Here is a 57,671-nt window from a genome sequence, read left to right as displayed (position 1 = left end):
GTCGGGATCGGATCCGGCGATCCGCCCCCAGGACGATCTCTTCCGGTCGATCAACGGCACGTGGCTGCGGGACTATCAGATGCCGCCGGACAAGGTCTCCTTCGGCAGCTTCGACGAGGTGAACGACCGGGTCGAGGGCCAGCTGCGCGAGATCATCGAGGGTATTCGGGACCCGGCGCAGGGCTCGGCGGAACAGCAGGTCCGCGACCTCTACGACGCCCGGATGAATACCGACGAGATCGACAAACTGGGCATGACCCCGCTGCAGGATCTGTTCGCGCAGATCGACGGCGCCGCCGACAAGACCGCCCTGGCGAAGGTGATGGGCGGGCTGCCCGGCGTCGGCCTGATCGGGCTGAGTGTGAGCGCCGACCCGAAGGATTCGAACGCCACGGTGGCCACGGTCTCCCAGGCGGGCCTCGGACTCGGCGAGCAGTACTACCGCAAGCCCGAATACGCGCAGAAGTTCGCCGCCTACCGCACCTTCATGGAACGCATCGCCGCCGGCGCGGGTTTCCCGGAGCCCGCGGCGTACGCGCAGCGCGTGGTCGATCTGGAGACCCGCATCGCCGCCGGATTCTGGGACAACGTGCGCTCCCGGGACGCGTCGGCCACCTACAACCCCCGCACCTGGCCGGAATTGGTCGCTCTCGCACCGGGTTTCGCCTGGGACGCGTGGCTGGCCGGCACCACCGACAGGCCGAAGGAACTGTTCGCGAATCTGGTCGTCGCCGAGCCGTCGTTCGTGACCGAGGCCGGAAAGCTCTGGGACGAGGTCGATCTCGGCTCCTGGCGCGATTATCTGAAGCTGAGCCTGGTCCGCGAGTACGCACCGTATCTGAAGAGGGATATCGACGACGCCAACTTCGACTTCAACGGCAAGGTGATGCAGGGCCTGCAGAACCGGCCCGAGCGGTGGAAGTCGGCCGTCGCCCTCGTCAACGCGAACGTCGGCGAGCAGCTCGGAAAGACGTACGTGGACAAGCACTTCCCGCCCGAGGCGAAGGACCGGGCCGACCAGATGGTGTCCGACCTGATGGCCGCCTACCGCGAGAACTTCCACGACAACAACTGGATGTCGCCGCCCACCCGGGAGTCCGCCCTCGCCAAGCTGGACAAGATCAACACCAAGATCGGCTACCCGGACAAGTGGACCGACTACTCCAGCCTGACGATCACGCGCGGCAAGCTGGTCGAATCTTTGCGCGCCGTCACCGTTTTCGAGGCGAAGCGGATGTTCGACAAGCTCGGCAAGCCGGTCGACAAGTCCGAATGGATGATGCCGCCGCAGACGGTCAACGCCTACTACAACGCCAGCGGCAACGAGATCGTCTTTCCCGCAGCGTTTCTGCAGCCGCCGTTCTTCGACAAGGACGCGCAGCCGGCGGTGAACTTCGGCGCGGGCGGCGCGGTGATCGGCCACGAGATCGGGCACGGATTCGACGACCAGGGCTCCAAGTACGACGGCGACGGCAACCTGAAGGACTGGTGGACGCCGGCGGACAAGGCCGCGTTCGAGGCCCGGACCAAACAGCTGATCGCGCAGTACAACGCGCTGGTGCCCGAGGGCCTGGCGCCGGATCGGCATGTCGACGGCGAGCTGACCGTCGGCGAGAACCTGGCCGATCTGCGCGGCCTGATGATCTCCCTGGCGGCCTACCGCATCGCCGAAAAACGAGACGGCACAGGCGATCCCGACTACCACCCGGTCTTCGAGTCGTGGGGCCGCACCTGGCGTAACAAGCAGACCGCGCAGGCCACCGAGACCCAGATCGCGAGCGATCCGCACTCGCCGTCGGAATTCCGGTGCAACCAGGTGGTCCGCAACCTGCCCGAGTTCTACGCCACCTACGGCGTGCGGGAGGGCGACAAGCTGTTCCTGCCGCCGGACCAGCGGGTGTCGCTCTAGCGGCCTACCACCGGAGACCGGGACGACCGGCCCCTACCCCTGTAGCCTCATCCGGAGCAGTTCGGTCCATGAGTACGGGTGCGGGGTTGGCCTCGCCGGGGAGTGGGGTTTCGGTGACATCGTCCGGTCCGGTGCGCCTGCAGCGTCGCGCATTTCTGATCGCCCTGGGCGTCGTACCCGCGGCCGCCGCGCTGGCGAGTTGTTCGAACGACGAGCCGCCCAAGCAGCTGACCGGCCCCGACCTGGGCGGCGCCGACGAGGCGGTGCGGCCGCAGGACGATCTGTACCGCTACGTCAACGGCAAATGGCTGCGCGACTATCAGCTGCCGCCCGACAAATCCGGTTTCAGCGCGGCCACCGAGGCCTTCGAGCGCACCCAGAATCAGCTGCGCGAGATCATCGACGGCATCAAGGACCCCGAACCGGATACCGAGGCCCAGCACATTCGCGACCTCTACGACGCGCGCGTCGACTGGGACACGATCGAGCAGCTCGGCCTCACCCCGCTACAGGGCATGTTCGACCAGATCGACCGCGCCGCCACGAAACCCGATCTCGCGCACGTGATGGGCGACCTGCCGCTCGGCGGGCTGATCGGGCTGGGCGTCGGCGTCGACCGCAAGAAGACCGACAGCTACGTGGCCTCCGTCGGCCAGTCGGGTATCGGGCTCGGCGAGGAGTACTACCGCAAACCGGAGTACGCCGACATCCGCGCGGCCTACCGCACATTGCTGGAACAGCTCGCCGCCGGCGCCGGATTCCCGGATCCGGCCGGCATGGCGCAGCGCATGTTCGACCTCGAGACGCGTATCGCGTCCAATCATTGGGACCGGGTGCGCACCCGCGACGCCAATGCCACCTACAACCGGATGACCTGGGCCCAATTGACCGATCTCGGTAAGGGTTTCGACTGGGATCCGTGGCTGTCCGGCAATACCGCCCGGCCGAAGGAATTGTTCGGCGAGGTGGTGGTGGGACAGCCGTCCTTCGTCACCGCGGCCGCGCAGATCTGGGCCGACGTGGATATCGCGATCTGGCGGGAATACCTGAAGCTCAGCCTGGTCCGGGCATTCGCCAAATACCTGCCCAAGGCGATCAACGATCCGAACTTCCATTTCTTCGGCACCGTCATGGCCGGGCAGAAGGAACGGCCGGAGCGCTGGAAGTACGGGGTCGGCACGGTCGACGAACAGCTCGGCGAGCAGCTCGGCAAACTGTATGTGGCCAAATACTTCCCGCCGGAGTCCAAGGACGAGGTGAAGAAGATGGTGGCCGATCTGATGACGGCCTACCGCGACGACTTCCACAATTCCGCCTGGATGGCCCCCGCCACCCGGGACGCGGCGCTGACCAAGCTGGACAAGATGACGGTCAAGCTCGGCTATCCGGACAAGTGGACCGACTACTCCGGGCTGAAGATCACCCGCGGCAAACTGATCGAATCACTGCGCGCCATCGGCGTTTTCGAGGCGAAGCGGATGTTCGACTACCTCGGCAAGCCCGTCGACAAAACGGAGTGGAACAGCACGCCGCAGACGGTCAACGCGTTCTACTCCCCGCCCAACAACGAGATCACCTTCCCCGCCGCCTATCTGCAGCCGCCGTTCTTCGACAAGGACGCCCAGCTCGCGGTGAATTTCGGCGCGGTCGGCTCCACCATCGGCCACGAGATCGGGCACGGATTCGACGATCAGGGCTCGAAATACGACGCCGACGGCAACCTGCGCGACTGGTGGACGAAGGAGGATCGCGCCGCCTTCGACGCGAAATCCAAGCAGCTGGTGGACCAGTTCGACGCGCTGGTGCCCGAGGGCCTGGACCCCGGCCAGCATGTGAACGGCGCACTCACCCTGGGCGAGAACCTCGCGGACCTGCGCGGTCTGCAGATCGCGCTGGCCGCGTACCGGATCGCCGAGAAGCGGGCCCGGCGGGATCCGGATTTCCGTGCCATGTTCCTGTCCTGGGCGCGCAGCTGGCGCGGCAAGCAGACCAAGGAACTCACCGCCGAACTGCTCACCGATCCCCACTCCCCCAACGAATTCCGCTGCAATCAGGTGGTTCGCAACCTACGGGAGTTCTACGACACCTTCGAGGTGAAGGAGAGCGACAAGCTGTTCCTGCCCCCGGATCAGCGCGTCACGTTGTAGCCGAGAACGGCCCGGTATGTCCGTATCCCACGGATATACTGCGTGCGCAGCGGGGATACACGACACGGGAGGCCGCTCGATCATGCGCAGTTCGTTCTTCGGGAATATGGAACAGGGCCAGGTGCCCGGGCATTTCGCCCTGCAGAACTCCAAGATGCTCCGGGTCCAGCTCAACGGCGACGTGCTGGCCAAGCAGGGTTCCATGGTGGCGTTCCAGGGCCAGATGGACTTCGATTACGAAGGCGCCGGGGGCATCGGCAAATTCATCAAGAAGGCCGTCACCGGCGAGGGCGTGCAGCTGATGCGGGTCAAGGGCCAGGGCCTGCTGTTCCTGGCCAACGACGCCGACGATGTGCAGCTGTTCTTCCTGGAGAACGAGGGCATCACGGTCAACGGCGCCAACGTCCTCGCCTACGACTCGAGCCTGTCCTCCAACATCCAGCGGGTGCAGGGCGCGGGCATCGCCGCCGGCGGCCTGTTCAACACCACGCTGCAAGGCACCGGCTGGGTCGCGGTCACCACCCACGGCGCCCCCGTCATGCTGGACGCCGGCCGCGCACCCACCTTCGCCGACGGTCAGTCCGCCGTCGCCTGGAGCACCGGCCTGCAGGTCGGCGTCAACCGCACGTTCAAGGCCTCCGCCCTCATCGGCCGCGGCAGCGGCGAGGCGATGCAGCTGGCCTTCCAGGGCCAGGGTTTCGTCCTCGTCCAGGCCAGCGAGGGCCCCACGGTTCCCCCGCACGCCCACTGAGCCCGATCGCAGCGCCGCCGCTCACCGGGTGACCGGCGGCTACGATCGGAAAGACCATGCGACGGGGAGACCGAGGGGTTTCGAGATGAGCGAATCCGAATCGACGGAGCACTCCGGCGGCGACCTGCGGCTGGCCCGGGTCTACGACGCCCGCGACCGCCGCGGCCTCCCGATCATCGACCGCCCGCCGGTCGACCCGCAGCTACACGAGGCCCTGCTCACCTACCTCGAGGCGGCCCCCGTGGTCCTCGCCGCCCGCAGCCTCGACATCGACGAATTCGCCCCCGACGACCGCGACGTCCCCATGAACTACCGCACCGACGGCACCTGGATCTGGTCCGGCTCGGTCCCCCACTACCTCCGCAAACACGGCCTCCCCCCGGAACCGGGCCTGGTAGACCACATCCGCGCCCGCGACTTCCAGCTCCCCGAGGTCGACGAGCACACGAAAGACCGTGCGGTATCGGTGATTACGGGGCCGTGAGCCGAGCCGCGGTTCAGCCCGCGTAGGAGAAGTCACCCTCCATGCTCCAGCGACCGCTCGGTTGTTTCTGATACCGATACACCGCTCCGCTGAAGCCCGTACCCTCACGCTCGTGTGCGGCAGCCAGCTGACCGACCGCCTGCAGCAGCTCGTCGGACGGCATGATCATCGTCCGCGTGTCGGAGGTGACCCGCACCCGAACTCGCCCCTGGACGAGTTCGACGGTCAGCTCGGCACTGTTCTCGTCCTCGTACAACTCCTGCAGCACGGTACGTCCGATTGTGGTGTCGAGGACCTTCTGCTCGTCGAGGGGGACCGAAGCCATTGGCACGCTGCTCCAATATCATAGGTTTGCCGGACGGATTCTATGGTGTGGGATAAATCGGATTGGCAGGTATCGTACTCGCTTTCTGTCCCTTGACGTCAGGGTTGTCGATGATAACGGTAAATGCCGGTATCTCGTTACCATCGCTATCGTACACCATATATTTCGTCTGAATCGGCCTGTTGTTGGCGTCTTTGCTCAAAACCTCGCCCAGCATTATCGTGCCGGGATGAGTTTTCCCATAGGCGATTCCCGCATTCTCCCAGACCTTCTTGGGCGAAAGATTCGCATTTCCTTGCTGTGCGAATATGTTTTCGTCGACATTGACGTCATGGTGATCCTTGAACCCGGCCTCGGGCAAGATGTGGCCGCGGTGATCGACACCGTGAATGAATCCTTCCGGATGCGGTCTACCGTTGACTCCACGCTTCGTATAGTTCGACGGAGGATCAAGTTCTCCGACAACTTTCTTGGTGGCGTCGTTTTCGTCGAGATAATAGGTTACGTCGCCCTTGACCACTTTCTTCTCGTAATCCGTTTCCGGTACAAGCGCATCCCTTTCCTCCTGGCCACGACTCTTCGCGGAATCCGGGTCTGCGATGTGCTTGTCCGAGTCCTTCGTGCCCGGGACGAAACCGTCCTCGCTTGCCTTGACCCTCGTGCCGTCGGGACGGTGGGTTTCCCATTCGCCGTCCGGGGGGATGCGGGGGCGGCGGTTGCCGTCGGGGCCGATTTCGGGGGTGCTGCTGTAGACGCGGCCCTTGCCGTCGGACCAGGCGGATTTGGTGGGGGCCAGGACGTCGGTGCCGAGGTGGGTGGCGAGGCGGTGGGCGAAGCCGTTGGCGGCGGCGTCGCAGCCGATGAGGCGGATCGGTTTCTTGCCGTCCCAGCCGTGGTCGCGCAGGAGGTTGCCGTATTCCTCCGGGGTGTATTTGTGGCCGCCGATATTCGCGTGGCCGTCCTTGGTGACGTGGACGTCGGCGGAGAAGTATCGCTCGTCGTGCGGGACGCGGTGCGGCAGGTCGCCCATGGTGGCGTCGCCGCGGTGGTGTGAGACGCCGGCGGGGGTCTCCTCGCCGTGGCGGGCGTGGGCCTCCTCGATACTCGGGCGGGGTTCGACGGGGCCCGTCTCGTGCGGATCCTTCGGCGGCACTTCGTGTTCCGTGGCCGGGTCGGTGTCGTGATCCTTCGCCGGAGGGTGCTCGCCGGGACGCTCCTCGCCCGCGCGCACGGGCTCGGCCTCGTGCGCACGCGGAGTCACCTCGGTGCCGTCGCTGCGGGCGTGAATCGGAGATTCGGGCCTGCCGTGCTCCCCCGCCGCCGGAAGCCCAGCCCGCGGACGCTCGCCACTACGCGCAGACCCAGGAGTTTCACCGGGCCGCCCTGCCCCTGCGGTGTCACCAGACCGCCCTGAACCCGCGGTGTCACTGGGCCGCGCCGAACTCGTGCCATCACCGGGCCGCGCCGCAGTGCCATCGCCCGGCCGCGCAGGGCTGGTGTTATCACCCGGGCGAGTGGGACTCGAGGTCTCACCGTTGCGCACCGGGCTCGCGGACTGCCGCCCGGAGCCCACCGTGTCGGCGGGGCGGGCTGTCGTCGGCGAATCGGCGCGTGGTGCGGTCGTATTCGTGGCAGACCTCGGCTCGACTCCCGAAACCCCTGTGCCGGGAGCGGTTTCGCCGGGACGGTCCGACGGATGAGCTGGCGGGGCCTCGGCGTCATGACCGGTCGTCCCGATATGATCTCCCGCCACGGCAGGCGAATCGCCGCGCGCCACAGCCATTTCCAGATCCGGACTGCGATGTTCGGCATCGATGGTCGGCCGGGTCTCGGCAGGACCGGACGGCCGCTCGTGCACGGGTTGATCGTGCGTCGGCTGCTCACGTACGGGTTGATCGCGAACAGGCTGGTCATGCACCGGCTGATCGCGCACGGGCTGCTCATGCAGCGGGTGTTCGCGTGCCGGGTGATCGCGCACCGGTTGATCGTGCACGGGTTGGTCGTGCACAGGCTGATCATGCGCAGGCTGCTCGTGCACCGGTTGGTCATGCGCAGGCTGCTCATGCACGGGTTGATCATGCGCAGGCTGCTCATGCACGGGTTGATCATGCACAGGCTGATCGTGCGCCGGACGCTCGGACGGCCCCGCCTGGATGGGCGACTCACCACCGTCGTGCACCGGGCGCTCGCCTGGCGAAACCTCCGGTCCCGCCGGGCCATTGGTGCCGCCGTGCGGCGTCTCCGTACCGGTCGGGGCGTGCTCGGTGGGAGAGTGGGCGGCGGCGGGGTGGGTGGCCGGAGGACTGCCCTCGTGACCGTTGCCGGTGTGATCGACCGTTCCGTGCGGAGCGGTCTCGTGTCCCGTCGTCGAGGGCGCGTGCACCGTGCTGCCGTCGGAATGCGGTACGTCCGTATGCGTGGTCCGAGGATCGATGTGGGGCCCGGCCAGCGATTTCGGCGTCGCACCCGGATGGGACTTCGGAATACCCGTGCCGTGCATGAGACCACCCGCCATGGCGGAGGTGGCCATGCGGGGATCGAAATGCCAATTGTTCGTCATCGCGCCGTTGGTCAGCCACGCGCCGGCGGCATTGGCGCCACCGCCGATCATGCCCGCCGTGCGGTCGACCAGCCACCGCTGACCGACCGTCTCCTTGCCGAACAGTTTCGACATCGGGCGCAGCGCCGCCTTGCCTACACCCATTCCGGTCAACGCGCCCGCGGCGCCGGACAGACCGGTGGTGAGGGTCTGCCCGACGTTGAACTTATCGCTCCGCCCGAACAGGTTTTGATATCCCTGAATTCCGGCGTCCATCGCGCCGTTCAACCCGCCACCGAATGCCATATGCATCAGAAGCCGCTTGGCGAACGGCGATTTCAGCGCCGCCAGCGCCGCGTTCTTCAGTCCCTGCTCGGTCAGCGCGGTCATCAGGCGGCGCATGAGAATTCGCACGGTGACGCGATTGGCCGCGATGATCAGCGCCTCTTCGGCCGGAGCGGCGAACAGCGACCATGCCGCGATCGCCATCTCGACGGCCATCAGCGTCAGCGTGCAGTCGAACATGATCTTGGTGTATTCGATCTGATTGGCGGTGTCGTTCGCGGTGTCGGCCACCGTGTTGAACCACTCCACCAGCTTGTCGACCGACCCGTCCCCCGTGCGCATCGCCTGCAGCTGCTTGATCATCGCCTCGCCGCCGGCGCCCTCGGGATACGCCGTGCGGATCGCCGCGATCGCGTCGTCGATGTCCTGATTGATGTCCTTCAGTGAGGCGGCCGCGTTTCGCCAGTCGTCGGAGAGACCCCACATGAGGTCCTCGTTACCGTCCGGCCATTTCATACCGACCAGGAAGCCGAGACTGTCGGCCAGCGGCGGCTTCCAGATCGCCATTTACCCCCCTGGGACGAGCGCCCGCGCGCACCACCGCCTCGTCACCGTCACACAGATATCCTTCCTGGGCAACCCCCCAGAACATGTGCCCCGCGCCACCGGCGGAGCCGATTGCTCTCTACCATCCGATTTGGCTATGGTCGAAATACGAGTGTCCGAGGGGAGGAGCTGGACTATGACGGAGCGAGTCGAGGTCACTCCCGATCTGCAACGCCGCGCGGCGGCAAAGGCTCAGGGCGTCAGCGATCGCATCACGCACGCCTTGACCACATTGAAGTCCGCGACGGACAGCCGCGGCACCCCGTGGGGAAACGACGAGTACGGCGAGGGTTTCGCCAAGGGCGACGGCACCAACGGCTACGAGGCGGCCCGCGAGAATCTGAAGGAACTCACCGGCAGTCTCGCGGATCATTCCGGCGACCACAGCGAGGGCCAGCAGCGATCGGCCGGTTTCCACGCCGACACCGAACACGGCAGCGCCGATCAATTCCGGTAGTCGATGGCCAACGAACACGCCAAAGAGGAACTGAGCCAGCTGCTGTCGTCGTTCGACAAGCAGGTGCAGACCATCGCCGAGATCCAGCAGCGCCGGGTGCGATTGACCGCCGCCGGAACCGCCGCCGGTAAACGCGTCACGGTCACGGTGAACGCGGACGGCACGGTGATCGACACGCGATTCGGTCCCGATGCCTACGACCTCAACCCCGCCGAACTCGGCCGGGCCGTCACCGAGGCCGCCCAGCGGGCGACCGCGGAACTGGCGCGCAGGACCGCCGAACTCATGCGGCCCTTGACGGCCGAGCGCGCCCGCCTGCCGAAGATGTCCGACCTGATCGAGGGCCTGCCCGACCTCACCGAGCGGATGCCGGTGACACCGCCGCCCTCCACGGCCCCGCCGAACGACCCCGAGCGGCTCGCGCAGGCCGGCGACTCCGACCTGCGCTTCACCGATGTCGAGGAAGTCGACTTCGACGGGAGCCGGCGGAATATCACCGACTCCAGCTGGTAGCGCCCGTCAGTGGGTGATCAGGCGCCAGTCGTCGGGGAGGTTGGAGGCGGTGATGTGGTCGCCGTCCACCGCGAGGTCTATGACCGAGCCGCCGAGGCGGAGGTCGGTGAGTTCCACGCGGCCCCAGCGGGGCGGGAGGTGGGGCAGGACGGTGAGGGTGCGACGGCGGACATCGGGTTCCAGGCCGAGGAACGAGCGGACCAGCAGGAGCGGGGCCGCGCTGGCCCACGCCTGCGGCGAGCACGACGTGGGGTAGGGAACGGGGGCGGAGAACTTGGAACGCGGGAAACCACAGAACAATTCGGGCAGGCGGCCGCCGAAGGCCGCGGCGGCGTCGAGCAGCCCGTCAGCCAGCCGGGTGGCGAGGTCGACCGCACCGGGAATGTGCCGGTAGCGCAGCAGCCCGGCCACCGCGATCGCCGTATCGTGCGGCCAGACCGAACCGTTGTGGTAGCTCATCGGATTGAAGGCGCCCATATCGGAAGCCAGTGTGCGCAAACCGAATCCGGAGTCCATCTCGGAGGTGGACAGCCGCCGGACGATCTGCTGGGCCTGGTCGTCGGTGGCGATGCCCGACCACAGGCAGTGGCCCACATTGCTGGTGAGCGCGTCGATGCGGCGCTTGTGGCCGTCCAACGCGACCGCGTACCAGCCTCGTTCGGGCAGCCAGAACGCCTCGCCGAATTTGGTCCGCAGATGGGCGGCGTGGTCGCGCAGCCGGGTGGCGGCCGTCTCCTCGCCGAATTCGTCGGCCAGTTCGGCGCGCGCGAGCAGCGCGGCGTACACGTAGCCCTGTACCTCACACAGCGCGATCGGCGCCTCCGGCAGGTGGCCGGCGATGTCGTTGATGCCGTCGAAGCTGTCCTTCCAGCCCTGGTTGACCAGGCCGCGGTCGGTGGCGCGCTGATATTCGACGAAACCGTCGCCGTCGCGGTCGCCGAAATGGGTGATCCAGTCCAGCGCGGCGTCGGCGGCGGGCAGCAGCGCCTGGATGTCCTCGCGGGCCGCGCCCCAGCGCCGCGCCTCGGCCAGCAGCATCACGAAAAGCGGTGTGGCGTCGACGGTTCCGTAGTAGACCTCGCCGCCCAGCGCCAGCCCGCCGGAGGGGCCGCGGCGGATCTCGTGCATGATCCGTCCCGGCTCCTCCTCGGTGAGCGGATCCGCGCGCTGGCCCTGCAGTTCCGCCAGCCGCTGCAGCGTGCCCATCGCCAGGCCCACATCCAGCGGCAGCGCCATCCACGCCGTGAGCAGGCTGTCGCGCCCGAACAGCGTCATGAACCAGGGCGCCCCGGCGGCCACGAAGGTGCGGCCGTCGTGGGAGTCGTCGTGGATCTGCAGTGCGCCCAGATCGCCCTCGGTGCGCTGCAGGACCGCGGTGAGCAGCGGGTCGCCCGTGGTGAGCTTGGTCGCGGTATCGCGCCACGCCTCGATCTTGCGGCCGGGCTCGCTGGTCTCGTAGCGCTCGCCGGGCCGCAGCGGCAGCTGCACGCGCTGATTCGCCATGGTCGGCTGGGCCAGGATCTCGGTCTGCCAGTGCCCGCCCGCCGGTACCACGATCCGCCACGACATCGAGCCGGGCAGCACCGCGGGCAGTTCCGACGACGAGATCGCCAGTCCGCGAGACCGATCGGCGCGATCGTTGAGCAGCAGCTCGTTGTCGGTGACCATGATCTCGGCCCGGCCGTGGCCCTCGCGACCCTCCTTGACCGCGAACAGGTCGACGAAATCGGCGTCGGCGAACAGCTCCAGCGTCACCGCCGTGGGTTCGCGGCCCAGGTTCTCCAGCGAGATCGTCTCGCGCAGGCCGTCGGCGACCAGCCGCTCCCGCACCACCAGCAGGCTGCTGTCGGCGGCGCCGGCCCGGGGTGGCCGCCGCGAGATGAAACGCGCGGTGAACGCCTCCGGGCTCAGCACCGACAACGGTTCGGGGCGCTGCCCGTCCACCCGCAGCTCCCACCGCGACACCACCCGGGCGTCGCGGTAGAACAGGCCCTGCGCGGTGCCGGGCTCGACGTCGCCGACGCGGTCGGACAGGCAGAACGTGCCGCCCTCGACCAGCGTGACCGTGCCGCCCGAGCCGCCGAGCAGCGACGGCTCGCCGGAATTCAACGGTGTCGGCCCCGTCACGCGGAATCACCCGGCGCGGCGCCGTACGGCACCGACGCCGCCGACCTGGAACGAATCGCCGTGGCCCCGCGGGCGCCGCGCGGCGCGCGGCGCGACCGCAGCACCTTGCGGTACACCTGCTCGTAGCCGCGGCCGAGGGTGTCCTCGCCGAAGTTCGCGGCCACGTGCGCCCGGCATGCCTCCGGGTCGTAGGTCCGTACTTCCTTCATCGCGATCGGCAGTTCCGCCGGATCGTCACAGATGCGGCCGGTCACGCCGTCGACGATCACCTCGGGGACCGCGCCGCCGCGCAGCGCGACCACCGGTGTGCCGCACACCATCGCCTCGATCATCACCATTCCGAACGGTTCCTCCCATTGCACCGGGAACAACAGACATGTGGCTTCGGACAACAACTTTCGCTTCGCGGCGGCGTCGGCCATACCGAAAACGTGGTCCCGCTCGGTGAGCAACGGCCGCACCGCCCTGTCGAAATACGCCAGTTCCGGGGGTTCCTTGCACTTGCCGGCCAGCACCAGCGGCATACCGACCGCGTGCGCGGCCGCCAACGCCAGGTGCGGAGCCTTGCATTCGCTGAACCTACCCAGGAACAGAGCGTAGTCGTTCTTCCGCGCTCGGAAAGGCCAATCGCCGATGCGCACCGCATTGTGTACGCGCCCGGCCCAATTCAGGTCGGGAGCGAGTTCCCGCTGCCGGTCGCTGATCGCCACCAGCGAGACGTCCGGGCCCAGTTCGCGGTAGTAGGTATAGGGTTCGCCGTCCACCGGGCCGTGCACGGTGACCACCGTCGGTAATCCCAGGTCCCGGTAGAACGGGGCGTTGAGCGGTCCGGCGAAGGTGTGGTCGTGCACCAGGTCCACGCCCTCCCGCGCGACCAGGCGCTCGAGCGCCCGGCGAACCTTCATCGCGTGCAGCACCTCCGGGAACGGATCGCCCAGCCGCTCGGCCTGGATCTCGTCCCACAGCGAGATGAATCGGGCATCCGTACCGGGCTCGCCGGCGCCGAAGAGGGTGACCTCGTGGCCGCGACCGACCAGCGCCGCGATCAGATCGGCGACCACCGCCTCCACCCCGCCGTAGGCCTTGGGCGGCACGTCGAAGTACGGCGGAACCACCATGGCGATGCGGAAGGTCTCGCGGGCGGGCGGCACGGCGAACGAGGCGACTCGCGCGGAGGACTGTGCAGAGGTCGTGATCTGCGTCGGAGCCGAGAACTGTGCGTTCATTTTTCCTCTCCTGAGGACACACAAGCGGTCGGCGCTCACCCACATTGAGCGCCGAAAAGTGTCCGCAGCGGCACCCGAACGGATTGATCCCGTCAGATCACGTCGGAGGAGAGGCCCACCTCCGGACCTCGGTGCACGACAGCGCAGACCTCCCTCACGGAGGCGAGTTCGGCAATGAAATCTGCCCGGATGTCCCGGTACCGGTGCGCGCGGCGGTGGCGGCGCTGGCCGGCGCACAGGCGCGCTCCGAGGCGCTTCATCGCGTCGTTTTCGGCCAGCGGCTGATTCCCACTCTAGTCCTGGACACGACATCCGTCGGCGGTTCCGCCAAGGTTGCCGAGATGTAAGAGACGGATGTAAGCACAAGGGCTGCAACATGATTCGAAGATCTCGACTCATGTTGCAGCCCCGCGACGGAATCAGCTCTCGGCAGCCTTACGGTAGCCGCGCACCGCCAGCGCCCCGAACACCGCGATCAGCCCGATCGCCCAGGCCAGGGTCTGCAGCATCGGCGTCGCCAGCGGTCCGCCCAGCATGAAGTTGCGCATGGCCTCGATGGCGCAGCTCATCGGCTGACCGCGCACGATCGGCTGCAGCCAGCCCGGATAGTTCTGCACCGGAACGAATCCCGAGTTGAAGAACATGCCCACCAGCACCACGATCGCGAACAGCTGCACGACCTTGTCACCGGCGGCGCTGACGCCGACCATGACGACCAGCGGCGTGAATCCGGCGATCACGATCATCGGCACCACCAGCACGCCGAGCGCCCCGGCCCAGCCGTGCTCGAAGCGCAGGCCGAGCAGCATCCCGACCACGACCACCACGACGGTCGCCGCGGCCGCGCGCCCGCATTCCGCCAGCAGCCGGCCCACCAGGCCGGAGGCTCGGTGGATCGGCAGCACCCAGAACCGGCGCAGCAGACCGCTCTCCCGCTCGCCGAACAGCGACAGGCCGGTGCCCATCGCGCCGTACATGGCACCGGCCACCGCGATCATCGGCACGAATCCGTAGATGGGATCGGTATCGCCGGTCGCGCCCAGCGCCTTGTCCAGCACCAGGTCGTACATCAGCAGCAGGAGGATCGGGAACGCCAGGGTGCTGGTGATCACCTCCGGCTGCCGCGACCACCGGCGCAGCAGGCGACCGGCCTCCACCAGGCTCTGCTCGGTCAGTGCACTCATGCCCGTCGTCCTTCCGCGCGCACCGCCAGGACAGCGCCGATCACCAGCAGGCCCACGATCCAGGCCACCGCCACGCCGAGTTCGGAGACGTACCGGCCGTCGGCCAGCCCGCGCAGCGCGGCAGTGATCTGCGAGACCGGCTGATTACGGACGAAGGGCTGGATCCAGCCCGGGAAGCCCTCCGCCGGAACGAAACCCGTCGAGGCGAGGATCAGCAGCAATTGCGGGCCGAACAGGACCGTGCCACTCAACTCCGAATTGCGGGTGACGGTGCCGAGGGCGTCGGTCGCGAAGACCAGCGCCGCACCGAAAGCCAGCACCAGTACCACGAAAAGGACTGCCGCACCGGCGGACTGGAAGCGGAAGCCGAAGATCGTGCCGATGATCAGCGCGCCGACGAGCGCGGTGACCGTGCGCAGCAGGCTCGCGGACATGCGGGCGCTCACCGGAATCCACGGCGGCACCGGCATGGACCGCAACCGGGTGGCCATGCCGCCCACCACCTCTCGCGCGGCGCGGTCGCCGGCGAACATGGAGGTGAAGAACATCGCGAACACCGCGATGACCGGCAGCAGATACTGGGCGTAGTCGACGCCCGGCGCCTCCAGCGATTTGCGCAGCGGCACGTAGAAGCAGATGAAGAAGACCATCGGCTGGAACAGCGCCAGCACCACGTCGCCCTGCCGGAGCGTGGCGCGGACATTGCGGCCGCTCAGCGCGCTGAACTGCAACCACGCCGGAATCGACAGGCCTTCCCGGGACAGGTCCGGCGACTGTACCGCCGCCGTCACGCCCCGGCCCCCACGGTCGGCTTGGTCAGCTCGATGAAGACCTCGTCGAGCGAGGGCCGGCGCAGCGCGATATCGATCAATTCGATTCCCGCGGTGGTGATCCGGCTCAGCGCCTCCGACAGCGTGGCCGCGCCGTCCGGAGCGGGGAGCGACACCCGGTCCCGCGAATCCGCGATCGTGATCTCGCCCAGGCCGGACAGCGCCGTCACCACGGCGGGCACGTCGCCGGCGTCGACCGGGACCACCTCGCAGTAGCTGTCGCCCGACCGGGCCTTGAGCTGGTCGGCGGTGCCCTCGGCGATCACGGTGCCCTTGTCGATGACGATGATGTTGTCGCTCAACGCATCCGCCTCCTCGAGGTACTGCGTGGTGAGCAGGATCGTCACGCCCTGCTCCTTGAGCGAGCGCACCAGCGCCCACAGGCTCTGCCGGCTCACCGGGTCCAGGCCGGTGGTGGGCTCGTCGAGGAATACCACGCTCGGCGGGCGCACCAGCCCGCAGGCGATATCGATGCGCCGCCGCATACCACCGGAGTACTGGCCGACCCGGCGGTCGGCGGCCTCGGTGAGCGCGAACTGCTCGAGCAGGTCCGTGGCCCGGGCCTGGGCGGCCTTGCGCCGCAGGCCCATGAGGCGGCCGAACAGCACCAGGTTCTCGCGGCCGGTGAGCATTTCGTCCAGGGCGGCGTACTGGCCCGTGAGCATGATGGACGAGCGCACCTTCGCGGCGTCACGCACCACGTCGTACCCGGCGACCTCGGCGCGGCCCGCGTCGGGCCGGGTGAGCGTGGACAGGATGGAGACGGTCGTGGTCTTGCCGGCGCCGTTCGGGCCGAGCACGCCCAGCACGCTGCCGGTCGGCACGCGGAAGGTGACGCCCCGCAGGGCCTTCACCTCACCGAACGACTTCTCCACCGACTCCACCACGATCGCGTTGTCGCCCGCTCCCGGCGAACCGGCCGCTCCTGTCACTGATTCCGACACAATGCTCTCCGTCTGAGTGCTCATAGATCCCCGCGGCTATTACTTTGGTAACGCTAACCTAATTAACCGCGCACTTCCACCCCTTCGCCGCGGGCGCGGGCCGGGTTCAGGCCAGGAGCGAGACCACCTCGTCGAGCGACGCGCCGCCCAGGATGGCCGTCACCGGCAGGTCCCGCTTCAGATCGGATTCGACGCGTTTGCGCAGGTCCAGGGCCTGGAGCGAATCCAGCCCGAGGGCGACGAGCGGGATCGAGCCGTCGATGGATTCGGTGCTGCCCAGGCCCATCACGGTGCGCAGCGCGTCCCGCACGGTCTCGGCGGTATCGCGCGGCGCGGCACGCACCGGAGTCAGCACGGCCTGCACCTCCGTATCCGCTTCGGCGGCAGCCGGATTCGCGGTCTCCGCGGCGTCCACCGGTTCGTCGGGCAGTTCGGCGAAGAGGTTCTGGTAGCCGAATACCGTGTACAGCTCCCGGATTCGGCCCCATTCCGCCGCCGCCACGAGCACATTCGCCGCGTCCGGCGCGAATCCGGCCGCCACGGCCGCCTTCGGCTCCATCGGCAGCAGCCCGGTGCCGCTGATCTTGGCGAGCGCCTCGGCATTGTCGGCGCCGACGGCCCGCCACAGGCCCCACTGCACCGAGGAGCACCGCACGCCCTCGGCCCGGTAGTGCGCGGCGGCGGCGTCGAGCAGCCGGTTGACCGCCGAGTACACCATGTGCCCGCGGCCGCCGAGGGTCGCCGACAGCGAGGAGCACAGCACGATCCGGCCGTCGGCGGCGAGCGGGACGTGGCGCACCAGATGATCCAGCGCGACGGTTTTCGCCAGGGCGGCGGCGCGGATCGTCTCCGGGGTGGGCACGGCCTCCGCCGCGGAATAGTCCACAGCCGCATGCACGATCAGGGTCGCCGGGGTGTCGCGGAAGTCCCCGGCGAGCGCGCGCACGGCGGCCTCGTCGCCGACATCGCAGGTCCTGCGGGCGATCTCGGTCTTCGACGAACGCTGGATGTCCCGAACACGTTGCACGGCGGCCGGATCGCCACCGGTCCGGCTGACGAGGGTGATCCGGCCCGCGCCCGCGGCGGCGAAGCGCTCGCAGAAGTCGAGCCCGAGTTTGCCGGTGCCGCCGACGATCACGACCTCCCGCAGGTCCGCCGCGTCGAGCGGGGCGTCGGCGGCGGTGTCGTCGACGATCAGGCGCTTGGCGTAGACGCCGCCGTCGCGGACGGCGAGTTCCGGCTCCCCGGCGGTGTGCAGCGATTCCACCAGGCCCTTCGCCGCCGCGGCCGGTTCGGTTCCGGCGGCCAGGTCGAGGTGGCGGAACGTGACGCCGATGTGTTCGGCCGCCAGGCACCGGAATCCGGCCTGAGCGGCGGCGTGGAACGGGTCGGGGACATCGGTTTCCAGCACCTGTTCGCCGCCGGTGGTGACGAGCCAGACATCGGTCACGCCCGAGAGATCCGCCAACCACGCACGGTCGCCGAGGAATTCGGCGATATCGTCCACCGCGGTCGCGACCCCGTCTCCCTCCGGACGCGGTAGCAGCACGACGAGGGTGTCGAACGCCGCTGTGGGCGCGCCGGTTTCGTCGGTGTAGACGACCGTCGCGCCGAGCCGAGGCGCGGCCGCGCAGATCGAGGACACCAGATCGGCGCAGCGGCCGGTGTGGTCCACCAGCGCCAGCGTGCGGGGAGGCACCATCTTTCGCCGCGACAGGCGCGTCCAGTGCTCGGCGTAGCGTTGCGGGACGACCGTTCCGTCGGTGGCGTGCTCCCCCGCCGCACGCCGGGGCGCGGATCCCGCCGCCTCGTACGGGTACGGCGCCCACAGCGTCTTCGGGGTCATCCGGGTGTTCGGGAAGTCCAGCAGCGGCAGCGCGACCGCGCCGCCGGACGCGCTCACACGCAATGCGTCCCACCGGAATCCGGCGTCGTGCACCGCGACCGTGGCCAGGCTGCGGGTGAATTCGCGCAGATCCTCGGCCGACCGCCGCGAGGTGCCCAGCGCCTGGAAGGACCGCTGCGGCGTCACTCCCGCCAGGTTCTCCTGGATGGCCAGCATGAGCGTCGGATGCTCGGAGATCTCGAGGAAGGTGTCGGCGCCGCGCTCGGCGGCGATCGCGATGGCCCGGTCGAACCGGACGCGATTGCGCAGGTTGAGGTACCAGTAGTCGATGATGGGCAGGTCGGAGCCGACGCGGTCGCCGAGGGTGGCGCCGATGAAGTCGATCTCGGAGTCCAGGAACGACTCGTTGTCCATATCGTCGCCCACGGTGGCGTTCAGCTCGTCGCGGAAACCGCTGACGTAGGAGGTGTGCGCCGGATATTGGACGCGAATCTCCTTGGCGAATTTCCCGGCGGCATTGAGCAATTCGACGATCGCCAGCACCGCGGCCCGCTCGCCGGAGATGGCGAGGATGTGCGGCGAGTTGACCACCGACAGTTCCGCGAATCCCGCGTGCCGGGCCAGCAGGTCCTCGCACTCGTCGCGGTCGATGCCGACGACCGCCATGGAGAAGCCGGTCAGCTGCAATCCGTCGACGATCGTCGCGCGGCTGGTCACGATCCGCGCCGCGTCGCGCAGCGTCTGCGCGCCCGACACGTACGCGGCGGCGATCTCGCCCTGCGAGTGCCCCACGGTCGCCGCCGGGCGCACCCCGACCGCCGCCCACATCGCGGCGACGCCGACCATCTGCATGAACAGGGCCGGCTGCACGGTCCGCGCGGAGTCGTCGGCCGGCGCGTCCACATCCAGCAGGTACGGCAGCGGCGACCACGAGTACAGCTCGTGGAACACCTTGTCGCACTCCTCGACCGCGGCGCGATACGCCTCGGAGTGGTCGTAGAGCATGCGTCCCATACCGGGCCGCTGGCTGCCCTGACCCGGGAAGACGTAGGCGATCCGCCGTGCCGTCGCCGCCTGCCCGGAACTCACCACGTCCGAATGCGGTTCCCCTGCCGCGACCGCACGCAGCGCCGCCAGTAGCGACTCGCGCCCGGTGGCCATCACCAGCGCTCGGTACCGGCGCGCGACGCGGGTACGGAAGATCATGTCGGCGATCCGGTCCGGGGCGACCTCGTCGTGCTCGGCGACGTAGTCGGCGATGACCGCCGCCTCGCGGCGCAATCCCTCGGGAGTGTCCGAGGACAGCAGGACCGGAACGCTGCCGTCCGGAAGTCGGTAGCTAGACATGGATCTCCTCTTCCACGGCCGGAACGGCCAGCAGCGCATGGGCATTCGTGCCCGAGACGCCGAACGACGAGACCGCGCCGTAGCGGATCCCGTCGTGCGGCTGCCAGTATTCGAGCTTGGCAGCCAGGCGCAGTCCCGACGCCTCCCAATCCACCCCGGTGGTCGGGTTGTCGGCGAAGCGGGTCGGCGCGATATATCCGTGTAATCCGCTGAGCAGCACCTTGATCAGGCCGAGCATGCCCGCGGCCGCCTGGGCGTGACCGAGATTCGACTTCACCGAGCCCAGGCGCGCGTCGGCGGAACCGTAGACCTCCTGCAGCGCGGCCAATTCGAGCGGATCGCCCACCGCGGTCCCGGTGCCGTGCCCCTCGATCATGCCGACCAGGCTGGGCGAGATGCCCGCGGCCGCAACGGTCTTGCGGATGAGCCGCTCCTGCGCCTCGGTGCTGGGCACCGCGATCGGCGCGCCGCTGCCGTTGTGGTTGACGCGGGTCGCGAGAATCCGGCCGTAGATCCGGTGCCCGAGGGCGCGGGCGCGCGACTCGCGTTCCAGGACAACCACTCCGGCGCCCTCGCCCCACAGCGTGCCCGTCGCGTCCTCGGAGTACGGCTTGCACTGCCCGTCCGCGGACAGCGCGTTGTTCTTGGAGAATTCGAAGAACGCCCCGGGCGAACCCATCACGCACACCGCACCGGCGAGCGCCCACTCGCATTCGCCGTCGCGGATGGCCGCCGCGGCCAGATGCAGGGCCGCCAGCGACGAGGCGCACGCGGTGTCCACCACGATCGACGGCCCGCCCAGGCCCAGGCAGTGGGAGATCCGGCCGGCCGTGGCGCCGAGCGCGGTGCCGGTGGCCCGGTAGCCGCTGAAGTCGTTGACCTCGGCGGCGTGCGGACCGTACTCGGTCTGCGACGCGCCCATGTAGCAGCCGACCTCGTCGCCGTCGATGGCGCCCGGATTGATTCCGGCGTTCTCCAGCGCACGCCATGCCACCCGCAGCGCCACCCGCTGTTGCGGGTCCATGGCGATCGCCTCGCGCGGCGTGATGCCGAAGAACAGCGGATCGAATTCCGCGGCGGCGTCGAGGAATCCGCCCGCGTCGCGGACCTCGGACCAGCCCTCGACGTCCGACAGCGACAGCAGCCGCTCGATCGGCCAGCCGCGATCGCGCGGGAACGGCCCGGTCAGATCCCGGGCCTCCGACAGCGCCGCCCAGTACTGCGCGGGCGTCTCGATACCGCCCGGCGCCTCGACGGCCATGCCGGTGATGACGATCGGATCGCTCATCGAGCGATCTCCAGTTCGGCCGCGAGCAGTTCCGACACCCCCGCGACCTGGTCGTGCAGATAGAAGTGCCCGCCGTCGAACATCTCGACCTGCAGGTCGGCCGCCGTGTGGCGCTGCCAGCCGTACAGCTCGCCCATGGTGACGAAATCGTCGTCGCTGCCGCCCATCGCGCGGATCGGCGCCTGCACCCGCACATCCACCGGGCAGGCGTAACGGTCGAAGGCGGCGTAGTCGGCCTTCAGCACCGGCAGCGCCATCTTCATCAGGTCCCGATTGCCCAGCACATCGGTGCCGGTGCCCTGGAGGCCGGTGAGATGGTCGAGCAGCTGATCGTCGTCGGTCGGGTGATTCGGCATATCCACCACGCGCGAGGGCGCCACCGTGCCGGAAATCCCCAGCAGCCGCACCGGAATTCCGGCGTCCTCGGCGAGCCGGGTGAATTCGAACGCCACGATCGAGCCCATGCTGTGGCCGAATACGGTGATCGGCTCGCCCCGGTTGAACGACGAGCGGGAGAATTCGGCGAAGGCCCCGGCGGCGATCTCCGGCAGGGTCTCGAGCGCCGCCTCGCGGGCGCGGTCCTGCCGTCCCGGATACTGCAGCACGACGACATCGAAATCCTCGGACAGCCGCTTCGAGAACGGCCGGTACGTCGACGCGCCGCCGCCGGCATGCGGACAGATCACCAGCGGCGCCGACCCGGCCGCACGCGGCTTGTGAAACTGTCTGACCCAACCGGGTGTCGTTGCCATATCACACATCTCTCTTCCCACAGGCTGGAATGGGCCGCAGCGAATTCCGGGCACAGGTCCGGCAGCGGGCGGCCGAGCGCATCCCGATCCGCCCGACTGCTATCACCTCACCTACATATGGCCTGGCCGGACCTGGATCCACCCCGGCCGTATGTAGGTGAGGCAAACCTAATATACCGGAGCGATGCCCTAGGAAACAGGGGCCCTTCCCATGACCGAACAGACACTTCCGCAGCTCGGCTATCACTGCGGAAGGCTGCTCGGCAAACCTCGGGCGCGCGGTGGGTCACGCGTCCGGATCGCGCACGGCGACAAACACTTTCTGGTCGAGTACCGCCAGCGGATGCCCGGCCTCGGGTCGCACGGGCAGGGGCGTGAGGCCCGCTTCCGTGAGCTGATCCAGCCATTCGCGTTCGGTCAGGAAGATGCGATCCGTTCCCGCCCGCACATCGGTCTCCCCCGCGCGCGCCTGATCCGCGCGCGGCGACATCAGGAAATGCACGGAGGTCAGCATCAGGCAGTGCGCCCGGCAGAACTCGAGGAAGACGAGCGCGCCGCCGGGTTCCAACAGGTCGCGCAGTTCGCGCAGGGTCCGCCCGATGTGCTGCGCGTTGTGCAGCACATTCGACGCGAGCACGATGTCGCAGCGGGGCTGCTTCGGCAGATCCGCGTTCATATCCACGATGCCGAATCGCATTCCCGGTACGCCGGTGAAGCGCTTGCGGGCCGCGTTGAGGAAGAATGTGGACAGGTCGGTGAAGTGGTAATCGACCGACTCCCCGGCCATTCCGGCCACGATTTCGCTGGTCAATCCGCCTACACCCGCGCCGAGTTCGAGGATCCGGGTGGTCGGCCGTTCGGTGCGTAGCCGTGCGGCGATCTCCGCGACCGCCTCCCGCGCGGCGATATTCAGGTACCGGCTGCCCAGGTTGTCCCGGTAGAACGTATCGGCCGTATCCATATCGCCGTTCGGGAACAACAGTTCCTGTACCCGCAGCCGATCCTGCGCCAGCTCAAGCAGGCGGTCGGCGGAACCGGCCAGGAAGGTGGCGAATTCGCTCGCGTACCCGAGATCCGCGCACACCTCGGACAGATCGGTCCGCGACGGTTCCGGCACCGCACGGACATACCGGTGCCCGCGCCCCGAATCACCCTCCAGACACCCGTTCTCCGTCAACGCCAGCAGCCACTGCCGCAACAGCCACCGATGCCGAGGCGCGAATTCCAATGCGTCCGCGACCTCTTCGTCCCGTCGAAACTCCCGCTCATCCAGCACCGGCCGCAAAACCCGCAACATGGCCCGCAACCCGAAGAGATCCAAATCCCCCCGGGCAGAACGGATCTTGTCGGCCTGCACGCCGGTCATGTCGGCCTGCCCACTCGATTCCCCGGCATGCTTTTGGCCGGGGCCCCCTGCCGCCCCGACAGCCGAGCTACCACCGACCATGCGGACGACGTCATCCAGTGAAGCACCCCCGATGAGGTCGGCTACCGGCACCTCGCGACGGAATTCCTCGTCGATCCGCCTGCGCAACTCCAGGGCCTGGAGGGAGTCCAATCCGACTGCCACCAGAGGACGCGCGGTATCGATGGTCCCCAGGTCGTCCGCGCCGATGACCTCGGCCAGCAGTTGGAGCAGGCGCTGGGGAGCGTCCGCGGCGGGAGCCACCGTGTTCACCACGGGCTCGGGCACAACGGCCTCGGGAGTCTCCAGCTGCGAGAGCACCGGCCCGTAGCCGTACTGTCCCAGCACGGAACGCCCACGGTCCCAATCGAACGCGGTGACCAGCGAGTTCTGGGCGAGCCCGCTCAGGCCCAGGGCGATGGCGTCCTCGGACCGCATCGGCAGATATCCCACGCTCGCCAGCACATCGCCCGCCGAGGTACCCGCACCCCGGTGGACCGCCCACTGCCCCCACTGCACCGAGACGACGTTCCGGCCCTCGGCGCGCAGCCGGTGGGCCAGCGCGTCGAGCATGCGGTTGGCCGCGGCGTAGACGCTCATCCCACGCCCGCCCAGCGTTGCCGCCAGCGAGGAGCACAGCAGCAAGCGGCAATCATCGGTCGTCGCAAGCGAATCCAGCACATTCGCGATGCCGACGACCTTGCCGCGCACGGCCTCGTCGGCCTGTTCCGGAGTGACATTCGCGAGTTCGATATTCGTCAGCCCCGCGATATCGGCGGCCGCGTGGACGACCAGACCCGCGGGCATATCGCGCAGCTCGTCGGCCATCCGCCGGACGGCGCCCGCATCACCGACATCGCAGGAGATCACGCGGATCTCGGCCCCGAGCGCACGGATCCCCCGCAGGCGCTCGGCGATCTCCGCGGTCTCCCCCGACCGGCTCACCAGCGCGACCCGCCGCGCACCGTGCCGCGCGACGTGCTCGCAGAACTCGAGCCCGACCGCGCCGGTGCCGCCCAGAATGACGACATCCTCCGGGACGGCCACGGGGTCGATGCCGTCGAGATCCGCCTCGACCAGCCGCTTCGCGTACAGCGACCCGCCGCGCAGCGCCAGCTCCGGCTCGTCGGCGGTATGCAGCGCGGTGACGATCGAGGCCGCGCCGTCCGCGCCGGCGCCGTCCGCCGCCAGATCCAGATGGCGGAACGTGATGCCGGGATATTCGGTTCCCGCGCAACGGAATCCCGCCGCGGCGGCCGCGTGCACCGAATGCGGCAGCGCGTCACCGCGCACCGCGACCTCACCGGCGACCGTCACCAGCCACCAGTCACGCACGGCCGCACCGGGTTTGGCCCACCAGCCCCGGGTCCCGAAGAACTCCGCGATCTCGGCGACGGCCGCGGCGGCGGACGGCTCGGGCCGCGCCGGCAACAGGACCACGAGGGTGTCGGCATCACCGGTATCGCCGCCGGGCGCGTCGACCAGCCGCGCGGTCGCCCCCTGTTCCGCGGCCCGCGCGCACAGCGCCGCAGCGAGATCCGCGCACCGGCCGGTGTGATCGATGACCCCGATCGAGCGCGGCGGCGTCAGCGACCGGTACGCCAGTCGGTTCCAGGTCTCGATCAACTGCTGCGGAGGCGCGGTCCGCACCGTGGCGGCGACGGGCGGCGGCGCGACAGGGAGCGGCGCGACCCGTTCCACGGGCGCAGCACGTTCCGTGACGGAGTTGTACGGCAGCCACAGCTGCGACTCGTTCATCTCGGTATTCGGGAAATCGTCCAGCGGCAACCGGACGACCTCCTCGGATTCCACACGCAACCGCTCCCACGAGTAGTCCAGATCGTGCACGGCCAGGGCCGCGAGATTGCGTGTGAACTCCGCCAGATCGGCGGCGGCCCGGTTCGAGGTGCCGGTCACCGTGGTCCGGCGGCCGGACGTGGCGACGTTCTCCTGGATGGACAGCGCCAGCGTCGGATGTTCGGACAGTTCGACGAAGGTGTCGACCTCCCGCTCGACGGCCGCCTCGATGGCCTTGTCGAAGCGGACGGTGTTGCGCAGATTCCAGAACCAGTACTCGTCCACCGGCAGGTCCGCGGTTACCGCCTCGCCGAGAGTGGCTCCGAGGCAATCGATCTCGGTGTCGAGGAAGTGCCGGTGTTCCAGCCGCCCGTCCACCGCCTCCTGCACCTGCTGGCGGACCTCGGTGACCCGGTCGGTGTGCGCGGGATACTCCACGCGGATCAGGCGAGCGAATCTGTCCCGGGCCGTGAGGGTTTCCACGACGTCCTCGACCGTGCCGCGCTCGCCCGAGATGCCCACCATGCGTGGTGAATTGATGACCGAGACCTGCGCCCAGCCGGAGCGCCGAGCCAGCAGTTCCTCGCATTCCTCGCGGTCGGCGGCGACGACGGCCATCGCGTACCGGTCCGAGGCGATGGTGTCGACCGCCCGCGCGCGGGCGCCCACCACCAGTACCGCGTCGGCCAGCGTCATCGTGCCGGATACGTACGCCGCGGCCAGTTCGCCCTGGCTGTGGCCGACGACCACATCGGGACCGATGCCGACGGACCGCCACATGGCGGCCAGCCCCACCATCTGGGTGAACAGCGCGGGCTGCACCACGGTCGCGCTGTCGCCGGCCGCGAGGTCCTCGTCCAGCAGGTATGCCTTCGGCGAGACGCCGAACAGCTCCTCGAAGAGGGCGGCGCAGCGATCGACCTCGGCCCGGAAGGCGGGCATGTGCTCGTAGAACAGCCTGCCCATCCCCGGGCGCTGCCCGCCCTGTCCCGGAAAGACATAGGCCGACCGGCGCGTTCCGGCGGGCTCCGCCGAGCGGACCACCGCCGGGTGCGCCCGCTCGTCCGCGATCGCCCGCAGCGCCGCGATCAGCTCGTCCCGGGAGCCGACCATGGCCAGCGCCCGGTGCCGCCGGGCGGCCCGCGTCCGGAACAGCATGTCGGCGATGCGATCGGGCGAAATCCCCGGCCGCGCTTCGGCATACGACAGCACGGCCGCGGCCTCGCCGGGCAGCAGTCCGAGATTGTCCGCCGACAGCAGGATCGGCACCGAACCGTCGGGAAGCCGGTAGCTAGACATACTCGGCCTCCTCCGCGACGGGCATCGCGACGATCGCGTGCGCGTTGGCGCCGCCCGCGCCGAACGCGGAGACCGCGCCGCAGCGGACGCCGTCGCGCGGTTCCCACGGTTGCAGCGTCGTGGCCAGCCGCAGGCTGGCCCGGTCCCAGTCGACCCTGGTCGTCGGATTGTCCGAGAACAGGCTCGGCGGGATGCTGCCGTACCGGCCGGCCAGTAGCAGTTTGATCAGGCCCATGACGCCCGCGGCCGCCTGAGTGTGACCGATATTCGATTTCACCGAGCCGAGCAGAGTGTCGGAATCCGTTGCGCCGTAGGTGTTCTGCAAAGCCGTGAGTTCCACCGGATCACCGGCCCGGGTGGCGGTGCCGTGGCCCTCGACCATGCCCACGTCGGCCGGGTCGATGCCCGCCAGATCGAGGGTCTTGCGAATCACCCTCTCCTGCGCGTCGATTCGGGGCGTGAGGATCGGTTTGCCCTTCCCGTTGTGATTGTGCGCGGAGGCCAGCAGCCGGCCGTAGACGCGGTGGCCCAGCCGCCGCGCGCGCGACTCCTTCTCCAAGAGAACGAATCCCGCGCCCTCGCCCCACAGCGTGCCGCTGGCGTCGTCGGCGTAGGACCGGCAGTGCCCGTCCGCCGAGAGCGCGTTGTGCTTGGAGAATTCGTAGAACAGGATCGGCGATCCCATCACGCAGACGCCCCCGGCGAGGGCCCAGTCGCATTCCCCGCCGCGCACCGCGGCCGCGGCCAGGTGCAGCGCGGTCAGCGACGAGGTGCAGGCGGTATCGACGGTCACCGACGGCCCGATCAGTCCGAGGCAGTGCGACACTCGCCCGGCCACGCTCATCGTCACCTGGCTGACCACCCGGTGCCCGCTGTACTCGTTGACCTCGGCGCCGCGCGGGCCGTATTCCATCGGCAGGACGCCGACGAAGCAGCCGGCGTCCTCTCCGTCGAGCGCGGCCGGATTGATGCCGGAGTTCTCGAGCGCCTTCCACGCCACCCGCAGCGCCACCCGCTGCTGCGGGTCGGTCGCGAGCGCCTCGCGCTGACTGATGCCGAAGAAGGCCGGATCGAACGAGGCGGCCCGGTCCAGGAAGCCCCCGGCGTCGCGGACCGTGCCCCAGCCGTCCAGCCGGGCCAGCGACAGCATGTCCTCGATCGGCCACCCGCGATCGCGCGGGAACGGCCCGATCAACTCCTTCGCATCGGCGAGCGCCGACCAGTACGAGCCCGGTCCCTCGATGCCGCCGGGCGCCTCGACGGCCATCCCGGCGATGACGACGTGATCGACGTCGTCCTTGGTAGACAAAGTCATAAGAGTCCTCCCCGTCAGGCCGCCGGCCCGACGGTCGCGCGCCGCGCCGTGACGGCCGCGATCGTGTCGACATGGTCGTTCAGGAAGAAGTGCCCGCCTTCGAACACCGTGACCTCGACGTCGTCGCTGTGGCGACGCCAGCCGTGCAGGTCCGCGATGGAGACGATGGGGTCGTGTTCACCGCCGAGCGCGTGGATCCGCGCGGACAGTTCCACCTCCGGAGACGGCGAATACGCGTCGGAGGCACGGTGATCGGCCTGGAGGACCGGCAGCGCCATGCGCATGATCTCCCGGCTGTCGAGCACATCGGAGCCCATGCCCTCGAGCATGGTCAGGTGGTCCAGTAGTTCCTCGTCGCCGGTGGGTGTCGGCGGCCGGAACTCCGCGCGGGCGGGCGGGACCGCCGCCGAGACCGTCAACTGCCGCACGGAGATACCCGCGGCCTCGGCGAGCCGGACGAATTCGAACGAGACGAGCGCCCCCATGCTGTGGCCGAACGCGTAGATCCCGGTGCCGCGGTCGAACGCGGAGTTCCGGAATTCGGCGAGCGCGCCGGCGGCGAGTTCGGGCAGCGAGGTCGGCAGCGGCTCGTGCGCGCGGTCCTGCCGGCCCGGATATTGAAAGACGATGACGTCGAAGTCTCTGCTGAACGCCTTGGAGAACGCGCGATAGGTCGACGCGCCGGCACCGGCGTGGGGGAAGATCAATAACGGCGGCCCGCCGGCCGCACGCGATTTATGGAACTTCCGGATCCAGCCCGGTCTGTGCATATCATCCATCCCCTTCGTTGCGGATCGAATCGGCATGCGACGCAATCCGTGTGCGAGCGATCACCGCACGGCGTCACCCGGTCCCTGTGCGTTCGCGATCGCGGCGATGCCGCGATTCCACAGCTCACCCAGCCGGTCTGCCTCGGCCTCGGTGAACAGTGCCGCGCTCCACCGCCACTGCGTGGTGAACTGCGGTCCGTCGGGCGTATGTCCCACGGCCGCTACGACATCCAGGGCGTAGCGCAGCGGCAGGTCGGGTTCGGGGGCGATCGGCATGGCGTCGGCGAAGGCCGCGTCGGTGCTGATCGACCAGGCGGGCCGATCCTGCTCGATGAGATCGGAGCGGCCCAGGTAGTTGAATTCGACCTGAGGCTCCGGCGCGCCGGCCAGTTCGGGCACGCGCGCCACGTCTTGGAGTAATCCGAAATCGACGCCGTGGCGAGGCACCTCGCAGACGTGCGATGCCACCGCACGCAGGAGTTTCCCGGCCGCGGCCGGGTCCGCCGCCGCGGTGTCGACGTCGATCGCGAGCGCACCGTCGCCCAGCCGCACCGGGAATACGCTGGTGAACCAGCCCACGGTGCCCGAGCTGTCGGCGCCGGCGGCCTCGTCGGCCCGGCCGTGGCTCTCCAGGGCGATCAGCGCCCCGGTCGTCCGGTCCTCCCCTCGTTCGCGACGCCACGAGTTCAGCGTCATCGTCAGGGCGGTCAGGAGCATCTCCCGGACGCCCTCGCTTCTGGTCGTCGCGCCCAGGACACGGGCGGTCGTCGGGACGGGCGTGCGGACCATGGTCGCGCGCAACGAATCCCACGTATCTCTCGCCGGATCCGGCTTACGGCTGCCGAGGGCGGGGTCCGGCGCGGCCACCTGCGCCGCCCAATAGTCGCGCTGCTCTTGGACTTCGGGGTCTTCGGCGCGCGCGGACATCAGCTCGGACCACGCGCGGTAGGAGGTGGGTGCGGTCATCACCACCGGCGTGCCGCCGTCGCGCACCCGCTCCCACGCGGCCGCCAGATCGGCGGTGAGGATGTGCCAGGACACCACGTCCACGGCCAGGTGATGGATGGCGAGGAACAGGATGTCGCCGTCGGCCCGGCCACGAAACCATGCCGCGCGCACCATATTTCCGGCGTCCGGGTCGATCTCGTCGATCGCGGCGTAGGTGGCGGAGCGCAGGTGGGCGCCGGTCGCGTCCGCGGGGACGTCCTCGATCCGGGTGAGCACCTCCTTCGCGGCCACCGCACCCGGCTCTCGGGTCACCAGACGCGGGCCTCTCGCGGAGTGCGTCAGCGTCGACCGCAGCACGTCGTGCCCGTCCAGCACCGCCTGCAACACCGTCTCCAGTTGCTCGCGCGAGATGCCCTCGGGCATGGTGAGCAGCATGTTCTGGGTGAACCGGCGATAGTTGCCGTGCTTGTACATCCACGACACGATCGGCAGCGGGGTGACCTCGCCGTAGCCGTCGGCCTCGGTCGCGAGCGCGCCTGTCTCGCCGCGATCGATCGCCGCGGCCAGGTCACGGATCGTGGGATTGGTGAGGACCATCTTCGCGGTCACCGAGATCCCTTGCCTGCGTGCGGCGTTCACCAGCGCGATCGCGACGATGCTGTCCATGCCGAGTTCGAAGAAGTCCGCGTCGACACCGGGTGCCCGGCCGTCGAACACCTCGGCGATCGTGGCGCTCAGCGCCTTCTCGGTAGCGGTCTCGGGCGCGGCCGAACCCGTGGATTCGCTTGCCGTGAGCGACTGTTCGGCGAGACGCTCCAATTCGCGGGCGTCGAGTTTGCCGTTCACCGTGACCGGAAGCCGCGGCAGGGCGACGATGCGCGCGGGAATCATGTAGGCGGGCAGGCGCTGCGCGAGCGCCGCGCGCATATCGACCGGGTCCGCGACGCCACCCGGCTCGCACACCACGAAGCCGATCAGGCTCGCGCCGTCGCCGCGCCGCGCCACCGTCGCCGCCGCGGCGGTTATGCCGGGCAGCTCCCGCAAAGCCGTATCCACCTCGCCGATCTCGATGCGGTATCCGCGGACCTTCACCTGATCGTCTGCGCGTCCCAGGTACCCGAGCAGGCCGTCCGCCCGGCGGCGCACCAGGTCACCGGTCCGGTACATGCGGCGGCCCGCGCCGAACGGGTCGGCGACGAAATGATCGGCGGTCGCGCCCGGCCGTCCGGCGTATCCGCGGGCCAGCTGCGGCCCGGCCAGATACAGCTCGCCGGTGACGCCGACCGGGACCGGCCGCAGCCGCGAATCCAGTACGTACGCCGACATTCCGGCGGTGGCCCGGCCGATGGTCGGCGAATTCGCTTGCACACCACCGAAATCGGGAGCGGTGACATCGGCGACGACGGCCTCGACCGTGGACTCGGTCGGGCCGTAGCAGTTGTGCACCGCGACACCCGGCAGCGCGCGCAGGCGCGTCCACAGCTGGGTGTCGATGGCCTCACCGCCCAGTGCGAGCACAGCGAGCCGGTGGTCGAGCAGTCCGGCCGCGGTCAGCTGCCGGAACAGCGAGGGCGTCGTATCGATCATGTCGACGTCGTGCCGGACCATCCCGTCGACCAGGCGCTGCGCGTCGCGCATCGCCGCGTCGTCGAACAGGTGCAGACCGTGCCCGTCGAGCAGCCCGATCAGCGGCTGCCAGGAGGCGTCGAAGCTCAGCGACCAGGCGTGCGCGATCCGCAGCGGGCGGCCGAGCCGCCGGGTGGCGGGCCGGTAAACGCGGGCGCGGTGATCGGTGAAATAGCTGATCAGCGCCTCGTGCGTGCCGACGACACCCTTGGGCTCGCCGGTGGAACCGGAGGTGAAGATGAGGTAGGCGCGGCGCGCGGGATGATGCCGCGCGCTGTCCGGAACCTCGGGTGCGCGGGCCGCGATCCGGCCGGCCACATCGGGGTCGTCCATCCGCAGCGCCGGGATCGCGCCCAGCACCTCGGCATGGTCCCCGGCGGCCAGCGCCAGATCCGGTTCGGCCTGCCGCAGGATCGAGCCGATCCGGGCCGCGGGGAGCGAGATATCCACGGGCACATAGGCCGCCCCGGCGGCGAGGGTGGCCAGGATGGCGACGATCGCTTCCGGTCCGCGCGGCAGGAATAGCGCCACCACGCCCTCGGCGCCCACGCCGTGCGCGGCCAGTTCGGCGGCCAGCCGGGCGGATCGGTCGCGTAGCTCCCGGTAGGTCAGCCGCTCGGTATCCGTGGTCAGCGCGATCGCGTCCGGCGTGATCTCCGCCTGGCGCTCGAACAGCGCGAAAACTGATGTCTCCGAATCCCGTTCGAGGACCGGAGTGGTGGCCGTGCGGAGGAGATCGGCGCGCGCCGCTTCCGGCAGCACGTCCAGTTCCGCGACGGGTGTCTCGGTGCAGTCCGGTAGCCGGCTCAGCAGGGCCAGCATGCTCGCGGCGATATCGGCCGGGACATAGGGCAGCGACTCGGCGACGGCCTCCACCACGACCAGCAGCTCGTCGCCCAGCAGATGCGACACCACCGTGAGCGGGTAGTGCGTCAGGTTCTCGGTCATGACCGGGCGGAAGGTCACGCCGCCGGTGAGGGTCGTCTCCTGGAACGCGTGCTCCATCGGCGCGTTCTGGAAGACGAACATGGTGTCGAACAGCGCACTGTGCCCGGCCGACCGCTGCACCGACGACAAGCTCAGGAAGCCGGACTCGCGCATAGTCGCCGATTCCCGTTGCAGCCGAGCGCATTCGGCCACCACCGACGCCGTCGGATCCATCCGGAACGCCACCGCGACCGTATTCAGGAACAGCCCGATCATGCGGTCCACGCCGGAGATCTGGTCCGGGCGGCCGGTCACGACGGTGCCGTAGGCGACGTCGTCGCGATCGGTGAGCCGGGCCAGGACGACGGTCCAGGCGAACTGCACCACGGTGTTCAGCGTGAGGCCCTGTACTCGGGCCCACGCGCGAAGTCGGGCGGTGTCCTCGGCGGGGAGGGCATAGCGGGTGATTCCGGCCAAAAGCGTGCCGGAAGAAGCGGCCACGTCGGCGACCATCACCGGGCCGTCGAGTACACCCAGGTAGTCGGACCACTTGTCCAGGGCCGCAGTCATATCCTGCGTCGCGAGCCAGCCGATGTAGTCGCGGTACGGCCGCACGGGAGGGAGTGCGTCGGCCGCTCCCCCGGCCTCGTACAGGGCACGCAGCTCGGTGAACAGGAGCCCGAGCGACCAGCCGTCCATCAGGATGTGGTGGATGGTGACGACCATGCGGCGGCGCGGGTTCCCGTCGGCGGCCGGGGGCAGCGACACCAGCAGCACCCGCAGCGCGGGGCCGCGGGCGAGGTCGAACGGCCGCCGGATCTCCGCGGCTGTGACCGCGTCCAATTCCTCTGGGAGCGAAGCACATTCGGCCCACGGCAGCTCGACCCGGGCGGGCACGATCTGCACCGGACGCGGCACGTCCTGATCCCAGAACACCGCGCGCAGATTCGCGTGCCGCCGCAGCAGCGCCTCGAAACTCGCGCGCAGCGCCGCGGTGTCCAGCGGGCCGTCGATGTCCACGACGAACGGGATCGTGTAGACGTCGTGATCGGCGCCGGACAGGTGCGACAGCGAGAACAGCCCTTCCTGCAACGGCGCGAGCGCCAGTACGTCCTCGATCTCCGGAGCTTCCTCGGTCATACCCCTCACCTCCGATTCGCTACGTCAGCGCGTCATTGCCACATGCGCCGCATCACCAGCAGGCCCTGGTCCTCGTCGCCGAGCACGGGCACGGCGTCGACGGGACGGTCGGGCCCGTCGGCGATGGCCCGCAGGGTGTTGTAGAAGGCGGCCTCGATGATCCGGGCATCGTCCGGTTCGAAGGCGTCCTCGGCGTAGAAGATCGCCGCCTGCACGGAATCGCTGGGCAGCAGCGAATTCGCGGGGAAGATCATCAGCAGCAGCGCGTTGTCCGTCGCCCCGGCGCCCTCGAAAGACGCCAGCTCCAGCCCCGCCGTGCCGAGCAGCCGCTCGAGTTCCTTGCGCCCGGGCGGATAGGACTCGAACACGAACATGGTGTCGAACAGCTTGCGGGCCCCGGCCGCGCGCAGTGCCGAGGTGAGCGGATAGCTGTGGTACTCCATGAGATCCACGCGCCGGGACTGGATGTCGGCCAGATGCTGGCGCCAGGTCCGGCCGCCGTCGAATCCGATGACGGCGGGGATGATGTTGGCGAAACAGCCGATGGCGTTGTCGACGTCGTCGAGATCGGCCGGCCGTCCAGACACCGCCTCGCCGAAGACGACATCCTCGCCGCCCGCCACGTAGCGCAGCGCGTTCGCCCACGCCAGCTGGCAGGCCACGCTGAAGGTGGTGCCGAGTTCGGAGGCCAGCGCGGTCACCCGCTCCACCAGGTCGTCGTCGATCGCGAAGGACCGCTCGACCGGGATGCCGTCGCTGCCCAGGCCGCGGCCCGGGGCGACGATGCACGGCTGCACACCGTCGAGTACCGGCCGCCACGCCCGTTCCACGGCGTCCTGCTCGTCGTGCACCATCGCCAGGAATTTCCCGAAGGTCTCCGGCGTGCCGATCGGCTCCGCACCGGCGACGGCGTACTCCGCGAACACCTCTCGCGACACCAGCTGCCCGGACCAGCCGTCGAGCAGCAGGTGGTGCATCGTCAGCACCACCATGTGCGTCCCGTCGGGCAGGTGCGCCACGGCGACCCGGGTGAGCGGCCCGTGGGTCAGGTCGAACTGCTCGGCCTGATCGGACCGGTAGAACTCGTGCAGCCGCTCGGTCGCGTCCGCCTGTGCCGAGAGGTCGATCTCCCGGACCGGCACCGCGGCGTGCCCGGCCACGATCGCGTACGGCTGACCGGCGTGCGAGACCGACAGTGTCACACGCAGGTTCGGGTAGCGGTTCAGCACGGTGTCGAACGCCCGGCCCAGCCGCGGCACGTCCAGCTCGCCACGCACGCCGATCAGCGTCTGCACGTTGTAGACGTCGCGGGCGCCCGCGCTGAGCGCGGTCAGATAGAGCCCGGCCTGCATGGGCGCCAGCGGGTACACGTCCTCGTACTCGCCGTACATGTCCTGCCAGCGGTCGAGATCGAGCTGCGTCACGTCGGCCGCGAGCACATCGCTCGGGGTCAGCCGTCGAATCTGATTGTCGCGCACCGCCTTCGCCAGCTCGCCCAGACCGGATTCCCACAGTTCGGCGAGTTCGCGCGCGTCCTCCTCGGACAGCGCGTCGCCCGGGAAGCGGAAGGAGGCGTGCAGGGTCACGCGGTCGTCGCCGGTCAGCGCCACCGTGTTGATGTCGAGCAGGGCGGGCGCGGGCATGCCGGGATTGGCGTGGCCGCCCAGGTAGCCGAATTCCGGTGCGGCCGACCAGTCCTCGGCCGGGCCCTCGGAGCCACCGTCGGCGAACCGGCCCATGTAGTTGAAGCTGATCTGCGGCGAGCGGTGCCGTTCGAGCCCCGGCCGGGTCTCCGGGTTGAGCAGGCGCAGCAGCCCCCAGCCGATTCCGGAATCCGGGACGGCGAGCAACTGCTCCTTGACGGCCTTGACCGCGGACTCGACCTCGGATCCGCCGGAGACGTCCAGAGTCACCGGGTAGGCGGTGGTGAACCAGCCGACGGTATTCGCGAGATCCACTCCTCTGAACAGTGTTTCGACGCGGCCGTGCCGTTCCATGGTGAGCGATACCGTGCGGGCGTCGCTGTCACGCCGACGCCGGAACCGGTGCACCGCCACCGCGAGCGACGCCACTTGGATGTCGAGGAAGTCGCAGCCGAACGCCGCGGTGGCCGTGGTCATCAGGAATGCGGTGTCGTCGGAGTCGAGCGTCGCCGTGATCTCGCGGACGGTCGCGACGGTGTCCACGGCGGGGTCGAGTTCGCGGTTGCCGAGCACCGGATCGACCCCCTCCGCGGCGGCCGTCCAGTACGGCAGGGTGCCGACCACGCTGTCCGCGGTCGCCAGCCCGACCAGGCTGGTATTCCACGTCTTCACCGACGTCCCGGATTCCGCGGGCGCGTCGGGGTGTTGCCAGAGCTGGCGCAGGTCGTCGTGCAGGATGCGCCAGGACACGCCGTCGACCGCGAGGTGGTGGATCACCAGCAACAGGCGGCCCTGCGCGCCGTCGGCGGACCGCAGCCACACGGCCGCGACCATGCGCCCGGCCCCCGGGTCCAGCAGCTCGCTGACCTGCCGTAACTGCTCGCGGAGCGCCGAACCGGCGGTGCGATCCCATGTTCCGGGATCCAGCACCACCTCGGTCAGCGTGGGCTCGGCCGTGGTCTCGTCCGAGCCCGGGACGTGGAAGGCGGTCTGCCCGTCCGGTCCCTCGGCCACCCGTGCGCGCAGCATCGGATGCCGGTCCACCAGCGCCGCCACCACCGCGGCGACCTGTTCGAGGGTGCTGTGCGCGGGCGTCACCACCGCGGTGGCCTGGCTGTAGGCGCTGTAGTCGGCGGCCTGCTCGGTGAGCACGGTCGCGATCGGATTGAGCGGAATCCAGCCCGTCTCCTCGCCGACCTCGGCCAGCGCCGGCGCGCCGCCCGCCACGATCGGTTCCGCCGCCGCGGCGATCCGGGCGATCGTGCGCGCCTCGAACAGCGCGCTGGTCGTGATGAGCAGGCCGCGTTTCTTCAGCGCGGACGCCATCCGGATGGCGGTGATGGAATCGCCGCCCAGGGCCAGGAAGTCGTCGTCGGCCGCGAGATCGGTGCCGTCGGCGATGCCGAGTACCTGGCGCACGGCCTCGGCGACGGCGTATTCGGCGTCGTCGGCCAGCGCGCGGCCACGGCCGGTGCTGCCGCCGAGATCCGGTGCGGGCAGGGCATTGCGGTCCAGTTTGCCGTTCGCGGTGAGCGGCAACGCGGCCAACCGCACCAGCGCGGCGGGAATCATGTAGTCGGGCAGCCGCTCCGCCAGCTCCGCCTTGATGCGGTCGGCGGGATCGGCGAGGGTGGCGAACTCCGAATCCGGTTCCGGCACATAGTAAGCCACCAGCGCCGCACTGTGTCCATGGCGGTCCTCCCCGGGCCCTACGTGGTTACGCAAGCTGCCGCCTCCGGGCCCGTCGCTCGCACCGCTGCCCTGCGAGACGGTGACGGCCGCGGCGGACGCGATACCGGGCAAGCGGCGCAGGACGGTGCCGATCTCGCCGAGTTCGATGCGGTGGCCGCGGATCTTCACCTGATCGTCGACGCGGCCCAGATACTCCATGCGCCCACGGGAGTTCCAGCGCACGATGTCGCCGGTGCGGTACATGCGCGCGCCCGGCGTCGCGTCGAACGGGCAGGCCACGAAGGCCGCGCCGGTCAGGTCGGGCCGCCGGTGATAGCCCTGCGCCAGTTGCGCGCCACCGAGATACAGCTCGCCGACGACGCCGGGCGGCACCTGCCGCAGCCGTTCGTCCAGGACGTATACCGACGAATTCCATTCCGGCCGCCCGATCAGCGCGGATTCGATCGAATCACGCTCTGTATCAGGATCGCTCCGCAAGCTCCGCTCCGAGGTTCCGGCGAAGTCCTCGTGCATGAGGTCCATCGAGCCCTCGGTCGGCCCGTACAGGCCCAGGACCGTCCCGCCGAAGAACCGGCTCGACTCCTCCACCAGGGCCGGCGGCACCGATTCGCCGCCGAGGTAGACATAGCGCATCGACTGCAAGCGCGACGGATCCGGCCCGGCGTCGATAAAGGCCCGAACGACGCTGGGCACCAACGAGATCTGCGTGATTCGGTGGCGGTGGATGATCCCCGCCAGCGCCTCGACATCGGCCTGCCACCAGTCCGGCGGCGGCAGCACCGTCGCCGACCCCGTGCACAGCGCGTTGACCAGTTCGAACACCGAGACGTCGAAGCCGATGGGCGCCTTCTGCAGAATGCGCTCCGCGCCGAATTCGAGGTAGTCGCGCATCCACTGCACGTGGTTGGCGACGCCCCGGTGATGCACCACGACACCCTTGGGACGCCCGGTGGTTCCGGAGGTGTACAGCAGGTACGCGCCGTCGAACGGATGGATGGGCCGGGTCAGCTCGCTCTCCGCGACGGCCGAATCATCCAGTGCCGCAAGCTCTCGCGCGATCTCCTCCGCGGCCAGATCCACCACCGGGATGTCGAGGTCGACCTCGGGCGGGCGCGGCGCGGTGCGGATCAGCACGGTGGGCCGGGCATCGCCGAGCATGTACTCGACGCGATCGGACGGGTAGGCGGGATCGATCGGGAAGTACACCGCGCCCGCCCGCAGCACGGCGGCGAACGCGAGGGGCAGCCGTTCGCTGCGCTCGGCGTAGACGGCGACCCGGTCCCCGGCACGCACGCCACGGGCGAGCAGCAGGCGCGCGAGCCGGTTGACGCGCGCGTCGAAGTCGGCGTAGGTCAGCTCCGTCTCGCCGAATACGACCGCGACCCGCTCGGGATACCGGGCGGCCGAATGCCGGATCATGGCATCGACGGTCTCCCGCTCGACCTCCACCACGCCGCCGTGCGACCACTCCGCCAGATGCGCCCGGTCGGTCTCCGACAGGGTCAGCAGATCGTCCACCCGGCGGTCGCCGGCGGCCTCGGCCAGGACCTGGTCGATGTACTCGTGCAGCCGGTCGATCGTCGCGGCGTCGAAAACGTCGGTGCGGTAGGTGATCTGGACGTCGGTGCGGTCGTCGTGCATGAAGGTCTCGACGACCAGCGGCAGCAGGGCCCCGCCGTTGTCGATGAGTTCCCAGCTGGTGGTGACGCCCGGCAGCTGCGGGCCGTCGATCTTCTGGTGCAGGAACAGCACCATGGTGTCGAACAGTGTGGAGCCGACGTTCCCGGTCGTCCGGTTCACCGCCCGGACGATGCCCTCCTGCGGGAAGTGCTTGTGCCGGAACGCCTCCGTGGTCACCGACCGCACCTGCTCCACCAGTTCGGCGAACGTGCCCGCGCCGCCGGTGAGGTGCAGCGGCAGCATATTGCTGAGGTTGCCGATGAGCAGTTCCATCCCGGCTTCCTCACGGTTGGCGACCGTGGTGCCGATGACCATGTCGTCCTGGCCGGTCATCTGCCGCAGCGCCAGGTGATAGGCGGCGAGGAAGACCGAGAAGGGCGTGGTGCGCAGGTCGGCGGTGAGCCGGCGCAGATTGGCGTCGGCCCGCGCGCTCAGCGGCTTGTCGGCGCGCTCGCCGCGCTCGGACACCGCGACCGGGCGGCGATCGAAGGGCAGCTGGAGTTCGGGGACCTCGCCGTCGAACCGGCTCTCCCAGAACCGGATGTCCTCGGTCTGCTCCTCGGCGTGGAAGCGGTCCTGCTCCCATTCGGCGAAATCGGCCACCTGCAACGCCAGCGGCTCGACCTCGACCGGACCGGTCAGGGCCTGGCGATAGAAGTTCTCCACATCCCGCGACAGCGCGGGCAGCGTCATCCCGTCCCAGGCGATGTGCTGGATCGAGACCACCGCGACCAGCCGCGTGGGCCGCACCCGCGCGAAGACGACGCGCAGCGACGATTCCGCCGTGAGGTCGTAGGTCTCGCGGGCCGCCGCGGCGACCAGGTCGGCCAGCCGCGCGTCGGCGTCTGCCTCGCCGGTGAGGTCCACGTCGGTGAGCCGCGGCGGGAGGTCCTGATGGATCCGCTGGTAGGGCTCGCCGTTCTCGTCCGTGTGGTAGGTCGTGCGCAGGACCTCGTGCCGCCGGACCAGCGCGGTGAACGCCGCCCGCAGCGCGGCCGCGTCGATGTCACCGTCGAAAGTCAGTGCCAGGCACAGGTTGTAGGCCGCGCTGTCGGGGGCGATCTGCTGATGCGCCCAGACGTACCGCTGCCCGAACGACAGCGGGGCCCGCTGCGGATCTCGGCGCACCGGCACGGCGGCGGTCGTGGCCAGCCCCTCCTGGGCGAGCCGAGCCGCCATCGCTACCTGCAGGTCTTCCAGCGAACGCATCTATCGAACCAATCTGTGTACTACGAAATCCGGCCGCTCCGCGGTCAGCGGGAGGGCACGGGTTCGGGCAGGCTCACCTCGGCGAGTTCGAGCAGGATCCGCGACACCTGCGCCAGCCGGCCCGGCGTGGTCTCGGACGCCATCAGTCCGGACGCGATCCGGCGCACCGTGCGTCCCTCGAAAACCTCGGTGACACCGAACTTCTCGACCGACAGCAGCCCGCGCACCTTCGCGGTGAGGGTGGTGGCCAGGATCGAGTTGCCGCCGATCTCGAAGAAGTCGGTCTCGACGCCCACCTGGTCGACGCCGAGGATCTGGCCCGCGATGTAGGCGATCGCCGCCTCGACCTCGTCGGCGGGCGCCACGTAGGCGTCCGCCGAGCCCGGGGCGTCGGCGTCGATCGCGCGGCGGACGGCCGCGCGGTCCAGTTTTCCGTTGGCGGTCAACGGGATCGCGTCGAACACCTCGACGGCCTCGGGAATCATGTGGGCGGGCAGCGAGTCCCGCAGCGCGGCGGCGAAATCCACGGCGGCGTCGGCGGTCACGGCCGCGACCAACCGGCCGCCGTCGGTCACCAACGCCACGGCCTCGCGGACCTGCGGCAGCGCCGTCAGCGCCGACTCCACCTCGCCGAGTTCCACGCGGTAGCCGCGGATCTTCACCTGATGGTCGGCGCGGCCCAGGAAGTCCACCGTGCCGTCGGGCAGGTATCGGGCGAGATCGCCGGTGCGATACCAGCGCACGCCGTCGATCTCGACGAAGCGCTCCGCGGTCCGCTCGGGATCGCCGCGGTAGCCGTCGGCGACACTCGTTCCGCCGATCCACAATTCGCCGACCACCCAGTCCGGGCAATCCTCGCCGCGCTCGTTGACCACCCGCATCCGGACGTTCGCCAGTGGGGTGCCGTAGGGCACCGTGGCCCAGGCGGCCGGGAAGTCGGCGGTCACCTCGCACACGGTGGAGTGGATCGCGGTTTCGGTGGTGCCGCCCAGCCCGGCGAAGCGCACGCCGGGGACGACGGCCCGGAAGCGCTGTCCCAGTTCGGTATTCACGCGGTCGCCGCCGGTGATCACCACGCGCATCGAGCGCAGCTGTTCGGGAGACGCGGTGTCGAGCAGCATGCCGATCAGGCCGGGTGCGCAGTTCAGCACGCTCACACCGGTTTCGGCGATGAGCCGCGCCCACGCCTCGGCGTCGCGCTCGGTGTCGGCGTCCACGCAGGCCAGCGCGCCGCCGAGCGACAACGCGCCGAAGATGTCGAACACCGACAGGTCGAATTCCAGCGAGGACAGGCCGATCAACCGGTCGTCCTTACCGAGCCCGAAGTGCGCGGCGAGCGCGTCGATGGTGTTGGCGGCGGCCCGGTGGCTGACCTCGACGCCCTTGGGCTCGCCGGTGGAACCGGAGGTGAACAGGACGTATGCGGTCTCGCGGGGCGCGCAGCTGTGGGCGCGCTCCAGTCGCGGTCCGGCGACCGCCACGTCCAGCGCGACCGCGGTGACGCCGTCGGGCAGCTCCGCGCCGTCCTCGACGAGGGCCACCTTCGCCCCCGCCCGCGCGAGAATCCGGTCCCGCCGCGCCCGCGGCTGCCCGATGCCGATCGGAACGTAGGTCGCGCCGGCGGCCAGCACGCCCAGCACTGCGGGAATTTGCCTGTGCCCCTTGCCGATCACGACCGCGACGGTGTCCCCGGGCCGCACTCCGGCATCGGCCAGCGCCCGGCCGACCGCCAGGGCCCGGCCCGCGAGATCGCCGTAGCTGCTGGATCCGCCGTCCCGCCAGCGCAGCGCGATACGGTTCGGATCCTGTTCGGCCCGTGCGAAGAACGCGTCGTGCAGCGTGCGAGCGCCAAGGTCCCGGCCCGTGGCGTTGACCGAGTCGCGCACCGCCCGCTGGGCGTCCGGCAGCGGGATCGACAGCGGCGCCTGCCAATCGGCGCCCGGCTCGACCAGCGCCAGCAGCAACCGGCGGAATTCGCCGAACATCGCGTCGACCACACCGGCGGGCATGGCGTCGCGGCGCACGTCCCAGTTGACCAGCAGCCCGCCGGACAGCTCGACCACCTGGGCGTCCAGGTCCACCTGCGGGCCCTGCGAGAGGATCCACACCGGCTCGCCGAAGGTCTTCGTCACCTCGTCGGAGAACAGCTCGCCCAGGTCGAGCCCGGAGGTGAACACCACGGACGGGGTGACCGGGGCGCCGCGCAGCCGGCCGAGGTCGCGCAGGACGTCCAGGCCCTCGTAGGTGGAATGCGCCGCGCAGGTGTGCAATTCGCGCTGCAATCGCTTCGCGCGCGTCACCATCGATTCCGTTTCGCGGGCGTCGACATCCACCAGTACGGAGTTGGTGAAGTCGCCGACCACGCGGTCGATGTCGTCGTGCAGCGGCTCCCGGTCGAACAGCGGGACATTCAGCAGGAAGCGCTGGTGCGCCGACCAGCGGGCGATCGCCTCGGAGAAGACGGTGGCCAGGGCCACGGCCGGGGTCACGCCGTGGCTGTGCGCGACCTTGTTGAGCTGCGCCTTCGCCTCCGGCGGGAACCAGTGGTGCAGCCGGACGCTGCGCGCCGGGTCGGGGCGGTCGTTCTCCGCGAGCACCGGCAGCGACGGGATATCGGGGAGGCCCTGGATCCGGTTCTCCCACCACGTCTTCGCGGCCGAGTTGTCGGGTGCGGTGCGCTCTCGATCGGCCAGGTAGCGGCGGTAGGTGTAGCCGAGGGAATCGGCGGCGTCGGCGTCGGCGGCGTAGAGGGTCGCGAGATCGTCGAGAATCCTGCGGTAGCTCAGGGCGTCACCGGCCAGCATGTCGACATCGACGTGCACTCGGTGCTTTCCGCCGGGCAGCAGCGTGAGGGTGATGTCGACGACCTGACCGGCCGCGACGTCCATCCGCTGGTGACTCTTCTCCTGGCGGACGCGTTCGAGTTCCATTCGCCCGCCGTCGAATGCAGTGTCCACGGCGCCGTCCGCGGGTCCCTCCGTGGTTACGCAGGCTGCCGCCTCCGGTCCCGTCGCTCCCGCCGACGTGAGGTCGATGAGATGGAAGACCGGACGCAACGGCTCCGGCAGCACCTTTTGCGTACCGGCGTCGGTGAACTGCACGCGCAGTTGCTCGTGGCGGCGGACCAGGCGTCCCACCGCGCGCCGCATGCGGTCCGCCTGTACGCCCTCGCCGTCGAATTCGACGTACAGATGCGCCGCGACACCGCCCAGCCGCTGATCCTGCCGCCGCCCGACCCAGTACGCGTGTTGCATTGTGGCGAGGGCGAATTCGTCGCTCTCGGCGGTCTCGGCCGGGGCGGGTTCCGGTGCGGGCGCGGGCGGTTCGGCATGCCCCCCGGACAGCAGTTCCGCCCACGCGGCGAGCGTCGGTTGCAGGGCCAGTTCCGAGCTGCGCACCTCGTGACCCTGCTTGCGCCAGCGCGCGGCCAGCTGCATCAGCATCATCGAGTGCATGCCCAGGCTGACCAGATCGTCGTCGTCGCCGATCGATTCGGACGGCACCCCGAGCTCCGCCGCCACGATGTCGCGAACGTCAGCCTTGCCGAGCATCAGACTCCTCACCGGCCGAGAAAACAGCCTTCATCAAGCACGCAAAGGCTAGGCTTGCCTAACCTTCAGGCATAGTAACCCACGGAGTTGGCCGAGCGTCAGGGATGTGGTTTGGCTAACCTAACCATATGGGCAAAGGCATCAACGGGCTCGTCCTCAAAGCGCTGCGGGCCGACGACTACCGGCTGACCGTGACCTCCGCGGACCGTGTCAGCGACAGCTACCTGCGGTTGGGCTTCACCGGGGGCGGCCTGCTGACCGACCATCCCGTGCACCCCACGCAGTGGATTCGCCTGTGGTTCCCGGACGACGGCGGCACGCTGCTGCAGCGCGGTTACACGCTGGTCGATCCCGATCCGGAGAAGGATTCGTTCGATATCGAATTCGCCCTGCACGGCGGTCCCGCGTCGCGCTGGGCCGAGCGGGCGTCGGCCGGCGACGTCATCGACGCGACCGTGATGGGCTCGAAATTCGCCGTCCCCGATCCCACGCCCTCGGAATTCGTCGTCTTCGGTGACACCGCCTCGCTCCCCGCGATCAACTCCCTGCTCGACGCCATCGGCGACACGCCCGCCCGGGTCTGGCTGGAATGGCAGTACGACTCCGACCGCACCCTCCCCGTCCGCTCGGGCCCGAAGACCGAGGTCACCTGGGTCCAGCGCGTCAATTACGGCCAACTCCTGCGCCAGGCCGCCGAATCCCTCACCTGCGCCGAGAACGCCTTCGCCTGGGCAGCCTGCGACGCCGCGACAACCCGAGCCATCGTGAAATCCCTCCGAACCACACTCCCGAAGCAGAACATCGCCGCCCGCGCCTACTGGAAGTGACGGAACTCCGCCGAGGCCAACCCCCGCGTAGCTACAGTGGTGGCTCGAAGTGTCCGACCACTTGTCGCTGGGGGAACTGTGACAGCCGGAACCATCGCGATACGCCTCGACCAGCAGAACGACGACGAACTGCGTGCGTTGGCCAGATGGTTGCAGGACGACGAAGAATTACAGGGACGAGTGCGGTTGCGGGAGGAGCCCATTCGCGAGGGCCAGATGGGCGGCGTTCTGGATTCCGTCGTCGTCGTGCTCGGCAGCGGGACCGCCGCGGCCGCGACGACCTCGCTGTTCGACTGGCTGTCCCGCAAGCGCGAGGCCACCAAGATCACGCTGACCGTGCGTAAGCCCGGCGGCCCGGAGATCGAACTCGCCTGCGGATCCACCACCGCCGCGCGCGAAATCCTCGGCGCGGTCGACGAATTCCTCGACGAGGAGTGAGGTGACCGCGGCCGCCGACCGGTCCCCGTCGCGCGCCCTGCTCATCGGCACCAGCCGATACCGGAACCGGGCGCTCCCGGACCTGCCCGTAATCCACAACAACCTCCTCGACCTGCGCCTGCTGCTGACCGATGCCGATATCGGCATCTTCGGAGAATCGCGGTGCGAGGTGGTCCACAACCCGGCCACCCAGTCCGCCTTGATGGCCCCGCTACGCGCCGCCGCCGACGAGGCCCTGGATGTCCTCCTCGTCTATTACGCGGGCCACGGTCTGCGGCATGCGACGCGGGATCGCCTGTACCTCGCGGTCGGCGACACCGATCCGGAGGGATTGCCCGAGAGTGCCGTCGCCTTCGAGGATGTCGCGGAGGTCCTGCGCGGGAGCAGTGCGAAAACCAAAGTGCTGATTCTCGATTGCTGCTATTCCGGCCTGGCGATCGGTACCGCGATGTCGACGGTGATCCCGGCGCACGATATCGAGATCAGCGGCACCACGACGCTCACATCGACTGCGGCGAACAAGATCTCGCATGCGCGGCCCGGGCGGGTGCATACCGAATTCACGGGTGTCCTGCTCGAGGTGCTGCGAGACGGGCACCCCACGCCGGGCACGCCGCTCACGGTGCAGGCGCTCTACGGGGCGTTGCGGGCCGAGATGTCCCGGCGAAAGCTGCCCAAGCCCAAGATGGCGACCACGGACACCAGCGGCGAACTCACCCTCCGCCGAGAGCCTGGAGAGGGAGTCACCGTCGCGCTGCCGCAGCGGCCCGCCGAAAGGCGGTTGCGGAAACGACTGTCGGTGATCGGCGCTGTCGTATCGGGTGTGGTCGTTCTCGCCGCGGCTGGAATTCTCCTGCTGATACCGGACAAGGGGGCCGGCTCGGCGGGGAACTGCGTGTGGGCGGTACAGGCCGGGTTTACGGAGGTGGTAGGCCGCACGGAACCGTCGTTCGACGCTGCCGAAACCTTCCACATTCGAAAGCCCGCAGAGCAAGAACAAACATTCGCGGGTGCCTGTGAATCCGTCAAAGGCGAGCGTGGAGACGATACGTGCGGCCTCAGTCCGCGCGAATACCGAGACGATTGGGTGGCTGTTCACGACTCCCACAAGGGCTGGGTATTCGAACAGTGCCTCGTGCCGCGCGGCCCGGCATAGCAGTGGTGACGTTCCGCCGGACCGCCTAACGATTCACCAAATCACTTACATAGATATCGAATTGGGACGACACGGAGCCCGGGGTGTCCTGGCGGCCGATCAGGTGCCAGCCGCCGAGTGCCTTGTAGAAGGCGTGTGAGTCCACGGCGTCCGGTTGGACGGCGAGGGTCGCCCGCTCCTCGGGGCGGGCGGCCAGCAGCGTGCCGAGCAGTCGCCGGCCGACTCCGCGCCCTCGCCGATCCCGGTGCACGGCAAGGTCGATGACGGCGAATGTCCTGCCCGGCCACTCCGCGAGGAACTGCTCGCCCACGGGTTCCTGAAATCCCTCCCACCAGCGGGTGAGCGGTGTCAGGGCGACGCCGTAGACGAATCCGACCAGATCGCCGCGCGCCCGGGCCAGCGCGGCGCCGAATGTCGGATCATCCACAATCCTCCCCATCATCTGCCGGTGCCGTGCCGACTCCCCGTCCGGCCAGACGAAGGGCGCCACCGAGAACACCTCGTCGTAGAGATGGCATATCGCGCCGATCTCCGGTGCGGCATCGCCGCCCGAGACCGCCGTGACCGTTACCGCCGAATCCCCGCTCATCATGTCCCGGCCTCCCGCGGACGTCCCTGACGACACAGTGAGTGCGCGGTTCCAGACTAGCCCTCCGATTCGCCTTCGCACACCGCGTTGTGGTCGAGAAAGCTTCGGCCACAGTCGATCACGGTGTAGCGAGCCGATCCAGGACGGCCGTCCCGCGCGCGTCGAGGCGGACCGTGCCCGCGGCGATGTTCTCGTCGAGGTGCCGGGTGCTGGTGGTGCCCGGGATCAACAGGGTGTGGGCGTAGTGGGCCAGGTGCCAGGCGAGGGCGACCTGGGCCGGTGTCGCCTGTAGGTCGGCCGCGATCGACTGGACCTCGGGACGGTCGGTCACCTTCGGCAGACCGGGGAAGGCCGAGCCCAAGGGGAAATACGGGACCCAGGCGATGTCGTGCTCGCGGCATGTGTCGAGCACCGCTTCGGTGCTGCGGTCCACGGGGTTGTGAATGTTCTGTACGCAGGCGATTCCGGCGGGGACGGCACGGCGCAGGTGCTCCGCGGAGACATTGCTGAGCCCGATCGCGCCGATCTTGCCCGCGTCCCGCAGGGCCAGGAGTTCGGTGAGCTGGCTGTCGAGATCGACGAGTTGGTCACCCTCGGCGATGATGCCCGGCGGGCCGTCCAGGCGACGCAGGTTGACCACGAGGAGTCGATCGATGCCCAGGGTCGTGAGGTTCTCCTCCACCTGCGCGCGCAGTTGCTCGGGACGTTGCGCGGCGATGAGAGCGCCGTCCGCGGCGTTCGTCGCGCCGATCTTGCTGACGATCACCAGATCGTCCGGAAACGGTTGTAGCGCAGCGCGAATCAGCTCGTTGCAGGCGCCGCTGCCATAGAACTGCGCGGTATCGATGTGGTTGATGCCGCGGCCGGTGGCATAGCGCAGCAAGGCGATCGCCACATCGCGGTCGACGGCCGGATCACCGGGCCGGTGCGCCACCAACTGCATCGCGCCGTAGCCGATCCGGGCGACCGGGCGACCGGCCAGGTCCGCCGTTCCGCCGGGCCGCTCGACGGCGGTCTCGCTGGTTCCCATATGCGTTGTCCTCTCTCGGGTGGCATAGTCGACAACGAATGCGGAGGAACCTCCGCTTAACCGACGATAGCAGAAACGGAGGAACCTCCGCTTGGTGCGAGAACGGGCGGATGCCCAGCGCAACCGGGAACGGCTGGTCGCGACGGCCCGGCGCATGCTGGCCGACGACGGCGGCAAGGTGCCCCTCGAATCGATCGCGCGGGAGGCGGGCGTGGGCATCGGCACGCTGTATCGCCACTTCCCGACCCGGGACGCCCTGGTCGAGGCGGTGTATCGCGCGGAGCTGAGTGCAGTGTGCGCGAGCGCGGCCGACCTGCTCACGGACCTGCCCGCGCGTGAGGCCCTGCGGGCGTGGATGGACCGGTTCGCCGACTACGTGGCGGCCAAACGCGAGATCGCGGACGCGCTGCGCGCGGTGATCGCCTCGGGAGCGATCACCTCCGCACAGGCCCGCTCCGACCTGTCGAGCGCGGTCGGGACGCTACTCGAGGCCGGTATCGCCGACGGCACCCTCCGCGACGACGTCCGCGCCGAAGACATCGTCGTCAGCCTGCTGGGCATCGGCCTCGCCAGCGGCGCGCCCGACGAACGAGAGCAGGCGGGGCGGATAATGGACTTGCTCATGGACGGGCTGACAGCCAGGCCGACGTGACCACCCAACCACCCGTTTTCCGGCACGCTTTAGGCCGGAATCCACCTCGCCACAGTGGATTCCGGCCAAGAGCATGCCGGAAAACGGGTTACGTGTCTTGGGTCGTTGGCTATGCCCGGTACTCGTGTGGCTCAGGCCGGAGCCAAATGCCACCCTGTCGCGCGCGAGCGTTCACTCCAGAACTCGGCGTAGCGGCCGCCGCGGTCGAGAAGTTCTCTGTGCGTGCCGCTTTCGACGATCTTGCCCGCGTCGACGAACAGGATCTGGTCGGCGTGCTGGATGGTGGCGAGGCGATGGGCCACCACCACAACGGTTTTGCCCTGGGTGAGTTCGTGGATGCCGCGGACCACGACGGCCTCGCTGTGCGGGTCCAGGGCGCTGGTCGCCTCGTCCAGCAGGACGATCGGGGCGTCCTTGAGCAGGGCGCGGGCGATCGAAACACGCTGGCGCTCACCGCCGGACAGGGCGGCGCCGCCCTCGCCGACCGCGGAGTCCCAGCCGTCGGGCAGGCGCTCGACGATCTCGTCCACGCGGGCCATCTCGCCGGCGCGGCGCACCTCCTCGGCCGTCGCGTCCGGGCGGCCGATGCGGATGTTCTCCTCGATCGTCCGGTTGAACAGGTACACGTCCTGGAAGACCAGCGACACCTGCCGCAGCAGCGTTTCCGAGGGCTGCTTGCGAACGTCGTGCCCGCCCACGGTGATTCCGCCCGAGTCGACGTCGTAGAAGCGTGACGCCAGCCGCAGCAGGGTCGTCTTACCGCTGCCGGACGGGCCCACGATCGCGGTCGTGGTGCCGCTCGGCACGGTGAACGTCGCACCGTCGATGACCTTCTCGCCGTCGCGGTAACCGAAATCGACATCGGTGAACACGATCTCCGGCGCGCCCGGCTCGACCGCCTCGACGGCCTCCCCCAGATCGCGCACGGCCAGGAACTCGAGGATGCGATCGGCGGCCGCCGCCGCGCTGCGCAGGGCGTTGGTCAGCTGCGCGGCCCGGTTGATCGGCTCGATGAAGCGGGCGCTCACCGCGATCAGCGCGATGGCGGCCGGCACGGCCAGGTCGCCGCCGGTCCCGCGGGCGACGATCACCGACACCAGGATCAGGAAGACGATCTGCACGCACAGGGCGAAGACCATCAGGCCGGGAACGCTCGCGAACAGCATCTTGGTCGAGGCGCGCTGCTGCTCGCGCAACGCCTCCGACAGCTTCCGATTGCCGTCGCCGACCGCGCCGAAGGCCCGCAGCACCGGCTGCGCCTGGGCGAATTCGACCACGCGCGCATTGGATTCGGCCGCCGCCTCGTGCATCCGCTGGTCGGAACTCGAGAAGCTCCGGTTGGCCCAGGTGCTCACCGCCAGCAGCACCGGCAGGCTGATCAGCATGGTCAGCGCGATCCGCCAGTCGATGAACGCGACGCCGACGGCGACGCCCACCGGCACGACCACCGCGGTCACCACCGGCGCCACCAGATACGAGACGACGCTGATGATCTCGCGCACCCCGCCCACGATGATCTTCGAGATGGATCCGGCGTTGGCGGTCGCGAACCAGCCCAGCGGCAGGCTGCTCAGGTGATCGCCGAGCCGGGTCTGCACGCCGCGCAGCATGCCGACACCGATGCGCAGACCGGTCATCGTCACCAGGTAGGACAGCGCCGAAGCCGCCGCCACGGCGACCGCCATCCACGCCGCCCACCGCCACGCGCTGCCCAGGTCGCCGTCGAACAGCGCCTCGAGCACCGGGATCAGCAGCAGGTAGCCCGCGATCTGCGCGAGCGACAGGCCGCCGATCAAGCCCAGGTACCGGGGAATGTGACGGCGCAACTCGGACGGGACGAGTGCGAAGACCTTGGTGATGATCATCGGGTCTCCCCTTCCACGAGCTGGATCTCGTTCATGGAGGCTTCGTTCGTCTCGAACAGCCGCTGATAGAGCCCGCCCGCCCGGACCAGTGTCGGGTGGTCGCCGTTCTCGACCACGATTCCGTTCTCCAGCACCAGGATCCGGTCGACGCCGGTGATGGTGTGCAGCCGGTGCGCGATGACGAGCACCGTCCGGTCGGCGACCAGCACCGCGAGCGCGTCCTGCACCGCAGCCTCGGATTCGGGGTCGGCGAAGGCGGTGGCCTCGTCGAGGACCAGCACCGGGGTGTCGGCCAGCAGGGTGCGCGCGATGGACAGCCGCTGCGCCTCGCCTCCGGAAAGGATGGCGTCGACGCCGATCTCGGAGTCGTAGCCGCGTGGCAAGGCCACGATGCGTTCGTGGATCTGCGCCGCGCGGGCGGCCCGCTCGACGGTCGCCTCGTCGGCGTCGGGGCGGGCCAGCAGGATGTTCTCGCGGATGGTGCCGCGAATCATCTGCACGTCCTGGAGCACGAATCCGACTGTGCGGTACAGCTCTTCGGTGGAGAACTCGCGAAGGTCCTTGCCGCCGATGGTGATCCGTCCCGCGGTCACGTCGTAGAAGCGCGGCAGCAGGCGGGCCAGCGTCGACTTGCCGGAACCGCTGGGTCCGACGAGTGCCGTGATGGTGCCCGGCGCCAGCTCGATATCGATGTCGCGCAGGACGGTGCGGTCCTTGCGGTAGCCGAAGCTGACGTCCTCGAACCGCACCGGCAGCCCGGCCTTGGTGTCCGCGTCGAGCCCCGAGCCGCCGCTGGTGGGGGCGACCAGTTCCGGCGTCTGCTGCAATTCGTGCAACCGCAGCGCCGCCGCCGCGCCCTCGCGCAGCGCCTGCCCGTTGTACCCGATGCCGAGCAGTGCGCTGCCCAGCCCGATGCCGACCAGCAGGAACGGGAGGATGTCGACCGGTTCGATCCAGTCCAGCCCGACGAATCCGAGCCCGGCCACCACCACGACCAGCATCATGAACAGCGGGGTCAGCAGGATCTCGGCGGCGGCCTGCAACCGGGTCATCGGGGTCTTCCACGCCAGCAGGCCCGCGGCCGTCTTGTCGACCGCGTCCTGGAAGGTGTTGTGCGCCTTGCGGGCCTGTCCGAACGCGCGGACCACCTGGATGCCGTCGACGAATTCGATCGTCGACTCCTCGATCTTGCGTTCGGCGCCCGCGAAGACGGCGAAACGCTCGCGATGCCCCTCGCCCATCATGGCGGCCAGCGCCCGCGTGTAGAGGAACAGCGGAATCAGCAATACCAGGGTGAGCCGCCAGTCGACGGTGAAAAGGTAGACGAGCGCGACCACTTGGACGGTCACCGCGCCGACGAAGTCGAGCCGCGCGTGCGCGATCAGATAGTGCAGCGCCTCGACGTCGTCCTGCAGGAACCTCTTGACCTCGCCCGAACTGCGGTCGGTGAACCAGCCCAGCGGCACCCGGGTCAGCTTGGCGGCCAGTTGCTGCCGCAGGGTGTGCTGGAAGCTCGCGTCGAGCAGGTGCGTCCGGACCAGGGCCCCGGCCTCGAGCAGGCCGCGCACGATCAGCACGACGACCGCGCTGATCACCAGCCACCACACGCGATCCGTATCGACCGGTGCGGACAGTAGTTCGCGGCATGCCTCGACGATCAGGATGAACGGCACGACGGAGCAGACCGAGGCGATCACGATCACCAGGCTCGCGAGGGCCAGCGCACCGTTCACGGGCGCCAGGATCTTCTTGCGGGCGACGCCGTCGGCCTTCTTCTGCTGTTTCAGCGCCACCTTGTCCGGCGCGGGTATCGGCGCCTCCGTCTCCGGCGCGGCCTGTTCGACGGTCTCAGCCGTCATGGTTTCCCTCCCTGCTCTGCTGCCCACCCGCGGTGAACATCGACACTGCGGCCAGCCACCGGTCGGTGCGGGCCTGTACCTCGGCCTCGTCCAGTACCGCCGAGTTGACGTCGAACTGCGCGACCAGCACGGGCCGCGAATCCCGGGACACCACCGCGGTATTCACGTCGAGGGTGAATCGCAGCGGGAGATCCGGATGTCCGGTCACGCCGAATTCCGAGGTGAAATCCGCCAGCGGGACCGGCGTCCACGGCCCGGAACCGAACTGCAGCACATCGAATCGGCCCAGGTGATTGAGCCGGATCTGGCCGCGAGCGGCCAGGGTGCGGCCGGCCAGCGGCGGCCGGCCCGACTCCGGCGTCCAGCCCTCGGCATCGGCCGGCACCAGCACCGTTTCCTCCACGGTGAACCAGCCGACGCGCCGCGTATCGTTATCCGGTGCGCGCCCGTGCGATTCACGCGTCACCGCGATGTAGCCCGCCGAGTCCGCGGTATCGGCCACGGTGAACGCACACGCCACCAACAACGCGTCCTCCAGCGGCACACCGGCATTCGCACAGCCACTCAGCAACTGTGCGGTGCGGGCAGGGTTGAGTTCGACCACACGCTGAATAGCCTTACCCGCCTTGTCGGTCGCGGGATTCGTCAGTCTTCCGCCGAGCGCCGTGCCGACAATCTTCGTTTTCCCGGCATGCTTTTGGCCGGGATCCCCCACCTGCGACGGTGGTTTCCGGCCAAAAGCGTGCCGGAAAAAAGAAGGGTCGGGCGTGTCGTTCGGAGAAGGGTCGTGCGCCTGGTTCGGCGAGGTGTCGCAAACCTCGTTCAGCGGGACTTCCCCCTGCTCCAAGCGGCGCAGGTCGTCCATGAGGATGAGCCAGGAGACGACGTCGACCGCCAGGTGGTGGATCGAGAGCAGTAGGCGGCGGGGTGGGCCCTCCAGGATGGTCGCGGCGACCATGCGGCCCGCTTCGGGGTCCAGGCGTTCCACGGTGGCCGCCACAGCGGCTGTGGGGTCCTGTGATTCGGCGGCGATCGAGAGGAGTTCGGCGGCGCTGGAGGTTTCGCCGACGACCAGGACCGGTGTGCCTTCGGTGTGCAGGCGGGAACGCAGGGTCGGGTGTGCGGTGGCGAGGGCCTCGAGCCGCGCGAGGATCTCGTCCACCGAGACCTCGGCGGGGAGCGAGATCACCTGGGACTGTGCGAGATAGCGGTAGTCGCCGTTGGCGAGGATCTCGTTGGCCAAGTCCGTGAGCGGCAGAACCGTTCCCGCCGGAATGACCTCGGCGAGAGGTTCGTCGAGAGCGTCCGGGTGGTCCAGGCGGTGGGCGAGGTCGCGCAGATCGGCGGCGGCCAGCACATTTCGTGCCGAGACCTTGAAACCCGCGCCCCGCAGACGGGACACGAGATCGATGACGCCGATGCTGTCGATGCCCAGATCGAGCAGGCTGTCGAGGATTCCGACGCGAGGCTGCGTACCGTCCGGCGCGGTGGACATCGCGGTGATCACCGCGAGCAGCGTGCGCTCGGTGTCGGTCCCCGGCTGTGCGGCGGCCGTCGTTCCGGACGGGCGGGCCAGCAGGGCCGCGGCGGCGTGCACATCCAGTTTGTCGTTGCGGTTCAGCGGGATCTGCTCGACGTGCACGATGCGGGTCGGCACCATGAACTGCGGCAACCGCCGGGCCAGGGCCGAGCGAATGTGCCCTGCCGATGGTGTGCCGACGACCAAGGCGCCCAGGCGAGTTCGGCCGTTCTCGGTGAACGCCAGTGCCGCGGCGTGCCGGATGCCCGTCAGCTCCCGCAGGACGACGGTGACCTCGTCGGGCTCGACCCGGTACCCGTTGATCTTCACCTGGCTGTCGATGCGCCCCTCGTACGCGACGGTGCCGTCCGCGGCGCGCCGCACCAGATCGCCGGTGCGGTAACGCCTTCCGTGCGATCCGGCGACGAAGGCCGCGGCGGTGGTCCCGGGCCTGCCCAGGTATCCCTGCGCCAGCTGCGGTCCGGACAGATACAGCTCACCCGTACCGCCGACCGGGACCGGACGCAGCCGATGGTCCAGCACCTCGGCGGTCATCCCGTCGAAGGGGCGTCCGATGGTCGGCGCGGCGTGCTCGTGCACGTCCGCCATCAGCGCTTCCACCGTGGTCTCGGTGGGACCGTAGAAGTTGATCACCCGAGTCTCCGGCAGGCCCCGCAGGCGCCGCCAGGTATCGGGGCTGATCGCCTCGCCGCCGAGCGCCAGCACCGCCAGCGGGCAGTGCTCCCGCCCGTCGCGCGTCCGGAACAACCCCGCGGCGATCAGCCGATTCAGCATCGACGGCGAGGTGTCGAAGATATCGATACCGAAGTCGTCGATCGCGGCCACGATGCGCTCGGCATCGGTGCGCACCTCGTCGCCGAGCAGCACCACCGTATGCCCGCTCAGCAGGGCGACGGTCGGCTGCCACGCGGCATCGAACCCGGTCGACCAGCCGTGACCGATCCGCAGCTGCCGCCCCGTCTTCGCCGTCGTGGGTGCGAAGATCCGGCGCTCGTGGTTCGCCCAGTGATTGAGCAGCGAACCATGCGATACGGCAACGCCTTTCGGGCGACCGGTGGTGCCGGAGGTGAACACGACATAGAAGGGAGCGTCCCCAGTTGTGGATTCCGGCCGAAAGCGTGCCGGAAAAGTGGTGGTGCCGTTGCCGGAGAATGGGCCGGTGTCGTGGATTTCCTCCGGAGAGGCCCCCTCCGGCGACGCGAACCGCAGGCGGCCGTCGTTGTCGGGTACGCCGTGCAGGCAATCGATCCCGGACGCACGAACCTCAGCGATCACATCGGCCCGCGCCGCGTCCGCCAAGATGATTCGCGCACCGGAGGTTTCGAGAATATAGGCGACACGATCCGCGGGCGTCGCAGGATCCAGATGCACGCACGTACCGCCCGCGTACCCGATAGCGAAGGGCGCGTGCAGAACTCGCCGATCCCGAGGCAACATGACCGCGACGGAATCGCCGGGCCCTATGCCCGCTGCCCGCAGCCCCTCCGCCAAAGCCCTTACAGCGGAGGCAAACTCCTCGAAGGAGTGCTCCCCCACCGCATCGACCACAGCCGTCCGCCCGGCAGCACTCCCAGCAGCATCCAGCAACTTCCCCGGAACACCCAGTCCCACGCTCCCGGCACCAGCCACCGTCTTCCCGGCACCAGCCACCGTCTTCCCGGCACCAGCCACCGTCTTCCCGGCACCAGGCACCCTCTTCCCGGCACGCTTTTGGCCGGGATCCACCGCTGGCAACTGGGGATTCCGGCCAAAAGCATGCCGGAAAAATGGGGATGCGGCGGCGGAAGAATCGGCCGGTGCGGCGGCGGAGGGGTCGGTGGCGGTCAGGGCCGGGGGCTCGTCGTCCAGCAGGACGTCGGTGGCGGAGGCTCGATCGGTTTCGGTGAGGCGCTGGGCGACGGTGAGGACTCGGCGGGCCATGCGGGTGGGGGCGAAGGTGGTTTCGACGTCCGGGCGGGTTTCGACGCGGCAGATGAGGGTGCCGTTCTCGAGGACCGGGACGATCGCGAGGGGGTAGTGGCTCGGGGAGTCGACGCGGCGGGGGGTCATGGTGGCGCCGCCGCCCATGGGCATGCCGGCGGTGACGTCGCCGACGGGCGAGTTCTCGAAGACCAGGAGGGTGTCGAAGAGCTGGCCCGCACCCGCGTGGCGGGTGATCTCGGCGATGCCGAGGTACTCGTGGGCGCGCAACCGGGCTACCTCGCGTTGCAGCCGGGCGCCGATCTCGCCCGGATCGCGGTCGTCCATCCGGACGCGGACCGGGATGGTGGTGACGAGCGCGCCGACGAGCCGTTCGGCATTGGGCAGCGACGCGTCCCGGCCCGAGGTGGTCTGCCCGAAGACCACGTCGTCGCGCCCGGTGAGCCCGGAAAGAATACGCGCCCAGGACATTTGGAGCAGGGTGTTGAGCGTCAGCCCGCGCCCGCGCGCCCAGGCGAGCAGCGCGCCGGTGGCGGCCGCGTCCACGCGGGCCTCGCCGACGACCGGCAGCTCCACCTCGGGTGGGGCCGGCGGCCCGATCATCGGCATCGGGGCGAGGCCGTCCAGCGCCGACGCCCAAGCCCGCCCCGACTCCGCGGTGTCGCGGGTCGCCAACCAGGCCGCGTGTTCGCGCAGCGGCGGTGCGGGCGGCAGCGCGGCGCCGCCACCGGCGTGCAACGCGATCAGATCGGAGAACAGCAGCGGGATGGACCAGCCGTCCACGACGATATGGTGTGCGGTGCAGACCAATTCGTAGTCGGCGTCACCGACCCGCGCCGCCACGACCCGGAACAGCGGGCCGATGTCGAGATCCAGCGGACGTCGCGCCTCGTCCCAGTACAGCTGCCGCGCCGCCGCCTCGGGATCGTCCGCCGTGCGCAGATCGACCTCCCGCCAGCCGATTCGGCCGGCGGAGGTGATCACGAGCACCGGATGCGGCACGTCCTCGGCCAGCACCGAGGCCCCGAGATGCGGGTAGCGGTCGAGCAGTTCGTCGAACGCGCGCCGCAGCGCGGGCAGATCGGCGAGGCCGTCGACCCGCACCGCGAAGGTGACCAGATACGGATCACCCTCGCGCGCAAGTGAACTCACCGAATACAGCCCGCGCTGCAGCGGGGACAGCGCGACGACGTCGCGGATCTCGACGGTCACCGGCCGGCGAACTTCCGACCGAGCGCCTGCAGCGCGGCAGGGTCCAGACCGGAGGCGGCCATCGGCGCCACCGCGGGCGCCGGGGCCGCCGCGGACTCGGCCGCGGGATCGGCGGTCTCGAGCTGTTCGGCGAGTTCGAACAGGGCCGGGAACTCGAAGACCTTCTGCACGTCCAGGACGTGACCGCGCTCGCCGAGCAGGGTGACCAGCCGCAACGCGGCGATGCTGTCCCCGCCCAGCGAGAAGAAGGTGTCCTTGCGCCCGACCTCGTCGTCCTCGTCCAGGTCGAGAATCTCGCGAATGGCGTCCGCGACCATGCGCTCGGCGTCGGTGCGCGGGGCACCGCCCAGTCCGGTGACACCCGGCTCCGGCACTTCGTCGCGGCTGAACAGCACTGGAGCAGCCGGCGCGGTCGGAACCTCGGGCGCGGCGGCCCACTCCGCATACGTCCGCTCGAGAAGGTCAGCGAACTTACCGATTTCGGGGTGCGCGGCCAGTGCGGGCGCGAATTCGAGGGTGATCGTCGCGCCCTCGTCCTCGGTGACGACGTCCACCACGAGGTCGACGCCGTGCGGGCGGGCCGTGCGGCGCGAGAGTTCCCGCACGCTCAGCCCCGACACCGCGGGCGCGAGCGCGCCCGGCCGCACTGTGACCAGCGCCTGGAACAGCGAGCCGCTGGATACCGCGGCCACACCGCGCATCTGGTGGGTGATCCGCTCGATGCGGGTCCCGGTATGCGCCCGCGCCTCGTCCACCAGCGCCGCCGCGTCCGCGACGAGCTGCCGCGGCGGACGTCCACCGGCCGTATCGATCCGCAGCACAAGGTGATTGGCGAAGTTGCCCAGGGCCGTATCGGCCCCGTCGGCGCCCCGATCGGAATCGGCGACACCCACGGCGATGTCATCGCCCATTCCGGCCGCGCTCAGCACATGCGCCACCAGTGCAACCGCGTCGGCCTCGGTGACGACCCCGGATACCCGGAACACCCGGCGCGCGACCGACTCACCGGGCTCCGCATCCGTGAGATCCGCCCGCTCGGGCAGCTCCGCGAGCCGCTCCAGCCAGTAGTTCAGGCCCGCGTCACCGGCGGCATTGCCCGCCAGCGTCTTCAGCTGTGCCAGCGCGAAGGTCCGGTACTGGGCGGTCGCCGCCACGGGCGCACCGTCGTACGCCTCGAACAGCGCCGCGACCAGCAGCTCGAGCGACCGGTCGTCGGCGGCCACCGGATGCGCGACGATCGACAGCACGTCGCGACCCGGTAAGCGGTACAACCGGATTCGCACCGGCAACTCGGTCAGCAAATCGAATTGGCGCCCCGCATCGGCGGCCAGCTCGGCATCGAGGCGAGCCTCGTCCGTCTCGACCACCTCCACCACCGACTCGGGCGCGGGAACCACCCGCTGGTACGGAATCCGGCGATCGTCGGGGTAGACGGTGCGCAGGATCTCGTGCCGCTCGATCACCGCGACCGCGGCGCGATCCAGCGCCTCGGCGTCCAGGCCGGGCGAAACCTCCAGCGCCACGGACAGATTCGCGACCGGTGTGCGGCGCATGCGCTCCGGCAGCAACGCGGCCTGCTGGGCCAGCGTCAGCGGGATACCGCGGTCGGCGGACCGGGATGGCGTATCGGGCATGGCGGTCCCTCTCACTTCCCGACGTTCGCGAACGTCGGTTCCAGCTTGTCGAGCACGTACGGCAGCGACAGCGCGGTCGGCACGTTGATGGCGTTGATGCCGATCATGTCGACGAAGGCGATCCCGCCCTGACGCACCGACGGCAGGTCGGAGTAACCGGGCAGCTGCTTGAACTTCGCCTCCAGGCCGGGCGCCGCGCCGCACACGAGCATGTCGGCGGTCAGATCGCCGAGCCGTTCCGGCGACAGGGACAGCCGGCCGCCGGTCGGCGCCTCGGCGACCAGCTTCTCCGGCATGGTCATCCCGAGCCGGGTGAACAGCTGGGCCGAACCGTCCTTGGGATCGGCGAGCACCATCAGCTGGGTCGGGGTGGTCAGCATGCAGGTC

34 protein-coding genes (2 of these 34 cut by a window edge) are annotated in these 57,671 nt (G+C 69.4%); 11 read left to right on the top strand and 23 right to left on the bottom strand.

All coding sequences use genetic code 11. The annotated features are described in order from the left end of the window. The 4 genes from ON41_RS05760 to ON41_RS05745 all read left to right on the top strand — a co-directional run. On the top strand, nt 1-1,909 hold the 3' portion of the coding sequence (locus ON41_RS05760; protein WP_040745723.1) for a M13 family metallopeptidase. It extends 137 nt beyond the left edge of the window; 1,909 of the gene's 2,046 nt are visible here — the last part of the coding sequence; its start codon lies beyond the left edge, outside the window; the stop codon is at nt 1,907-1,909. A gap of 113 nt (nt 1,910-2,022) precedes the next feature. Further along, nucleotides 2,023-4,056, top strand: a complete 2,034-nt coding sequence (locus ON41_RS05755) for a M13 family metallopeptidase (RefSeq protein WP_040745722.1) — start codon at nt 2,023-2,025, stop codon at nt 4,054-4,056. 82 nt (nt 4,057-4,138) lie between these two features. After that, entirely contained in the window at nt 4,139-4,807 is a 669-nt protein-coding gene (locus ON41_RS05750; RefSeq protein ID WP_040745721.1) for an AIM24 family protein, read from the top strand. An 85-nt stretch (nt 4,808-4,892) separates the two neighbouring features. Beyond that, the gene (locus ON41_RS05745) at nt 4,893-5,291 is read left to right on the top strand and encodes a hypothetical protein (protein ID WP_174411299.1); all 399 of its coding nucleotides are present in this window, start codon (nt 4,893-4,895) and stop codon (nt 5,289-5,291) included. A 13-nt stretch (nt 5,292-5,304) separates the two neighbouring features. On the opposite strand, the gene ON41_RS05740 is transcribed toward ON41_RS05745, so the two are convergent. Then, a complete protein-coding gene (locus ON41_RS05740; RefSeq protein WP_040745720.1) occupies nt 5,305-5,616 on the bottom strand; it encodes a hypothetical protein in 312 nt (103 codons plus the stop codon). 40 nt (nt 5,617-5,656) lie between these two features. Then, the gene (locus ON41_RS05735) at nt 5,657-9,007 is read right to left on the bottom strand and encodes a WXG100-like domain-containing protein (RefSeq protein WP_040745719.1); all 3,351 of its coding nucleotides are present in this window, start codon (nt 9,005-9,007) and stop codon (nt 5,657-5,659) included. A 175-nt stretch (nt 9,008-9,182) separates the two neighbouring features. Between ON41_RS05735 and ON41_RS05730 the strand changes: the two genes are divergently transcribed. Beyond that, the gene (locus tag ON41_RS05730; RefSeq protein ID WP_040745718.1) at nt 9,183-9,503 is read left to right on the top strand and encodes a hypothetical protein; all 321 of its coding nucleotides are present in this window, start codon (nt 9,183-9,185) and stop codon (nt 9,501-9,503) included. Between the two features lie 3 nt (nt 9,504-9,506). After that, nucleotides 9,507-10,016 (top strand): YbaB/EbfC family nucleoid-associated protein, encoded by a 510-nt coding sequence (locus ON41_RS05725; protein ID WP_040745716.1) that lies wholly within the window; start codon nt 9,507-9,509, stop codon nt 10,014-10,016. A gap of 6 nt (nt 10,017-10,022) precedes the next feature. Here the strand turns inward: ON41_RS05725 and ON41_RS05720 are convergent, their stop codons facing one another. Both ON41_RS05720 and ON41_RS05715 read right to left on the bottom strand, forming a co-directional pair. After that, nucleotides 10,023-12,143, bottom strand: coding sequence for an amylo-alpha-1,6-glucosidase (locus ON41_RS05720; RefSeq protein ID WP_040745715.1), 2,121 nt, complete (start codon nt 12,141-12,143; stop codon nt 10,023-10,025). Next, nucleotides 12,140-13,261 carry a glycosyltransferase family 4 protein gene (locus ON41_RS05715; RefSeq protein WP_051161021.1) on the bottom strand — a complete coding sequence of 374 codons (1,122 nt, stop codon included), beginning with the start codon at nt 13,259-13,261 and terminating at the stop codon, nt 12,140-12,142. Before ON41_RS05715 ends, ON41_RS05720 begins: the two co-directional genes overlap by 4 nt. Nucleotides 13,262-13,500: 239 nt before the next feature. Here ON41_RS05715 and ON41_RS05710 point away from each other — a divergent pair, with 239 nt between their 5' ends. Continuing rightward, a complete protein-coding gene (locus ON41_RS05710) occupies nt 13,501-13,716 on the top strand; it encodes a hypothetical protein (protein WP_040745714.1) in 216 nt (71 codons plus the stop codon). A 72-nt stretch (nt 13,717-13,788) separates the two neighbouring features. Here the strand turns inward: ON41_RS05710 and ON41_RS05705 are convergent, their stop codons facing one another. The 12 genes from ON41_RS05705 to ON41_RS05650 all read right to left on the bottom strand — a co-directional run bounded on the left by ON41_RS05705 (nt 13,789) and on the right by ON41_RS05650 (nt 42,562). Next, nucleotides 13,789-14,553: an ABC transporter permease gene (locus ON41_RS05705; protein ID WP_040745712.1), complete on the bottom strand. Its 765-nt coding sequence runs from the start codon at nt 14,551-14,553 to the stop codon at nt 13,789-13,791. Then, nucleotides 14,550-15,344, bottom strand: coding sequence for an ABC transporter permease (locus ON41_RS05700; protein WP_246829454.1), 795 nt, complete (start codon nt 15,342-15,344; stop codon nt 14,550-14,552). The genes ON41_RS05705 and ON41_RS05700 overlap by 4 nt, the downstream gene beginning before the upstream one ends. Continuing rightward, complete coding sequence (locus tag ON41_RS05695; protein WP_246829453.1) at nt 15,341-16,327, bottom strand: ATP-binding cassette domain-containing protein; 987 nt, start codon at nt 16,325-16,327, stop codon at nt 15,341-15,343. The genes ON41_RS05700 and ON41_RS05695 overlap by 4 nt, the downstream gene beginning before the upstream one ends. A 106-nt stretch (nt 16,328-16,433) precedes the next feature. Then, a complete protein-coding gene (nbtC, locus tag ON41_RS05690; RefSeq protein WP_083905152.1) occupies nt 16,434-19,520 on the bottom strand; it encodes a nocobactin polyketide synthase NbtC in 3,087 nt (1,028 codons plus the stop codon). After that, nucleotides 19,513-20,808, bottom strand: a complete 1,296-nt coding sequence (locus ON41_RS05685) for a beta-ketoacyl [acyl carrier protein] synthase domain-containing protein (protein ID WP_040745708.1) — start codon at nt 20,806-20,808, stop codon at nt 19,513-19,515. The genes nbtC (ON41_RS05690) and ON41_RS05685 overlap by 8 nt, the downstream gene beginning before the upstream one ends. Further along, nucleotides 20,805-21,560 (bottom strand): thioesterase II family protein, encoded by a 756-nt coding sequence (locus ON41_RS05680; protein WP_040745840.1) that lies wholly within the window; start codon nt 21,558-21,560, stop codon nt 20,805-20,807. Before ON41_RS05680 ends, ON41_RS05685 begins: the two co-directional genes overlap by 4 nt. 286 nt (nt 21,561-21,846) lie before the next feature. Then, nucleotides 21,847-25,998 carry a nocobactin polyketide synthase NbtC gene (gene nbtC, locus ON41_RS05675; protein ID WP_444543673.1) on the bottom strand — a complete coding sequence of 1,384 codons (4,152 nt, stop codon included), beginning with the start codon at nt 25,996-25,998 and terminating at the stop codon, nt 21,847-21,849. Nucleotides 25,999-26,053: 55 nt separating this feature from the next. Beyond that, the gene (locus ON41_RS05670) at nt 26,054-27,376 is read right to left on the bottom strand and encodes a beta-ketoacyl [acyl carrier protein] synthase domain-containing protein (RefSeq protein WP_040745707.1); all 1,323 of its coding nucleotides are present in this window, start codon (nt 27,374-27,376) and stop codon (nt 26,054-26,056) included. A 14-nt stretch (nt 27,377-27,390) separates the two neighbouring features. Next, complete coding sequence (locus ON41_RS05665) at nt 27,391-28,146, bottom strand: thioesterase II family protein (RefSeq protein WP_040745838.1); 756 nt, start codon at nt 28,144-28,146, stop codon at nt 27,391-27,393. A gap of 60 nt (nt 28,147-28,206) precedes the next feature. Beyond that, nucleotides 28,207-32,787: a non-ribosomal peptide synthetase gene (locus tag ON41_RS05660; RefSeq protein ID WP_040745706.1), complete on the bottom strand. Its 4,581-nt coding sequence runs from the start codon at nt 32,785-32,787 to the stop codon at nt 28,207-28,209. 32 nt (nt 32,788-32,819) lie between these two features. Beyond that, nucleotides 32,820-39,011 carry a non-ribosomal peptide synthetase gene (locus ON41_RS05655; protein ID WP_040745704.1) on the bottom strand — a complete coding sequence of 2,064 codons (6,192 nt, stop codon included), beginning with the start codon at nt 39,009-39,011 and terminating at the stop codon, nt 32,820-32,822. Nucleotides 39,012-39,055: 44 nt separating this feature from the next. After that, entirely contained in the window at nt 39,056-42,562 is a 3,507-nt protein-coding gene (locus ON41_RS05650; RefSeq protein WP_040745702.1) for a non-ribosomal peptide synthetase, read from the bottom strand. A gap of 128 nt (nt 42,563-42,690) precedes the next feature. Between ON41_RS05650 and ON41_RS05645 the strand changes: the two genes are divergently transcribed. The 3 genes from ON41_RS05645 (at nt 42,691) to ON41_RS38815 (ending at nt 44,983) form a co-directional block, all read left to right on the top strand. Beyond that, nucleotides 42,691-43,389 carry a siderophore-interacting protein gene (locus ON41_RS05645; protein ID WP_040745700.1) on the top strand — a complete coding sequence of 233 codons (699 nt, stop codon included), beginning with the start codon at nt 42,691-42,693 and terminating at the stop codon, nt 43,387-43,389. A 78-nt stretch (nt 43,390-43,467) separates the two neighbouring features. Next, a complete protein-coding gene (locus ON41_RS05640) occupies nt 43,468-43,827 on the top strand; it encodes an effector-associated constant component EACC1 (protein WP_040745697.1) in 360 nt (119 codons plus the stop codon). 1 nt (nt 43,828) lies between these two features. Further along, complete coding sequence (locus tag ON41_RS38815) at nt 43,829-44,983, top strand: caspase family protein (protein WP_051161011.1); 1,155 nt, start codon at nt 43,829-43,831, stop codon at nt 44,981-44,983. Between the two features lie 25 nt (nt 44,984-45,008). On the opposite strand, the gene ON41_RS05630 is transcribed toward ON41_RS38815, so the two are convergent. Together ON41_RS05630 and ON41_RS05625 are read right to left on the bottom strand one after the other, a co-directional pair. Then, entirely contained in the window at nt 45,009-45,575 is a 567-nt protein-coding gene (locus tag ON41_RS05630) for a GNAT family N-acetyltransferase (RefSeq protein WP_051161010.1), read from the bottom strand. A gap of 115 nt (nt 45,576-45,690) precedes the next feature. Next, complete coding sequence (locus tag ON41_RS05625; RefSeq protein WP_040745695.1) at nt 45,691-46,602, bottom strand: aldo/keto reductase; 912 nt, start codon at nt 46,600-46,602, stop codon at nt 45,691-45,693. A 94-nt stretch (nt 46,603-46,696) separates the two neighbouring features. On the opposite strand from ON41_RS05625, the gene ON41_RS05620 reads away from it, so the two are divergent. Continuing rightward, entirely contained in the window at nt 46,697-47,254 is a 558-nt protein-coding gene (locus tag ON41_RS05620) for a TetR/AcrR family transcriptional regulator (RefSeq protein WP_051161009.1), read from the top strand. Between the two features lie 131 nt (nt 47,255-47,385). Here ON41_RS05620 and ON41_RS05615 read toward each other — a convergent pair whose 3' ends face one another. The 5 genes in view from ON41_RS05615 to ON41_RS05595 are tightly spaced (at most 11 nt apart) and all read right to left on the bottom strand, a layout consistent with a single transcriptional unit that may run on beyond the window. After that, nucleotides 47,386-49,119 carry an ABC transporter ATP-binding protein gene (locus tag ON41_RS05615; protein WP_085995616.1) on the bottom strand — a complete coding sequence of 578 codons (1,734 nt, stop codon included), beginning with the start codon at nt 49,117-49,119 and terminating at the stop codon, nt 47,386-47,388. Further along, a complete protein-coding gene (locus ON41_RS05610) occupies nt 49,116-50,978 on the bottom strand; it encodes an ABC transporter ATP-binding protein (protein ID WP_063709836.1) in 1,863 nt (620 codons plus the stop codon). The genes ON41_RS05615 and ON41_RS05610 overlap by 4 nt, the downstream gene beginning before the upstream one ends. Beyond that, a complete protein-coding gene (locus ON41_RS42605; protein WP_051161008.1) occupies nt 50,968-55,650 on the bottom strand; it encodes a non-ribosomal peptide synthetase in 4,683 nt (1,560 codons plus the stop codon). The genes ON41_RS05610 and ON41_RS42605 overlap by 11 nt, the downstream gene beginning before the upstream one ends. After that, entirely contained in the window at nt 55,647-57,284 is a 1,638-nt protein-coding gene (locus ON41_RS05600; RefSeq protein ID WP_040745692.1) for a condensation domain-containing protein, read from the bottom strand. The genes ON41_RS42605 and ON41_RS05600 overlap by 4 nt, the downstream gene beginning before the upstream one ends. A gap of 11 nt (nt 57,285-57,295) precedes the next feature. After that, nucleotides 57,296-57,671, bottom strand: the end of a protein-coding gene (locus ON41_RS05595; RefSeq protein ID WP_051161007.1) for an ABC transporter substrate-binding protein. It continues 632 nt past the right edge of the window; the window shows 376 of its 1,008 coding nt (coding positions 633-1,008); the start codon falls outside the window, past its right edge; its stop codon occupies nt 57,296-57,298.

The sequence above is a fragment of the Nocardia transvalensis NBRC 15921 genome (genome assembly GCF_000308875.1).
Classification (GTDB): Bacteria; Actinomycetota; Actinomycetes; order Mycobacteriales; family Mycobacteriaceae; genus Nocardia; species Nocardia transvalensis.
The sequence above is the reverse complement of the archived record's forward strand: the minus strand, read 5'-3'. Positions and strand labels throughout refer to the sequence as shown.

Excerpts from the sequence above, each read along its gene's own strand:
- ON41_RS05750 (WP_040745721.1), top strand. The coding sequence starts at position 4,139 with ATGCGCAGTTCGTTCTTCGGGAATATGGAACAGGGCCAGGTGCCCGGG.
- ON41_RS05745 (WP_174411299.1), top strand. The coding sequence starts at position 4,893 with ATGAGCGAATCCGAATCGACGGAGCACTCCGGCGGCGACCTGCGGCTG.
- ON41_RS05740 (WP_040745720.1), bottom strand. The coding sequence starts at position 5,616 with ATGGCTTCGGTCCCCCTCGACGAGCAGAAGGTCCTCGACACCACAATC.
- ON41_RS05735 (WP_040745719.1), bottom strand. The coding sequence starts at position 9,007 with ATGGCGATCTGGAAGCCGCCGCTGGCCGACAGTCTCGGCTTCCTGGTC.
- ON41_RS05730 (WP_040745718.1), top strand. The coding sequence starts at position 9,183 with ATGACGGAGCGAGTCGAGGTCACTCCCGATCTGCAACGCCGCGCGGCG.
- ON41_RS05725 (WP_040745716.1), top strand. The coding sequence starts at position 9,507 with ATGGCCAACGAACACGCCAAAGAGGAACTGAGCCAGCTGCTGTCGTCG.
- ON41_RS05715 (WP_051161021.1), bottom strand. The coding sequence starts at position 13,261 with ATGGTGGTTCCGCCGTACTTCGACGTGCCGCCCAAGGCCTACGGCGGG.
- ON41_RS05705 (WP_040745712.1), bottom strand. The coding sequence starts at position 14,553 with ATGAGTGCACTGACCGAGCAGAGCCTGGTGGAGGCCGGTCGCCTGCTG.
- nbtC (WP_083905152.1), bottom strand. The coding sequence starts at position 19,520 with ATGTCTAGCTACCGACTTCCGGACGGCAGCGTTCCGGTCCTGCTGTCC.
- ON41_RS05685 (WP_040745708.1), bottom strand. The coding sequence starts at position 20,808 with ATGAGCGATCCGATCGTCATCACCGGCATGGCCGTCGAGGCGCCGGGC.
- ON41_RS05680 (WP_040745840.1), bottom strand. The coding sequence starts at position 21,560 with ATGGCAACGACACCCGGTTGGGTCAGACAGTTTCACAAGCCGCGTGCG.
- ON41_RS05670 (WP_040745707.1), bottom strand. The coding sequence starts at position 27,376 with ATGACTTTGTCTACCAAGGACGACGTCGATCACGTCGTCATCGCCGGG.
- ON41_RS05665 (WP_040745838.1), bottom strand. The coding sequence starts at position 28,146 with ATGCACAGACCGGGCTGGATCCGGAAGTTCCATAAATCGCGTGCGGCC.
- ON41_RS05660 (WP_040745706.1), bottom strand. The coding sequence starts at position 32,787 with ATGACCGAGGAAGCTCCGGAGATCGAGGACGTACTGGCGCTCGCGCCG.
- ON41_RS05655 (WP_040745704.1), bottom strand. The coding sequence starts at position 39,011 with ATGCGTTCGCTGGAAGACCTGCAGGTAGCGATGGCGGCTCGGCTCGCC.
- ON41_RS05650 (WP_040745702.1), bottom strand. The coding sequence starts at position 42,562 with ATGCTCGGCAAGGCTGACGTTCGCGACATCGTGGCGGCGGAGCTCGGG.
- ON41_RS05645 (WP_040745700.1), top strand. The coding sequence starts at position 42,691 with ATGGGCAAAGGCATCAACGGGCTCGTCCTCAAAGCGCTGCGGGCCGAC.
- ON41_RS05630 (WP_051161010.1), bottom strand. The coding sequence starts at position 45,575 with ATGATGAGCGGGGATTCGGCGGTAACGGTCACGGCGGTCTCGGGCGGC.
- ON41_RS05625 (WP_040745695.1), bottom strand. The coding sequence starts at position 46,602 with ATGGGAACCAGCGAGACCGCCGTCGAGCGGCCCGGCGGAACGGCGGAC.
- ON41_RS05615 (WP_085995616.1), bottom strand. The coding sequence starts at position 49,119 with ATGATCATCACCAAGGTCTTCGCACTCGTCCCGTCCGAGTTGCGCCGT.
- ON41_RS05610 (WP_063709836.1), bottom strand. The coding sequence starts at position 50,978 with ATGACGGCTGAGACCGTCGAACAGGCCGCGCCGGAGACGGAGGCGCCG.
- ON41_RS05600 (WP_040745692.1), bottom strand. The coding sequence starts at position 57,284 with ATGCCCGATACGCCATCCCGGTCCGCCGACCGCGGTATCCCGCTGACG.